Annotated in this window: 49 protein-coding genes (1 of these 49 running past the window's edge); 25 read left to right on the plus strand and 24 right to left on the minus strand. The window is 40.4% G+C overall.

Annotated features, from left to right (window positions below):
• Positions 1-413: 413 nt before the first annotated feature.
• Positions 414-941 carry a sugar O-acetyltransferase gene (locus I6F47_RS16555; protein ID WP_197184210.1) on the minus strand — a complete coding sequence of 176 codons (528 nt, stop codon included), beginning with the start codon at positions 939-941 and terminating at the stop codon, positions 414-416.
• A 159-nt stretch (positions 942-1,100) separates the two neighbouring features.
• Between I6F47_RS16555 and I6F47_RS16560 the strand changes: the two genes are divergently transcribed.
• The 9 genes from I6F47_RS16560 (at position 1,101) to I6F47_RS16595 (ending at position 10,471) form a co-directional block, all read left to right on the plus strand.
• A complete protein-coding gene (locus I6F47_RS16560; protein ID WP_197184211.1) occupies positions 1,101-1,865 on the plus strand; it encodes a DeoR/GlpR family DNA-binding transcription regulator in 765 nt (254 codons plus the stop codon).
• A 46-nt stretch (positions 1,866-1,911) separates the two neighbouring features.
• Positions 1,912-3,732 carry a glutamine--fructose-6-phosphate transaminase (isomerizing) gene (gene glmS / locus I6F47_RS16565; RefSeq protein WP_007580413.1) on the plus strand — a complete coding sequence of 607 codons (1,821 nt, stop codon included), beginning with the start codon at positions 1,912-1,914 and terminating at the stop codon, positions 3,730-3,732.
• A 112-nt stretch (positions 3,733-3,844) separates the two neighbouring features.
• Positions 3,845-5,032 carry an alpha/beta hydrolase-fold protein gene (locus I6F47_RS16570; RefSeq protein WP_197184212.1) on the plus strand — a complete coding sequence of 396 codons (1,188 nt, stop codon included), beginning with the start codon at positions 3,845-3,847 and terminating at the stop codon, positions 5,030-5,032.
• 262 nt (positions 5,033-5,294) lie between these two features.
• On the plus strand, positions 5,295-5,699 hold the full coding sequence (locus I6F47_RS16575; protein WP_024589673.1) for a DUF6088 family protein: 405 nt from the start codon (positions 5,295-5,297) through the stop codon (positions 5,697-5,699).
• Positions 5,696-5,818, plus strand: coding sequence for a hypothetical protein (locus I6F47_RS20690; protein ID WP_269208787.1), 123 nt, complete (start codon positions 5,696-5,698; stop codon positions 5,816-5,818). Before I6F47_RS16575 ends, I6F47_RS20690 begins: the two co-directional genes overlap by 4 nt.
• Positions 5,819-6,294: 476 nt before the next feature.
• Positions 6,295-7,332, plus strand: coding sequence for a virulence RhuM family protein (locus I6F47_RS16580; RefSeq protein ID WP_196812459.1), 1,038 nt, complete (start codon positions 6,295-6,297; stop codon positions 7,330-7,332).
• 262 nt (positions 7,333-7,594) lie between these two features.
• Positions 7,595-8,674: a hypothetical protein gene (locus I6F47_RS16585; RefSeq protein ID WP_024589671.1), complete on the plus strand. Its 1,080-nt coding sequence runs from the start codon at positions 7,595-7,597 to the stop codon at positions 8,672-8,674.
• Positions 8,675-8,954: 280 nt separating this feature from the next.
• Entirely contained in the window at positions 8,955-9,092 is a 138-nt protein-coding gene (locus tag I6F47_RS16590; RefSeq protein WP_231388427.1) for a hypothetical protein, read from the plus strand.
• A 77-nt stretch (positions 9,093-9,169) separates the two neighbouring features.
• On the plus strand, positions 9,170-10,471 hold the full coding sequence (locus I6F47_RS16595) for a DEAD/DEAH box helicase (RefSeq protein ID WP_197184213.1): 1,302 nt from the start codon (positions 9,170-9,172) through the stop codon (positions 10,469-10,471).
• Between the two features lie 97 nt (positions 10,472-10,568).
• On the opposite strand, the gene I6F47_RS16600 is transcribed toward I6F47_RS16595, so the two are convergent.
• Both I6F47_RS16600 and I6F47_RS16605 read right to left on the minus strand, forming a co-directional pair.
• Complete coding sequence (locus I6F47_RS16600; RefSeq protein WP_197184214.1) at positions 10,569-11,972, minus strand: 5-methyltetrahydrofolate--homocysteine methyltransferase; 1,404 nt, start codon at positions 11,970-11,972, stop codon at positions 10,569-10,571.
• A gap of 32 nt (positions 11,973-12,004) precedes the next feature.
• Entirely contained in the window at positions 12,005-14,413 is a 2,409-nt protein-coding gene (locus I6F47_RS16605) for a TonB-dependent receptor (RefSeq protein ID WP_165723073.1), read from the minus strand.
• Between the two features lie 141 nt (positions 14,414-14,554).
• On the opposite strand from I6F47_RS16605, the gene I6F47_RS16610 reads away from it, so the two are divergent.
• Both I6F47_RS16610 and I6F47_RS16615 read left to right on the plus strand, forming a co-directional pair.
• Complete coding sequence (locus I6F47_RS16610; protein WP_165723077.1) at positions 14,555-14,971, plus strand: MerC domain-containing protein; 417 nt, start codon at positions 14,555-14,557, stop codon at positions 14,969-14,971.
• A 135-nt stretch (positions 14,972-15,106) separates the two neighbouring features.
• Positions 15,107-15,940 (plus strand): alpha/beta hydrolase-fold protein, encoded by an 834-nt coding sequence (locus I6F47_RS16615; RefSeq protein WP_165723074.1) that lies wholly within the window; start codon positions 15,107-15,109, stop codon positions 15,938-15,940.
• Positions 15,941-16,392: 452 nt separating this feature from the next.
• Here I6F47_RS16615 and I6F47_RS16620 read toward each other — a convergent pair whose 3' ends face one another.
• From I6F47_RS16620 to I6F47_RS16665, 10 genes are all read right to left on the minus strand, one after another.
• Positions 16,393-17,934, minus strand: coding sequence for a BCCT family transporter (locus tag I6F47_RS16620; protein ID WP_165723075.1), 1,542 nt, complete (start codon positions 17,932-17,934; stop codon positions 16,393-16,395).
• A complete protein-coding gene (locus tag I6F47_RS16625; RefSeq protein ID WP_165723076.1) occupies positions 17,921-18,826 on the minus strand; it encodes a homocysteine S-methyltransferase family protein in 906 nt (301 codons plus the stop codon). Before I6F47_RS16625 ends, I6F47_RS16620 begins: the two co-directional genes overlap by 14 nt.
• Before the next feature lie 168 nt (positions 18,827-18,994).
• Complete coding sequence (locus I6F47_RS16630; protein ID WP_002963088.1) at positions 18,995-19,243, minus strand: DUF3297 family protein; 249 nt, start codon at positions 19,241-19,243, stop codon at positions 18,995-18,997.
• Positions 19,244-19,474: 231 nt separating this feature from the next.
• On the minus strand, positions 19,475-19,684 hold the full coding sequence (locus I6F47_RS16635) for a cold-shock protein (protein WP_010554515.1): 210 nt from the start codon (positions 19,682-19,684) through the stop codon (positions 19,475-19,477).
• Between the two features lie 187 nt (positions 19,685-19,871).
• Positions 19,872-20,081: a cold-shock protein gene (locus tag I6F47_RS16640; RefSeq protein WP_010554515.1), complete on the minus strand. Its 210-nt coding sequence runs from the start codon at positions 20,079-20,081 to the stop codon at positions 19,872-19,874.
• A gap of 186 nt (positions 20,082-20,267) precedes the next feature.
• On the minus strand, positions 20,268-20,477 hold the full coding sequence (locus I6F47_RS16645; protein WP_006792548.1) for a cold-shock protein: 210 nt from the start codon (positions 20,475-20,477) through the stop codon (positions 20,268-20,270).
• A gap of 424 nt (positions 20,478-20,901) precedes the next feature.
• On the minus strand, positions 20,902-21,906 hold the full coding sequence (locus tag I6F47_RS16650) for a YeiH family protein (protein ID WP_197184215.1): 1,005 nt from the start codon (positions 21,904-21,906) through the stop codon (positions 20,902-20,904).
• A complete protein-coding gene (locus tag I6F47_RS16655; protein ID WP_197184216.1) occupies positions 21,906-22,901 on the minus strand; it encodes a TauD/TfdA family dioxygenase in 996 nt (331 codons plus the stop codon). Before I6F47_RS16655 ends, I6F47_RS16650 begins: the two co-directional genes overlap by 1 nt.
• A 9-nt stretch (positions 22,902-22,910) precedes the next feature.
• Positions 22,911-23,873 (minus strand): aldo/keto reductase, encoded by a 963-nt coding sequence (locus I6F47_RS16660; RefSeq protein ID WP_197184217.1) that lies wholly within the window; start codon positions 23,871-23,873, stop codon positions 22,911-22,913.
• A 215-nt stretch (positions 23,874-24,088) separates the two neighbouring features.
• Entirely contained in the window at positions 24,089-24,838 is a 750-nt protein-coding gene (locus I6F47_RS16665; protein WP_024589596.1) for a GntR family transcriptional regulator, read from the minus strand.
• Between the two features lie 180 nt (positions 24,839-25,018).
• Here I6F47_RS16665 and I6F47_RS16670 point away from each other — a divergent pair, with 180 nt between their 5' ends.
• The 9 genes from I6F47_RS16670 (at position 25,019) to I6F47_RS16710 (ending at position 37,811) form a co-directional block, all read left to right on the plus strand.
• Positions 25,019-25,786 carry a sulfite exporter TauE/SafE family protein gene (locus I6F47_RS16670; RefSeq protein WP_331458561.1) on the plus strand — a complete coding sequence of 256 codons (768 nt, stop codon included), beginning with the start codon at positions 25,019-25,021 and terminating at the stop codon, positions 25,784-25,786.
• Between the two features lie 107 nt (positions 25,787-25,893).
• Complete coding sequence (locus I6F47_RS16675) at positions 25,894-27,954, plus strand: glycoside hydrolase family 31 protein (RefSeq protein WP_197184218.1); 2,061 nt, start codon at positions 25,894-25,896, stop codon at positions 27,952-27,954.
• A 102-nt stretch (positions 27,955-28,056) separates the two neighbouring features.
• Positions 28,057-29,796, plus strand: a complete 1,740-nt coding sequence (locus I6F47_RS16680; protein WP_180961364.1) for a solute:sodium symporter family transporter — start codon at positions 28,057-28,059, stop codon at positions 29,794-29,796.
• Between the two features lie 207 nt (positions 29,797-30,003).
• The gene (locus tag I6F47_RS16685; protein WP_197184219.1) at positions 30,004-32,439 is read left to right on the plus strand and encodes a TonB-dependent receptor; all 2,436 of its coding nucleotides are present in this window, start codon (positions 30,004-30,006) and stop codon (positions 32,437-32,439) included.
• Between the two features lie 209 nt (positions 32,440-32,648).
• Positions 32,649-34,238, plus strand: a complete 1,590-nt coding sequence (locus I6F47_RS16690) for an alkaline phosphatase (protein WP_197184220.1) — start codon at positions 32,649-32,651, stop codon at positions 34,236-34,238.
• Positions 34,239-34,249: 11 nt separating this feature from the next.
• Positions 34,250-36,040 carry an alkaline phosphatase gene (locus I6F47_RS16695; RefSeq protein ID WP_197184221.1) on the plus strand — a complete coding sequence of 597 codons (1,791 nt, stop codon included), beginning with the start codon at positions 34,250-34,252 and terminating at the stop codon, positions 36,038-36,040.
• Positions 36,041-36,179: 139 nt separating this feature from the next.
• The gene (locus tag I6F47_RS16700) at positions 36,180-36,893 is read left to right on the plus strand and encodes a hypothetical protein (RefSeq protein ID WP_197184222.1); all 714 of its coding nucleotides are present in this window, start codon (positions 36,180-36,182) and stop codon (positions 36,891-36,893) included.
• A 299-nt stretch (positions 36,894-37,192) separates the two neighbouring features.
• Positions 37,193-37,486: a hypothetical protein gene (locus I6F47_RS16705; RefSeq protein WP_197184223.1), complete on the plus strand. Its 294-nt coding sequence runs from the start codon at positions 37,193-37,195 to the stop codon at positions 37,484-37,486.
• Positions 37,476-37,811 (plus strand): hypothetical protein, encoded by a 336-nt coding sequence (locus I6F47_RS16710; RefSeq protein ID WP_197184224.1) that lies wholly within the window; start codon positions 37,476-37,478, stop codon positions 37,809-37,811. The genes I6F47_RS16705 and I6F47_RS16710 overlap by 11 nt, the downstream gene beginning before the upstream one ends.
• A gap of 131 nt (positions 37,812-37,942) precedes the next feature.
• On the opposite strand, the gene I6F47_RS16715 is transcribed toward I6F47_RS16710, so the two are convergent.
• The 9 genes from I6F47_RS16715 to I6F47_RS16755 all read right to left on the minus strand — a co-directional run bounded on the left by I6F47_RS16715 (position 37,943) and on the right by I6F47_RS16755 (position 48,542).
• Positions 37,943-39,832 (minus strand): monovalent cation:proton antiporter-2 (CPA2) family protein, encoded by a 1,890-nt coding sequence (locus I6F47_RS16715; RefSeq protein WP_197184225.1) that lies wholly within the window; start codon positions 39,830-39,832, stop codon positions 37,943-37,945.
• A 121-nt stretch (positions 39,833-39,953) separates the two neighbouring features.
• Positions 39,954-40,955: a hypothetical protein gene (locus I6F47_RS16720; protein WP_197184226.1), complete on the minus strand. Its 1,002-nt coding sequence runs from the start codon at positions 40,953-40,955 to the stop codon at positions 39,954-39,956.
• 206 nt (positions 40,956-41,161) lie between these two features.
• On the minus strand, positions 41,162-43,693 hold the full coding sequence (locus I6F47_RS16725; RefSeq protein ID WP_197184227.1) for a TonB-dependent receptor plug domain-containing protein: 2,532 nt from the start codon (positions 43,691-43,693) through the stop codon (positions 41,162-41,164).
• A 268-nt stretch (positions 43,694-43,961) separates the two neighbouring features.
• Positions 43,962-44,807, minus strand: a complete 846-nt coding sequence (locus I6F47_RS16730) for a DUF4198 domain-containing protein (RefSeq protein ID WP_121953470.1) — start codon at positions 44,805-44,807, stop codon at positions 43,962-43,964.
• Positions 44,808-44,845: 38 nt separating this feature from the next.
• Entirely contained in the window at positions 44,846-45,355 is a 510-nt protein-coding gene (locus I6F47_RS16735; RefSeq protein ID WP_007580449.1) for a DUF2271 domain-containing protein, read from the minus strand.
• Complete coding sequence (locus I6F47_RS16740; RefSeq protein ID WP_007580451.1) at positions 45,355-45,987, minus strand: PepSY-associated TM helix domain-containing protein; 633 nt, start codon at positions 45,985-45,987, stop codon at positions 45,355-45,357. The genes I6F47_RS16735 and I6F47_RS16740 overlap by 1 nt, the downstream gene beginning before the upstream one ends.
• Positions 45,988-46,111: 124 nt before the next feature.
• A complete protein-coding gene (locus I6F47_RS16745; protein WP_197184228.1) occupies positions 46,112-46,507 on the minus strand; it encodes a YbaN family protein in 396 nt (131 codons plus the stop codon).
• Between the two features lie 127 nt (positions 46,508-46,634).
• Complete coding sequence (locus I6F47_RS16750) at positions 46,635-47,960, minus strand: hypothetical protein (RefSeq protein ID WP_007580455.1); 1,326 nt, start codon at positions 47,958-47,960, stop codon at positions 46,635-46,637.
• A gap of 99 nt (positions 47,961-48,059) precedes the next feature.
• Positions 48,060-48,542, minus strand: a complete 483-nt coding sequence (locus I6F47_RS16755; RefSeq protein ID WP_007580457.1) for a MarR family winged helix-turn-helix transcriptional regulator — start codon at positions 48,540-48,542, stop codon at positions 48,060-48,062.
• Positions 48,543-48,969: 427 nt separating this feature from the next.
• On the opposite strand from I6F47_RS16755, the gene I6F47_RS16760 reads away from it, so the two are divergent.
• The 4 genes from I6F47_RS16760 (at position 48,970) to I6F47_RS16775 (ending at position 54,867) form a co-directional block, all read left to right on the plus strand.
• On the plus strand, positions 48,970-49,818 hold the full coding sequence (locus tag I6F47_RS16760) for a D-hexose-6-phosphate mutarotase (protein ID WP_197184229.1): 849 nt from the start codon (positions 48,970-48,972) through the stop codon (positions 49,816-49,818).
• Between the two features lie 36 nt (positions 49,819-49,854).
• A complete protein-coding gene (locus tag I6F47_RS16765; RefSeq protein ID WP_121953468.1) occupies positions 49,855-50,388 on the plus strand; it encodes a PH domain-containing protein in 534 nt (177 codons plus the stop codon).
• Positions 50,381-51,928, plus strand: a complete 1,548-nt coding sequence (locus I6F47_RS16770; protein ID WP_197184230.1) for a PH domain-containing protein — start codon at positions 50,381-50,383, stop codon at positions 51,926-51,928. Before I6F47_RS16765 ends, I6F47_RS16770 begins: the two co-directional genes overlap by 8 nt.
• Positions 51,929-52,050: 122 nt before the next feature.
• Positions 52,051-54,867: a TolB family protein gene (locus I6F47_RS16775; RefSeq protein WP_197184231.1), complete on the plus strand. Its 2,817-nt coding sequence runs from the start codon at positions 52,051-52,053 to the stop codon at positions 54,865-54,867.
• Positions 54,868-54,883: 16 nt separating this feature from the next.
• On the opposite strand, the gene I6F47_RS16780 is transcribed toward I6F47_RS16775, so the two are convergent.
• The gene (locus I6F47_RS16780; protein WP_007580472.1) at positions 54,884-56,044 is read right to left on the minus strand and encodes a tetratricopeptide repeat protein; all 1,161 of its coding nucleotides are present in this window, start codon (positions 56,042-56,044) and stop codon (positions 54,884-54,886) included.
• 316 nt (positions 56,045-56,360) lie between these two features.
• Here I6F47_RS16780 and I6F47_RS16785 point away from each other — a divergent pair, with 316 nt between their 5' ends.
• Complete coding sequence (locus I6F47_RS16785; protein WP_197184232.1) at positions 56,361-57,080, plus strand: DUF6445 family protein; 720 nt, start codon at positions 56,361-56,363, stop codon at positions 57,078-57,080.
• Between the two features lie 483 nt (positions 57,081-57,563).
• Here I6F47_RS16785 and I6F47_RS16790 read toward each other — a convergent pair whose 3' ends face one another.
• A protein-coding gene (locus I6F47_RS16790; protein ID WP_165722683.1) for a PepSY-associated TM helix domain-containing protein crosses the window boundary here: on the minus strand, positions 57,564-57,671 show its 3' portion. The gene runs 1,029 nt beyond the window's last position; only the last 108 of its 1,137 coding nucleotides appear in the window; its start codon lies beyond the right edge, outside the window; the stop codon is at positions 57,564-57,566.

Here is a 57,671-nt window from a genome sequence, read left to right on the forward strand (position 1 = left end):
GAAACGAAACAGCGCCGATGATAGTGTAGCATTTGCTATGTGAAAGTAGGACATTACCAGGCTTCAAATTGTAGAAAGCCCGAATCTAACGATTCGGGCTTTTTTACGTCTACAGAAAAGTGAAATGCGCGCAATAAATATACACTCACATCAACACCTAGCACGTAGGGCGGGCGAGCGTAGCGACTCCCGACACAATGATAGTGTAGCATTTGCACTGTTGCTCTCCACCGCTGTGGGCACTACGACATCACTAGGCTTCAAATTGTAGAGAGCCCGACTAGAAATAGTCGGGCTTTTTTACGTCTGCAGTAAAGTGAAATGTGCGCAATTAACACACCCTCACATCAACACCCATCACGTAGGTCGGGCGAGCGTAGCGACTCCCGACGAAAAGATAACATCGGTAATAGCTATAATGTTCTTATTTCACGAGCTGGGTTACCCGCTACCACGGTATTAGGCATTACATTTTTAGTAACCACAGCACCCGCACCCACAATACTATTTTCACCAATACTCACACCCGCTAAAATAATTGCACCTGCGCCAACCCATACGTTATTGCATAACGCGATAGGTGCTGCAAAGTTTTCCTTATTAAGCCTTTTTGCTGGATTAGTAGCATGTGACACAGCTAAAAGCTGAACGTTCGGGCCTATTAAGCAGTCATCACCAATGGTGATTGAGTGATTGGCTAATGGCGAGTCGAGAAGTGTGCAATTAATATTCATAAAAGTACGATCACCAATAACTATTTGATTGCCGTAATCGCAATGAAAACCTGATTCTATAATTACACCATCACCCGACTTTAAAAATAACTCTTTGATACGTTTTAAGTTGCCTTTACTTGGGCTCTTATTAAATAAACGGCAGGTTTCACCTGCTTGCTTTCGCTGTGCTAAGTATTCTTTACTGATACTGTTAAATGACTGCATTGTATTTATCTTTATAACTTAATTAGTTATAGCTTACCGTACTTTTAGTTTTATTATTATTAGAATAAAACTGTGTTTTTTTTGCTCGTTCACTTGCCATTTAGGTTGTTTCGTTTAAAATCGCATAACTTTCGAAATGAAACTTAATTCACGAGCTTTATGACTAAACGAAACACACAGCAGCGTCGTCACAATATACTGGTTCAAGTTAATGAATTAGGTGAAGTAGCCGTTGAAAAGTTAGCACAGCAGTTTCAAACATCTGAAGTAACCGTTCGAAAAGATTTAACCTCGCTTGAAAAAAGTGGCTTATTACTTCGCCGCTATGGGGGTGCTATTGCACTACCTAAAGAAATTGTTAGCGATGAAGTAGATTCAAAGCGCAAAGTCGCGATAGCAAAAGCAGCAGCAAAACTAATAAAAGATCATAACCGCATTATTATTGATAGCGGACGCACTACGGCAGCTATGATCCCTGAGCTTGCTGATAAGCGAGGGCTAGTTGTTATGACCAACGCTATTAAAGTAGCGAGTCGTTTATTAGCACTCGAGAATGAGCCAACACTTTTGATGACCGGTGGAACATGGGATCCGCATTCTGAGTCGTTTCAGGGGCAAGTTGCCGAAAACGTATTATGCTCTTACGATTTTGATCAGCTATTTATTGGTGCGGATGGTATAGACGTAAAGCGCGGCACAACGACTTTTAATGAGTTAGTTGGTTTGAGCCAAGTAATGGCAAAAGCCGCTCGTGAAGTAATTGTAATGGTTGAATCAGATAAGATTGGCCGAAAAATACCAAATTTAGAATTACCGTGGAAAATAGTAACCACATTAATAACCGACGATGGCTTAGCAGATGATAAACGCAAAGCAATTGAGGCGTGTGGTGTAAAACTAATTTGCGCAGAGATTATTGAATAGTAACTACAAAGTGAGTTACTAGAATTAAAAAATTAATGGAGACACTATGTGTGGAATAGTTGGGGCAGTTGCAGAACGTCCAGTAAACAAAATTTTAGTTGAAGGCCTTAAACGTCTTGAATACCGTGGTTATGACTCAGCAGGCGTAGCATTGCTTGATGGCAACACACTTAATACTGTTAAAGCAGTGGGTAAAGTAGTTAACGTAGAAGCAGCTCTAGAAAAAGCAGGTGTTAGCGGTCATACAGGTATTGCACATACGCGCTGGGCAACACATGGTAGCGTTACAGAAGCAAATGCACACCCACATGTATCAAACAACCAGTTAGCACTTGTGCACAACGGTATTATTGAAAACCACGCGAGTCTACGTACAGCACTTAAAGCAGATGGTTACGAATTCTTATCAGACACTGATACAGAAGTAATGGTGCATTTAATTCACCAACTTCGTAAACAACACACAACGTTACTTGCATCAGTACAAGCAGCCGTTAAACAGTTTGAAGGCGCTTTTGGTACTGTTGTATTTGATAAAGACAACGACAACGAAATCATTGTAGCGCGCTCAGGTAGTCCTCTTGTTATTGGTTTAGGCCTTGGCGAAAACTTTATTGCGTCTGATCAGTTAGCATTACTACCTGTTACTCGTAGCTTCATCTTTTTAGAAGAAGGCGACGTAGCACGTATTACACGTGACACAGTAGAAATTTTTGATGCAGACGGTAACGCAGTTGAGCGTGAAGTGATTGAATCAAACATTACGCAAGATGCATCAGGCAAAGGCGATTACCGTCACTACATGCTAAAAGAAATTTACGAGCAGCCACTTGCTGTACGTAATACTCTTGAAGGGCGTTTAAACGACGACCGTGTGGCAATTGATGCCTTTGGCGAAAGCGCTCAGCAAATATTTAAAGATGTAAAACACGTACAAATTATTGCCTGTGGTACGTCTTACCATTCAGGTATGGTTGCACGTTACTGGCTTGAGCAATTCGCGGGTGTTAGCTGTAATGTAGAAATAGCTTCTGAATTTAGATACCGTCAGTCGTTTGTTCATGAAAATAGCTTACTTGTTACTATTTCTCAATCGGGTGAAACTGCCGATACGCTAGCTGCATTACGCCTAGCTAAAGAGCAAGGTTACATGGCCTCAATGACTATTTGTAACGTACCTGGTTCATCGCTTGTACGCGAATCAGACCTTGCCTTTATGACTAAAGCAGGCGCTGAAATAGGCGTGGCATCTACTAAAGCATTTACTACGCAGTTAGTTGGTTTGTTAATGCTTACTGCGTCTATAGCTCAGGAAAAAGGGCTTGATCAAAGCGCAATTGTAAATGCAATTAAAGTACTTCCAGCTAAGTTAGAAGAAACATTATTACTCGCTGATGGTATTGCAGATCTTGCAGAAGAGTTTGCTGATAAGCACCACTCATTGTTTTTAGGTCGTGGCTCGCAATACCCAATTGCAATGGAAGGTGCGCTTAAACTTAAAGAGATTTCGTACATTCACGCAGAAGCTTACGCAGCGGGCGAGCTAAAACACGGCCCATTAGCACTTATTGATGCCGACATGCCAATTATTGTTGTAGCACCAAATAACGAATTGCTAGAAAAACTTAAATCAAACGTAGAAGAAGTACGCGCACGTGGCGGCATTATTTACGTATTCGCAGATAAAGATTCACACTTTGAGTCAGACGACACAATGCGTGTAATCAACGTAAACCACACTGACGACATTATTGCGCCAATTGTTTACACCTTGCCATTGCAGCTACTGTCGTACTACGTAGCGGTAATTAAAGGCACTGACGTTGACCAACCACGTAACTTAGCTAAATCGGTTACGGTTGAGTAAAATCAATAGGTTGGTAATTACCTGTTAAAGATAAAAAGGCGCTCAATGCGCCTTTTTTTGTACCTCAAAGCCTGTTAGATTAAATAACACACTATTTTATAAAGGATTAGTCATGCGTTTATTAACCGCTGTTTTTATATGTAGTTTATTTATATTTTATTCTAGTAGCACACTTGCAGAGCCTGATTTAAAACAGCAAACCATTGGCTATCCGCAACACACACATACATTTAAATCGGCTGTTTTAAACGAAGAACGCACAGTTGTCGTTCAGTTACCTAAGAGCTATCAATCTGAGCCAAACAAGGTATATCCTGTTATATATCGCTTAGATGGCGCGGGTAATATACCGCTTGCCAGTGCTGTTATTGAGCGCTTACAAAATAATAATCGTGCGCCTGAGGTTATTATTGTCGCTATTGAAAACACTAATCGCTTAAGAGATTTATACCCCACAGTTAATAAAGAGCCACAAGGCCCGGTAGGTGAAGGCGGAGGCGCAGCAAAGTTTTTAGCATTTATTGAGCAAGAGCTTATGCCCTTGATTAATAAAAGCTATCGTACGCATAACTTTAATGTGATTGCTGGAGGCTCAGCAGCAGGCGTGTTTGCACTTTATACTATGCAAGCTAACCCTGAGCTTTTCCAAGCGCATATTGCTTACAGCCCTGCCGTTTGGTGGAACTATGGCGCATCGGTAAAAAGTACAAAATCGTTTATAGCTAAAACGAAAAAGCTTAACAGTTACGTTTACATCAATATCGGAGAAGAAGCTGGCATAATGCGCGAAAGGTACGATGAATTGCAGCAAGCTATGCAATCGTATAAAGTGCGAGAGCTACGCTTCTTTAGTGATGCGTTTGATGGTGTCTCGCATAACCTGACTTCGGTTGCTGGTTCATTTAATGCATATCACAACTTATTTTTGCCTAAACAAATGCCCATAAGTGATTTAACTGACGATGTAGCCTCTATTGATGCTTATTATCAAAACTTATCTCAACAATGGGGCGAGCAGATTGCGCCACCGGATCGCGCTGTTAGATCACTCGGTTATAACTTAACGGGCAGCAAGCAATTTGACCGTGCTATTGAAGTGTTTAAGTACAATATAAAAAATCACCCAAAATCAGTCGATGCGTTTTCAGCCTTATCTTATGGCTATGAAATGCAGGGTGATACTCGCCAAGCGCTTGAACAGATGGAGTCTGCTTTAGAGATTGCAGACGACTCATATCCTTATATAAATTACTTAAAAGAAAAAAAAGCTAGGTTGCAAACAGGACTAAGTAAGAGCTAATAATATTGTCAACTTAGTTGATGGATTCTTATTTAACGAACATTATTACGTTGCTTACTAAGGCTTTATCAATAGTTAGGTCGGTTGCAATTTATAGTTTATGTCAGTTTTGTTTAACTTATTTATATCTTCCTATAAACAACAGCTTATGTTTTTATCTTGATTTTTTTTGCCGTGTTTTTTCTTTTTCAGTGCCGTATTATTTTTAGGCAGAGGTGATTTGGGTTATACTAAAACAAATCATTACGTAGGAGAATTAACCATGACTGCAACTGACCGTATTTATCAAAAAATAAAGCGTTCTCGCCGCTATGTGTTTGAACGTAAAGATTTCGACAATTATGCAAGCTACGATCAGGTTGGTCGTGTGTTAAAGCAATTAGTCGATAAAGGCATACTGATGAAAATTGGCTATGGTTTATATACTAAAGCAATGATTAATAGTCTTACTAACAGTCCGATGCCAACAAGCCCTGGCGGCACTGATGCGATCATGCGTGAAATTTTAAAGTTACGCGGTGTAGACTTTGAGATGGATGCGATGTCATTGAGGAGCATTAACGGTAAATCTACCCAAATACCTGCGTCCATCAAATACAGCTGGAACTCTAAGCAATTTAACCGAAATCTTAAAGTTGGCAATAGGGTATTGAGTTATCGTAAATGAGTATCCCAAAACTGACAAAACAGTTTATTGAGGCATCTGATGCATTGGATTTAGGTAATCCATCGATTCCAGAAAAAGCTTATTGGGTAACCTTTAATTCATTCAAGCACCTAGAATAAAAGGATTGTTCTAAACACATTAATTAAGCGCGGGATAAACCTAAGCCTATAAATATCACAAACCTGTTCGTAACTTGTAGCTCAAAACTTGCTGCTGTTACCTAAAAGACATTTAAATCACTAACCCCTACTTCATAAGCTCTAAATACGCTAAAATTGCAGGCTGTATTTTTCAACTTATCCAACCATGAAAAACCTACTTGATAGAGCCGCAGATGAATGCCCTTTTGGGGTTGGCCATTTTCGCTAATGCGGTGGTTGAAGAAAATAAGAGTGCGTAATTTTATTATTTGTAATTACAAAGGTAGTTCTACTAAGATTGCAATCAGAGGCTGTGGACCTGACATCTAAAGATCATAGTAAAATTTGAACACGATTGAGAAGTAGCAAAGCAGCTAATTCAATTAGGTTTTGAAAAAACTAGGAAAAACATGTTAACAGGCAAACTTAGTTTAACTGAATGTAACGGATAAAAAATGACTGAATTAATATCGGATGAAAAAGCGCCGAATGGTGAGTTTCTTTTTTTTACCTCTGAAGATGGTAAAGCAAGGGTTGAGTGCCGTTTTGAATCTGATACCTTGTGGTTAACACAAGCTTCAATTTCAGAGCTGTATCAAGTAACACCTCAGGCTATTACTCAGCATATTAAAGCTATTTTTGATGAAGGCGAACTTGAACAAAATTTAACTTGTAAGCATTACTTACAAGTTCAAATGGAAGGCGGTCGATCTGTGGAGCGCAACAAGCTGCACTATAACCTTGCTATGATTATTGCCATTGGTTACCGAGTTAGGTCAAATAGAGGTAACCAATTTAGACGCTGGGCCACGCAAACCTTGCAAGAGTACCTTATTAAAGGGTTTGCAATGGACGATGAAAGGTTAAAGAACCCAGCCGTTGATAACTCTTTAGTGCCAGACTATTTTGATGAAATGCTTGAACGCATTCGTGATATTCGCACCAGTGAACGTAGAGTGTATTTACGGGTGCGTGAGATATTTGCGATGGCTGCAGATTACGAGCCCAGCAATAAAGAAACAACACATTTTTTTCAAAGTATTCAAAACAAATTACACTATGCCACAACCGGTATGACCGCAGCTGAGCTTATTGTTACACGCGTAGATGCCGATAAACCCAATGCAGGATTAACCGTTTTTAAAGGTGATGAAGTACGTAAAGGCGATGTGACCATCGCTAAAAATTATTTGACCCAAGAAGAAGTTAGCGAGTTAAATAGAATTGTTACTATGTGGCTTGATTTTGCTGAAGATCAAGCACTACGTCGTAAGCAAGTGTTTTTAAATGATTGGGATGAAAAACTAGATAGCTTTCTTGAATTTAATGATCGAAATGTATTGCAAGGCAAAGGGCATATTTCGAAACAACAGGCAGATATTAAAGCTAAACAGGCTTATGAAAACTATGAAGCAAAGCGCCGAGCTTTAAAAGAAGAACAAGGGCTACAAGACAGTATCGCCGCGTTGCGCGCCATAACGAAAAAGCAATAGTAGCAATTAGCAGATACATTTCACTATTTCCAATCAAGGATGTCGAACTTTAACTTTTTATCGAAATGCTCTGAGTTACAAAGCACACTAAGTAGTAGAACTATGAAGGATAAAAGTACGTTTTGGGAATCTGATTTTTAATTTTCTTCATAAAAAAGTCGGCTGAGGCGAATGATTATTTAGGTATATGAGACCAATATATTTGCCTTAAAAAGTATTTCTCGTTAGCCTCGGTGCATTATTATTTTCTGTGATTTTTGTTATGAGTGAATACCAGTTATATCAATTTCAAGCCATTGATGCCCCTTTAACGCATCAACAAAAACAGCACATGCAAGGTTTATCTTCACGGGCGCAAGTTACCGCTTATAGCGCGCAATATCAATATCACTATAGTGACTTCCCCGAAGATATAAACACGGTGTTATTGTATGGTTTTGATTTGGCGCTGTATCAAGCCAATTGGGGAGCTGTGCAGCTATTAATTCGGTTACCCGCAGGGTTAGTGGATGTAGATAAATTACGGGTATTTAGCATTACTGATTTGATTAGTGTGTACGAAGAGCCAGATTCAATTGTGCTTGATATTAGTTTTGATGAAGAAGGTGGTCGTTGGATTGAAGGTAGGTGTGAGCTGGCTGAAATAGCAGACATCCGTGCCATGATACTTAATGGTGATTATCGACCATTGTATTTAATGTGGCTAAAAGTAGTGCAATGGGAAAGTGATGTTGCTGCCGCTAGCATGATGATACCTGCTGGTTTTAACTCTCTTGAACCATCGTTGCAAGCATTAGCTGAGTTATTTGAATTAGAGAGAGACTTGATTACTGCTGTTGCTAAATGTAGCCCTGAGCTTTCAGGTGTGCCTAAGTTAATGACCTTGGGTAGTTTATCAGCACAAGAGTGCACCGACTGGTTGCAACGATTGTTGGATGCAGAACCATTGTTAGTGGAAAAACTCACCCAGCGTTTGACGCTCAATACCGATGAAGTTGCATCTTCTGATCCCGTAACAGTGAGTTCTTTATTAAAGCAAGCGGAGCAAATAAAATCGCAGCGTGTAGCAGCGATAGCTGAAGCTAAGCAGCAAGAGCGCTTGGCATACCTTACATCTCTTATACCTAAACAAACGCAGCTTTGGCAAACGGTGCTGGAGTTGATAGAGCAAAAGCAAGCCAAGCCCTATGACCAAGCGATTATGATATTAGTCGATTTGTCTGAGTTAGCTCAAATGCAGCATCACAGTGCTGAATTTAAAGTGAAAACAAATGAGTTGCTGGCACGTTATTCAAACCGTTCAGCACTAAAGAGTAGATTTAAATCAGCCCAATTACTTTAATTTTTATCCCCTAATTTTGTAAGGAAATAGTTAATTTAGATATTGTAACTTCAAAGATCATTATTACGGTGCTTAATAACGTTTTGTAAATAATTAGGTCGATTGCAATTATAAATTCATGTCTGTATTAGAGGATGTATTTATAATTCTTTTAAACATGAAGTTATGTGTATGTCATTGATGGTTTTTGTCGTGTTTTTTATTTTATTTATGCCGTATTATTTTTAAACAGTGTTTGATTCAAGCTATATTAAAAAATCATAACGTAGGAGAATTAGCCATGACTGCAACTGACCGTATTTATCAAAAAATAAAGCGTTCTCGCCGCTATGTGTTTGAACGTAAAGATTTTGACAATTATGCAAGTTATGATCAAGTTGGTCGTGTGTTCAAGCAATTAGTCGATAAAGATATTTAAATCACTAACCCCTACTTAATAAGCGCCAAATACGCTAAAATTACAGGCTACTTTTTTAGCAATAAGCCCACAATTTTATGACCTCAGCAACAAGCCCTAGCACGTTTACCGAACTTGGCCTTATTCCAGAGCTATTAGCTCGTTTAACCGATTTGGAATATACCCAGCCTACGCCAATTCAAGCTAAGGCTATACCTAGTGTGCTTGCGGGCAGTGATTTAATTGCAGGGGCAAATACTGGCTCAGGTAAAACAGCAACGTTTGCGCTGCCAATGCTACAAAAAATGTTTGTTGAACAAGGCAGCAAAAGTGCAGCCAGCAAAGGCAACTTTGTAACAGGGCTTATTTTAGTACCTACTCGTGAGCTTGCTACGCAAGTAGCCGATAGCGTTAAGTCGTATTCTGCTAACTTTAATGGTGCAATTAAAACGGTTGCCGTGTTTGGTGGTGTGTCGGTTAATACACAAATGCAGGCTCTACGCGGCGGCGCCGATATTATTGTGGCAACACCTGGTCGCTTACTTGATTTAATCTCAAGCAATGCGATTAAGCTCGATAATGTAACTACGCTTGTGCTTGATGAAGCCGACCGTATGCTAAGCCTTGGCTTTACCGAAGAGCTGGCTGACCTTTTAGCGTTAATGCCTGCTAAAAAACAAACCATGTTGTTTTCAGCAACTTTCCCTGAGCAAGTTAAGCTATTAACGCAAGAGCTTTTAAACGACCCAGTTGAAATACAAGTACAAAACAAAGATGAAAGCACCTTAGTACAGCGTGTTTTTACCGTAAACAAAGGTGAAAAAACCACAGTTTTAGCACATTTAATTAAAACGCATAAATGGCGCCAAGCGCTGATTTTTGTGAACGCTAAAAAAGACTGTGAGCATTTAGCGGCTAAGCTTGAAAAACGGGGTGTTAATGCACAAGTGTTTCATGGCGATAAAGGCCAAAGTGAGCGAACTCGTGTAATAGAAAAATTTAAAGCGGGCGAAATCGAAGTACTTATCGCAACCGATATTGCTGCACGTGGTTTGGATATTGAAAAGCTGCCAGTGGTAATAAACTTTAATCTACCACGCAGTCCTGCTGATTACATGCACCGTATTGGTCGAAGCGGCCGTGCTGGTGAAGTAGGCTTAGCGCTTTCATTGGTTGATTATGAAGATTTGCATCACTTTAAAATAATCGAGAAGAAAAACAAACTACGCCTAGAGCGTGAAGAAGTAACCGGTTTTGCTGTAAACCAAGCAAACCTTGATGCAGCTGATGCGCTTAAAAATGAAAAGCCAATGGCAAAACCAGAAGGCACAGGCAAGAAAAAGAAAAAAAATAAAGCCGATGATATAGATGATGTATGGAGTGGCTGGCGCCGTAAGTAACAATAGAGCTAAATAAATAGCTGTAAAAACCCGTAATTAGTAAACCTAATTACGGGTTTTTTGTTTTGTGGCTTTAATTTAAAGCGTTAGTTTTAAATTAATGGTCGTGACCTTCATCTTCTATTTCTTGTGCAATCCCTAACCAGGTAATGCTTGCAGGTGGAAAAGTTAACTCTAGCTCACTTTCAATTTCTAGGTCTTCTAGGTGCACTTGCACTATGTGTTGAGCAATTGGGTCGGCAATATAAGCAAACTGACCACTTTGCGCCACTGTCATACTAAAGCTCATTCCTTCGGGCATTGTGGTTACGTCTGCTTGAGTAATATCTACTTGGCCTGCGAGTTCCCAGTGCATTTCACCGTCATGTTTATGCCCAGTAAGTACATTTAAAAAGCCTAGGCTGTCGAGTATTAAAAAGTGTTCACCACTGGCTGAAAAAGAATAAGAAACAGCACTTGCGCCATCAGCAAGTTGCCATTCTACTTCTTCCATTTCGGCATTTTCAGAATGAATACTCAGTAATACTGAGCCACTGCCATCATGCCCTGCGGCAATACCAAAAATTGTGTCGTTGTTTTTATGGCCGTACAAAGTACCAATGCGCTGATCGCCTACGGCATCTATATTTACAACTTTTTGAGCGCTGTATACATCACCTTGCTGATGGGCAATCAATACACCATCACCACAACCAAATACAACATAATCGTGATTTTGTGCTGCGCCGTGTAAATCGGGGCAGGTTATTTCAAACGTTTGCTCTAGTTCGTAATTACCATCGTGAAGATGATAAACACCCACTTGATCGGGAAGTACTTTGGCATTAGATGTATTACTTGCATCGTCGCGGCGAATGGTTGAGAGTAAATGCTTGCCGCGAGGCTCAGCTACACCATGCATGTTAATGTCGTAGTTAATGCCCGTGAGTGTAGCTGTTGTATTGGTAATATCGTTATCGGTTAGCACTTCTACTGAGGCAGGCGTACCGGTTTCTGCATCGCCATCGTAAAATATTGCTAATTGCCCGTCGTGAGTTATTAAGTGTGTAGGGCGACTACCACTTGTTAGCTCGTAGCTGCTAAACGCAGGGCCTTGCTCATAATCATGCAAGTGCTCTGCGTGATCTTCGCGCCACATACCGCCGTCTATAAACCCTAGGTAATCTTGAGTACGATTAGCAATAACAGCATAACGAAAGCCTGGTGATGCAGATAACGTGTTTGAGTCATTGTTTAGTGTAAATGTATCAAGTAATTCGTGGTTGTCTAAATCAAAAAAGCTAGCTTCGTTACTGTCACCTGCCAGAACGGCAAGTCTGCCAAGTGAGTCTATGGTATAGCCGTCGTCATGGTCGTGATCATCATCATCATCATGCTCGTGCTCGTCTTCTACAACAATAGGATCTTTTTCCACAATGTTGGTTTGGGCATCGCCACAGGCCGTAATAAATATAGCGCTAATAGCGAGTGTAATAAGCTTTAATTGATATAGTTTTTTCATGTTTATTTCCTTTAATTATAATTTTTTAACGCTTAAAAATAACCGCGAATACCTAGCGCAAAACTACGTCCTGGACGTGGCGCTATGTCCTTTACAAACGAGCTGTGCACGCGTGCTTCTGTATCTGTTAAGTTAGTGCCTCGTAGGTACACAGACATATCTTGGTTTAACACTGAAAGGTCGTAAGAGATGCTCGCATCAACTAAGGTGTAACCGTCTGTGGCTGTTTCTTGTGGGGCTGTGCGGTCTTGCTTTTGATAGCGAGTTACATGAATATGCGCACTGAGTTTATCTGTTTGATAGGTTAGCTCGCTGCCAAAACGAAGCGGTGGTGTACGGGGTAAATCGCCGCCGTCTTTAAGGCGTGCACGAACGTAGTCAGAGAATACATCTAGCTTAAACTCATCTGTTAATTGCCACGCAATTTGCGCTTCAAAACCATGTAAAACTACATCATCTGTTTTAAATAAATAAACGGGTAGCTCTGATGAATGGTCGTGCTCGTCAACGCCTTCTTCATCGCCATGGTCGTGTCCACTTTCGGCGTATAAACCGGTGTCTATTTGGTAATAGTAGTTATCTACTTGGTTGTAAAAGGCATTTAAAATAAAGCCAACATCGCCTTGAGTTTTACGTAGGGTTAAATCGATATTATTGGCTGTTTCCAGGTCAATTGCTTGTTCAGATAAACCCAAATGGCCATCTTCATCTAAATCAAATAGTGCGCCTACTTCGTAAGTGCCAGTGCCAATATGCGGCCCAAACGATAACAACTCAGAGGTAGAAGGTGCGCGTTCAGAGCGCGATACCGACAGCCCTAAGTTATAGTTAGATGTAAAATCCCATACTACCCCTGCCGATAAACTGACTGGCGTAAATTCATGCTCTACATCAAATACGCGAGTGGTTTCTGCGCTTTCTTCGTGGTCATGATCATGCTCGTCGGCTTCTTGCGCTTCATCGTGTGCGTGAGCGTCAATATTTGGCAGTAATACGTCGCCTGCTTCAATTGTTACACGCTCTATGCGCCCACCTAACTGCACTAAAAAATTCCCAAAGTGCCTTTCTTCCATTAACGCTACAGCAAAGCTTTCGGTCTCTGATGGAGGAGTAAAGGCCTCTTCACCTTGTGCTTCAACATCGCTTTGCTTGTAATGAAAGCTAATACCGCCATTCCATTCGTTAAATTGGTTATGCAGTAGGTCTATGCGTAATTCGTTGGTTTCGTTTTTAAAGGTAGTGCCAACAGCGCCGCTCTCAATTTCAGCGTGTTCGTAGTCGGTATGGCCAACGCGCAGATTTATTTTGTTTAGCCATTTATTATCTAGGTTGTACTCACCTAATAATTGCACTTTAGTTTGCTCTAAATCAGCAAATACGCTTTCTTCTTCGTCGTTGTGTTCTTCCTCTTCTTCCTCGCCGTGCGTATGACCAGGAATACCGTATTGACGATTAAATTGCTCTACTGCTAAGCCAATAAAGCCGTTATCCATTAAATAGCTAGCGCCAACAGTAAAACCGTCAGACTCTTCATTACTGTTTTCAACTTTATAGTCACCACGATGCTCTTCACCGTCGCTATCTATATCGGCAGCTACAGGTACCCCGTAGTCATCGGCCTCACGCCAAAATGCATCGGCGTAAAAAGCCACCGAGTCTGTGCCTGTTGTGGCATTAAACGAGGCCACTTTTTGGTTATCTACCGAGTTATGTTCTAGGTTCCATTCACCACGCGTGGTGCTGTCGGTAGGTACGCGGTTATCTACTACATTAACCACACCACCAATTGCGCCACTGCCATAAAACAGCGTTGCAGGGCCGCGTAATACTTCAATTTGTTGTGCGGTAGACGCCTCCGATGCAACAGAGTGATCGGGGCCAACGCGCGAAACATCACTTACATCAAGGCCATTTTGAGTAATGAGTACACGCGGGCCGCTTAAACCACGAATAATAGGCGTGCTGGCTACTTTACCGTGAAAATTTGTATTAACGCCTGGGAGTTTTTCAAGGCTGTCGCCAAGGGTTGCAGCTTGTTGTCGTCTTAGTTGTTCGCCAGATAAAACACTAACAGGCGATGCAGATTCCATTGCCGACATATGAATAGGGGTCGCTTCAATATCAATAACTTCAATAGGCGAGCGCTTTAAATTAAAAGTAACCGATTGGTTTTCATCATTAGTTATTGTTATATCGCGATGAAGATGCGCATAACCAGGGGCTACAACGTGAAGCTCTTTTAAGCCATTTTTTAGTTCTGTTATAACAAATTTACCGTTTTCATCGGTGGTTACTTTAAGATCTGAGCCTTCAACTTCTACCGTTGCATTGGTAACTACTTTACCTTTGTTGTTTAAAACAACGCCTTCTATTGTGGATGCAAGCACACTAGCCGGCAATAAAGCTGCTATGAGAACAGCTAATTGTGATCTACGTTTCATTTGACTACCTTGTTGGATGTTATATTATATCAATTATGCGAGTAATGTTATAATATATCAACAGTAATTAACTGATGTTATTAAAATGTCTCCTTAAAAGTAACGTTTTTGAGTGGAGACACTGATTTAGTAGAGGAAATAATGAAGTCGAGTCAAAGTGTTATGGATCGTATGGCAATAGGGTTATCGGTAATGTGCACAGTGCATTGTTTTGCAACCCCGGTTATTTTAGCGTTATTACCAAGCTTTGCTGTACTGCAAATAGATAGTGAGCAATTTCATTTATGGATTCTTGCGGCGGTAATGCCAACCAGTTTGTTGGCATTGAGTTTAGGCTGTAAAAAACATAAACGTACACGTTATATGGTGTCTGGTGTAACAGGCTTAGCTTTTATGATATTTGCCGTATTGCTAGGCCATGAAGTGCTCGAAAAAGCGCTAACCTTAATAGGCTCAGCGTTTATTGCTGTAGCCCATTGGTTTAATTATCAGCAATGTCTTAAACAGAATGACGACAACTGCCCGTGTTCAGGCAGTGAGCCAGATCAAGTGGTTTAATGCTATAAGTGCAGGTGGTTTAAACGAAAGCTATACTGGCACTTTAAACTTTGTTCTTTTGGATAGCTTAAATATTCGCTAAAAGTACTTTAAAGTAGGTACTTAATTTATTTTTAGCTTAGGTTAACCAATACAGTGCCTCTTATTTTAAAATCTCTTTTGCTTTTAAGCGCCTTAATATGTTTTAAATTAAGCGCAAATACCCCTTATTCAATACCCCGAAGTAACGTGGTTGAGCTCATTGAGCCCGTTAGCGAGCGGGCGTATCCTGTGTATATTCAGCTTCCTAAATCATACCAAAAGCAGCCTAATAAAACGTATCCAGTTATTTATGTAACCGATGCACCGTATACCTTTCCCATCGTTGCTGGGGCTACACGATTCCCTATGAATAGTGGCAAAATGCAACAGGCTATTATTGTAGCAATTGGCTATGAAAAAGGGTCCGCTGGCTCTAACAGCCGAATTAGAGATTACACGCCTACCTTTGCAAAAGATTGGAAAAAGCAAACAGGTAATGCCAAAGGGCATATTCAGTTTTTACAAAGTACAGTTTTCCCTTTTATTGAAAAAAACTATCGGGCCAGTAACTTACAAAGAACCTACATGGGGCATTCGTTAGGCGGTTTATTTGGCGCGATTATTTTATTAACGACACCCGATTTATTTAGCAATTATATTATTGGCAGCCCATCGGTTTGGTTTGATAACAATGCACTATTAGCGTTAAAAGTGAATAAGCCAAAATTGCCTATAAGGGTATATATATCAGTTGGATCTATGGAAACGCCAGCTTTCGGCGAAGAGCAAAATATGGTTGAAGGTGCTAAGCAGCTAACGCAAAAAATTAATGCGCTTAAAAGTGACAATATAGAATTAAAAAGTGTTGTTATTGACGGCGCTAATCATGCAACCGCATTTCCAACAACAGCAATCCAAGGCTTAGATTGGATACTTAGGAAAGAATAGTAGAGCATTAGTTAAATATTACTTAACCCGACATCCTGAAAGCTATTCTTACTTTAGAACCTGTGGATTAGAAATGTTTCGGCTTCACTGGAAAACGAAACATTTAACGAGTTTCAACTTAATAATTTTGAACCGTCAGTTATGTTTAATGGAGTTACTAATTATAAAACCCAAGAATCGATGCATATAATTTGTGATCCAAATACCAAAATTAATACAACTTATACAAGTCAAAGTGCGCAAGTGACGTCTGCAAAAAGCCTAAAAGATCATATAGAAGATGGGTTGTATGAAGCGAATCGAAAGCGTAATTGCCGTATGCAGAAAAATCTTTCAAATTATATACAAGTCGTAGAACAGGTAGGTCAGCTGTCTTGATTTAAAAGTAAAATATTGGCCTTACAAAGTTATACATCTTGTAAGGCCTATGCTGTAATTAATCTAGATTTAGCTTAATTCACTTTAACCATTTCAGAATTTATACTTTCATACTGCTCAAGCGCTTCTATTTGATTTACACCCTTTAGTTGCATCATTAATTGCTTTACTAAAATCATGTAAATAAACATCATTGGCAGGCCAGCTACAACGCAGAGTGACTTAATGGTATCTATCCCACCACCGCATAAAAATACGCTAAAACTAATGAGTGCAATTGCACCAGCCCATAGGAGCTTAACTTTATGATCGGGGTCGCCATTTAGCTCTAGCTTATTAGTTGTTAACATAGCAGTGGCAACGCTTGCGCTTGACATAGTCGTTAGCATTAAAAAAAACTGAATAACCAAAAATAACACTAAGCCAATATTACCCGATGGTAGAGTTTGAATAAGTGACACTACAGCAAACGTTAAGCCGCCTTCGCTCATCCATTGTTGAACAGGTAAGCCACCAACTAACTGCGCCCATACTGCATAACCACCAAAAATTGATATAAAAAATGCACAGCCGAGCGAACCCATCGAAATAGTGTACAAAATAACTTCTTTAATAGTACGCCCACGTGAAATGCGAGTAATAAAAAGGCCCATCATAATTAAGTAAGCGTAATACCAAAACCAATAATATTGAGTCCACGATTGCGCAAAGCCGCCCTGTTGAACTGGATCGGTCCAAAGCGACATTCTAAAAAAGTTATCGAGCATGACACCTATTGAGTCAGTAAAGTTATTTAAAATAAACTGAGAGTCAGCTGCAAGTAATACAAACAGGGCAAAGCATATTGCAGCTATCACCGTATAGTCAGACACTTTGCTAATACCTTTTTTAAAACCAACAAGCATTACCGCAACGAGCATTAAAACAAACAATAAAATAATACTGCCTTGGAGTAATAAGCTATTTTTAATCTCCAACAAAGCAGAAATACCAGTACTTAATAAAGATACGGTAAGCGCCAGCGAGCTTGCGAAAGCTGCAAGGGTGCCAAAAATTGCCAGTAAGTCGATTGCTTTAGCGATAACTGGATTACTGCCTACTACCGGTTCACAAAGGGTAGAGAGCTTTAAAGTACGCTTTTTTTGTACATAAAATGCGTACGCAAACGGGATTGCCGGAAAGCAGTAAATGGCCCAGCCAGTCACGCCCCAATGAAAAATAGAATAAGTAACAGACCAAGCTGCTGCTGCGTAGCTATTTGGTTCGGCAAAAAGTGGTGGCGATTGCAAATAATACATCGGCTCACCAATTCCCCAATATATAAGAGAAGCACCTACACCTGCGGTAAAAATCATACCGCCGTACGAAAAGTTAGAGTGCTCTTTTTTTTCTTCACCTAATCTAATAGATCCGTACTTTGAAAAAGCTAACCAAAATAAAAAACCAACTAAAGCCAAGCTCACAAGTTCTACTAACCAACCAAACCAGCCTGTTACAAAGTGCATGGCGTTGCTTGCTAATAATTGTGACTGCTCCGGATATAAAGTTGAGATAACTAATAAGGTAATCACTAATGTAATTGCAGGAATAGCCAGCTCAAAGTTAAGGTTTTTCAATGGAATTTCTCCATTGCACGAGTGCTTCGATATGGCTTGGGTTAATTCCGCAGCAACCACCAATAATATTAGCGCCAAGGCTATGCCATTGTTTTGCAAATTCCAGATACTCGTCAGGAGATAAATCACGGTAGTCTTGCACTGCTTCATTTGCTTTGTGAGCACTTGAAATAGGAGTAAAGCTGTTAGCAAATGCGCCTAACGTTACTTTTTTATTTTGCTTAGTTAATACGTTATTAGTATCACGCAGTGCTTGCTCAATAACTTCAGGAATAGAGCAATTAAAGAAAATACCTGCAATGTTTTGCTGCTCAAGTAGTACGGTTATGGCATCGGTTACCAGCTCACCTGAACGCAGCGTTGCCTGCTCAGTTACTTCGTCACTTAGGGTAAATGCGTAATAACATGGCTTAGTTGAGCCTTTAAGTACGCTTGCCATTACTTGTGCTTCTTCAATACTCGATATTGTTTCGCCAAGCCAGAGGTCTACATGGAGATTTTGTGCATTGTATAAGGTATTTAAAATAGTAAAAGCACGTTCACTTTCAAATATATCGGGACGGTATGAACCAAATGCAGGTGGTAGTGATCCTGCAACCAGTACGTTTTGCTTTGCATTATTTGCTGCTTTATTAGCAATAAGGGCAGCTTGCTCTGCGAGTAACGCGCCTTGGCTTTCGTAGCGTTCTTCACCTAAATGAAACGGCACACAGGCGTAGCTATTAACCGTAATTATTTCGGCGCCAGCATCTATAAAACCTTGGTGAGCTTGTGCTACATATTGAGGAGCTTCTATAAGTGCCTGTGCACTCCAAAGTGGCTGTGAGAACGGAGCGCCAATGCGCTTAAGTTCACGTCCCATGCCGCCATCTAAAATCGTTACCTTTTTCACTTATGGACTTCTATATGTCTAAATATTATGGCGCTATTCAAACATATTTTTTAAAAAATCATAATGAAACTTCATCAGGTTGGGCATGAAAAAAGCTCAACCTATTAAAAGGGCACAAAAAAAGCGACTACCCAATATGGTGTCGCTTTTTTAGTAAGTAGTATTAGCCTACTTATAAAAGGCTTCAACAGTGCCTTTTCTTGTAAGTAAAAGTGGTTGTCCGCGACGATCAAGGCCTTTTGGAGATGCAAACTTTATCCAACCTTCGCTGATGCAGTATTCTTCAACATCAAAACGCTCTTTGCCGTTGAACGTGATACCAATATCGTGTTCAAAAACTTCTTCCACATGATGTGGGCTACGTGGATTAATAGAAAGGCGATCTGGTAAAGCAGGTTTTGCGGTAGTGTCGTTCATGGTCATATTCTATATTGAATGAAGTATGCGCTATTGTAGGCAATACAAAGCTTTCGCTCAAGAGAGATAGTAGTAAATGTGTTTAAAAATGTACTAATTAATGAGTTGTGTATACAAATGAGATTGCGCTTGGAAAATATTTACAGAGGAGGTTTTGAAGATATTCGACTAAATAATTATAAAGGTAAATATATTAATGGGTTATCTCTAACCCACTAAATTGTTTAGCAATTAGATGCTAACAATGTTCTCGGCTTGTGGGCCTTTTTGACCTTGAGTAACAGTAAACTGCACACGTTGGCCTTCAGCTAAAGTTTTAAAACCGTCGCCAGAGATTGCGCTAAAATGTGCGAACACGTCAGCGCCAGATTCTTGCTCGATAAAACCAAAACCTTTTGCTTCGTTAAACCATTTTACTGAACCAGTAGTTGTAGTAGACATAATATGTATCCTAAAAAATTAATATAAGTGTGCCTGAAAAGAGGCGATTGAGCCGGAAAAAATAGTTAACTTGAGGATATCGCGTAGGATTATTACTAAAACAACGGGGTACTAACAAATAAAACAAAACTTCTTTCAAACTAGTATTCAAAATGGGTTATTACTAACCCATTAAATTGTGTAGCAATTAGATGCTAACAATGTTCTCGGCTTGTGGGCCTTTTTGACCTTGAGTAACAGTAAACTGTACACGTTGGCCTTCAGCTAAAGTTTTAAAACCGTCGCCAGAGATTGCGCTAAAATGTGCGAACACGTCTGCGCCAGATTCTTGCTCGATAAAACCAAAACCTTTTGCTTCGTTAAACCATTTTACTGAACCAGTAGTTGTAGTAGACATAATATGTATCCTAAAAAATTAATATAAGTGTGCCTGAAAAGAGGCGATTGAGCCGGAAAAAATAGTTAACTTGAGGATATCGCGTAGGATTATTACTAAAACAACGGGGTACTAACAAATAAAACAAAACTTCTTTCAAACTAGTATTCAAAATGGGTTATTGCTAACCCATTTTAACGAAAGCAATTAGATGCTAACGATGTTTTCAGCTTGTGGACCTTTTTGACCTTGAGTAACAGTAAACTGTACACGTTGGCCTTCAGCTAGAGTTTTGAAACCGTCGCCAGAGATTGCGCTGAAATGTGCGAAAACATCAGGACCAGATTCTTGCTCGATGAAACCAAAACCTTTTGCTTCGTTGAAAAATTTAACTGTACCAGTTGTAGTATTAGACATAATAGTATCCTAAGAATTAATAAAAGTGCGCCTTAAATTAGGCAATTTAACAGGAAGAAAACATACATTTAACTGAGGATAACGCGAAGGATTATTACTAAAACAACGTGGTACTTACAAATAAATAGGGTTTTCTGTCAACCCGATGCCAAGCAGGATAACAGTAAATTGAGCTATATACCAAGCCCTATTGTAAATTTATTTTAGAGTAAGTGCTTTATTAGTTTGTTTGTTTTTTAACTAACCAGTCATGATTTAGGTGATCTTTTTTGCGTCTGAATTTAAGTTAATTTTAATTTAATCAATGCTTTATGTTTGTATTAGCACGCGATTCTAGAGTAGGTAAAATGCAAGTTTTAAGTGGTTAAAACATGACCTAATTACCTACTGATTTTTTGATATATACCTTAAATAACTTGATTCATTAGCTCCAAATTACAAATCCAAGTATTAATAATGCAATCCAAAGTGTTTCAGCCACAATTAAAATAATGGGTTTCATACCTACTTCGGTAAGCTTTCCTAAATTAGTTTTCATTCCTATGGCTGAAATAGCCGCAATTAAAAAGAACTGCGAAAGTTCGTTAGCGGTTTCAAGTACTATTGTAGGAAGTGAAAAGCAGCTATTTATTATCATGAGTATTACAAAGCCAATTAAAAAACCAGGTACTTTAGGTAATTCTCCGTGTTTTTCTTTGTTTGAGCGATTAATAACGACCATCATAATAAGTACAACAGGTAGTAGCATGGCAACACGTACAAGTTTAGTTAGAGTTGCTATATCGCCTGTCTCTGGTGATACCGAATAACCTGCACCCACTACCTGGGCTACATCATGTATTGTGCCACCTAAAAATACGCCTGCATTATGGGCGTCAAACTCAAGATAATTAACCACAATAGGGTAGAGGATCATAGCAAGGGTCGACATAGCTGTTACGCCAATAACGGTTAATAAGGTGTCGCGCTCTTTATGTTCGCTGTTTGGCATAATAGACGAGATAGCCAGCGCAGCAGACGCTCCACAAATAGCAACCGAGCCACCTGTTAGTGCACCAAAGCGTTTTTGTAAGCCAAATGCGCGCGCTATTACTACGCCTAAAATAATAGTGGTAAATATGGCGCCCGCTAACATAAGTGCTGTTTGCCAACCCAGTGTTACTAAATCTCCCAGTGCTATGCGTGTGCCTAGCAGTACTATACCGACGCGCAAAACCGTGGTACCAGTAAAGTCGATACCTTTGGCGCAAGGGCTATCGCTTTGATACAAAAATGAGACTGCCGTACCCAGTAACAAAGCAAACAGCATGGCTGGCGCGCCGTAATGCTCACTCAAGAATAAAGCGGCAAGGCCAGTCATTGCAGCAATGCTGGCGCCTTGCCATAAAGGTGATATTTTACAGCTTAATTTACTACTTAAGCGCTGCATTACGCTTTAGCTGCGGTAAGTGCTACTAACACTTGGCGCTTACGTTCACCTGTAAAAGGGCGACGACCATGCATAGCCATTTCGTTATCAACTAAGGCTACATCGCCATCTTGCCATGCAAGATCAAAGGTAAATACTTTTGAAAGCTCAACAATTTTATCAAGTCCAGCTTTAGGAATGGCACTGCCATCGCCAAAGGTAATAGCAACCGATGGGTTTTCGCGTACGCCTTTCCAGCCCATGTAAGCGGCAATCAGTTGGTTATAAAAAACCTGTACGTTGTTTTCAAGAGTTACTACCGCAGGCAGTACCGGTGTAACGGCTTTTAGTGAGCCGTCTTCAAGCCATTCCCACTGGTAACCAAGTTCGGTTAATTTATTATGTGCTTCGTCTTTGGTTTCTACACTTAGCGTACTTTTCCAGCTTCGGCCTTGGCCTGATGTTGCGTCGTCAGCGGCTGGCATATAGGTGGTATATTTTAGGCCTTTGTGTTCAAAGTCATGGGCAAGCTTGCTGTCGTATTCTTTTAATGCACTAAATAACTTATCTGATCGGCAAAGAGGTGTTGCACCGCCTTCTTCTGCGGCCGATTTACAAAAGAAGAATAATTTACTTGGCGAAATAGGCGTTTGCGCCATTTCGTGATGTAAGTATATTTCTACATCTTTTGGCGCTTCGTTAGCTGTAAATACACGTTCGGTAAAATTAATACGTACCGCGTTAGACAGTGACTCTTTATAAGTAAAATTGTCATAATCAAACCCAGCTGAAAAAGTATCAAAGGTTTCGGCGCTATTAATAGGAAAGCCACGAAACAACACAGCACCTGAGCTGCGAAGTTTTGTAGCCAATTCACTTTTATTTGCGCGAATGAAAGCTACCGCTTCTTCAACGGTGCTGGCGTTATTGTTATTAACAACAATGCACGGAAAAACCGAATCATCGAATGTTAATTGAGTTGGCACTGAGGCGTAGTTAATTTCGGTAGCTGACATTGTATGTTCCTAATCGTAAATTGGGTGAAAACGGTTAAAGGCAGCTTCACAAAAGTGCCCAGGGTCGTTGAATCGGCGATTACTGTTAAGCGCAGAAATTTGCGCCATTTCTTGCTCTGTTAATTCAAAATCAAACAGTGTGAGGTTTTCTTTCATGCGTTCAAGTTTTGAGGTTTTAGGAATAATGGCAGTGCCGCGTTGCACGCCCCAGCGAAGAACTACTTGTGCTGGCGTTTTGCCATGATTGTGTGCGGCCGCTTTAACAACGCTTTGCTCAAGAACTGATTCAGTTTTATCAGCCATTTCTAGCTCAAGGTATGAAAGCGCACCCAGTGGTGAAAACGCAGTAACCGGAATATCGTACTGCTTTGCGAGTCTTACTAATCGCTCTTGCGTTAAATAAGGGTGCGACTCAATTTGCAACATAGCGGGTTTGATATTTGCGTAGGTCATTAAATCGTGAAGCAGTGCGCTTGAGTAATTACATACCCCAATGCGTTTTGCTTTGTTGCTGTGTACTTGTTCTTCCATTGCTTGCCACGTTAAATACAGTGGTACTTTTGCAAGCTCCATTTGTGGGTTTTGCGCCGTAGGGTCAACAAACCACTCTGGTGGATAGCGGGTTTCTATTGGCACAAATGTTTGCGCAATCGGAAAATGAATTAGGTATAAGTCTAGGTAATCTAGCTTTAAATCACTCAGTGTTTTATCAATCGCGAGGCCAACATGCTCTGGTGCATGAAAGGTATTCCACAGTTTTGATGTTACCCATAATTCTTCACGGGTACATAAGCCATCGTTTATTGCTTGGGCGATGCCATCGCCTACTTGTTCTTCGTTACCGTAGTCTGATGCGCAATCAAGATGGCGGTAACCTGCCTTAATGGCTTGGTATACCGTTTGTGCACAATCTTCTTGCGCGACTTTCCATAAACCGAACCCTACTGGAGGGATATTATTTAATGAACTCATTGGGAATTCCTGTTAAAAATGCATAATGACTTAGGTCTTGTATAAGACATAAGTTATTATACGAATCAAACAGTGTCAATACTGTGTTAACAGCAAAGCAGTAAATGGTTCAGTTAAAAAACCTACAGGCAGCAAAAAGGCAGCGTTTGCTGCCTTTAAAAAATATTTAATTATTATGCGCTAAAGTGGGTTTTTAGCACTAAACACGCTTTTAATTAATCAAGTTCAATTTGATAGTGGTAATGATCGCTACGGCATTTGCTTTGGCGATATTCAATACGTTTACCTTCGATTGATTCGGTAATGCGTGATACCAACAGCAGTGGATCGCCAGCTTTTATAGCAAGCATTTTGGCATCATCCATTGTAGCAAGTACGGCTTTAATACTGTCTTGGGTTTTGTGTACAGTTTGGTTAAATTTGGTCTGATAGTAATGGTACAATGTATGCGGAATATCACTACTTTGATGTATATCAGGAAAGTAGCTTTGTGGTAGGTATATAGTTTCGCTCATGCAAAATTCGTTATCAAGAATACGCCTACGAACAAGCTTGGTAACTTTGTCTTTTTTATTGAGTTGTAACGCTTCTATTACTTCAACTGGCGCTGCACAAAGCTCAACCGATAGCAGTTCAGCCTTTGGCAAGTCGGCACCTTTACCGTCTGCTTGTAACGGAAAAAACCTGAATAAGGCATCTTGCGCAGTATGTTGCGATACAAACGTACCAACGCCCTGGCGACGAGTTACTATTTTATTGTCGGTTAATAAGTTTAGTGCTTTACGAACTGTACCTTGGCTTACGTTAAATTCTTCAGCAAGGCGAAATTCGCTTGGTAGTGCTTCGCCAGGTACCCAGCGTCTTTCAACAATGAGCTGTTTAATATAATCAGCCACTTGTAAGTAAAGTGGTTGAAAAGCCAAGCTTGGGCCACTTAATTTGTGATCAAACATAGAGTTACTCATTATTATTTACCATTAAATTTAATCCACCTGTAGTTATAGCATAGGTGAAACCTTTTACGCATATTTGCGCTAGCTCAATTAAACGTGAACTACTGCTGTAATGTTTAATAGGCGCAAAATATACATTATGCCTAAAAACAAATCGTTACACTACAATAGCTCACCCTTAGGAAATTAAAAGTGCTCAGTATTTCTTTTGAACTCATTTTGCTTATGGCGCTGTGCCTAAGCCTTGCCACTGTAATGCAAACTCTTAGCGGGTTTGGCTTTGGGTTGCTGGTGGTTGCAAGCTTTACGTTGCTTGATGTATTGCCACTCACGGCAACTACATTTTTAGTGAGTTTGCTGGGGTTAGTTAATTCAACAACCGTGGTCGTTAAAAACCGCAGTTCGGTAAAAGTACCCGAGCTAAAACTTATGTTGTATACCGGTATTCCGCTAATGCTGTTAGGTTTTGTGCTACTTGAATATATGTCGTCGCATTTAACACACTATTTAAACTTTGCTTTAGGTGTAAGTATTTTGCTTTGCTGCGCTTTAATGCTGATTGGCCGTGAGCGTACAAATAAACAAAGTCGTCCTCGTTCATTTTTAATAGCCGGTGGAGTAAGTGGGTTACTTGGTGGGTTGTTTTCAACCTCAGGGCCGCCGCTTGTGTTTCAATGTTATAAGCAAAGTTGGTCCATTGAAGCTATTCGCAGTACGTTATTAGCGGTATTTACTATTGGTGGACTAGTACGTGTAGGTATCGCTTTATTTGGTACTTTACCTGGGCTCGACATTATGTTTTTAATTGCAGCGGCTATTCCTTTAGTGTTGCTAGTTACGCATTTTGCTCGTAAATTAACGCCCTACGTTGACGCTAAATGGGTACGTATTATAGCAATTGCATTGCTTGGCCTAAGTGGTGTATCGCTGGTGGCAACATCGGCGCCGGGTATATTTTAAAAATCGCGATGTAAATAATTCATCTTGAGTTTATTTACGTTGACATGGGGATTACAATTATTTAACTTGTGTCTTATACAAGACTAATAATTGGTTAAGGAACTCCCATGAATGCATTTGAATTACGTGAGCCAGACTGGAACGCAATAGAGCCAGCACGCTTAACCGCACAGCCAAAGTTGCAAGGTAATGTGCTGGTTTTGCCCACTCAGTTTGGTGATATTAGCGTAACGATAAGCCAGTTTGGTTTACGTTTAAATGCAGGCACCACGCATGACGAGCAATTTAAAATATTAACCAAAACCCCATCAGAATACCCCCTCACACTTAGCAAAAACAATAATGATTACAGCGTAAGTGGTGGCGAATACCGCCTAGAATTTTACAGCGACCCTTTTCATTTCAAACTTTATAAAAACGATGAGCTAGTACAGCAATCAGCAACTGATGGTCACTTTGTACGCCAGCACCGTTTACCGCCACTAGCTAAAACAGATAACGGCTGGATATTAAGCCTAGAGCTTAACTACGACGAAGCCGTGTATGGTCTTGGCGAAAAATGGGGCAAGCTTGATAAACGCGGCCAACTTATTCGTTCATACAACCACGATGCGCTAGGTGTTAACGCCGAAAAGTCTTATAAAAATACCCCGTATGCTTGGAGCCCAGAAGGCTGGAATTTGTTTGTACATACACCCGCACCGGTAACTCATGGCGTAGGTTATGCACTTTGGTCGCAACGTGCATATGTATGTTTAGTTGAAGATGACGCGCTAGATGTATTTTTATATCAAGAACAAACACCTGCCCAAAGCATCAACCGTTACTGCGAGCTAACAGGTTTTGCACCGGTACCACCGCAGTGGAGCTTTGGTGTTATTTTATCAAAAGCGTATTACAAAGATGCTGACGAATTACTCAGTGTTGCCCGCGAAGTACGCGCTAAAAATATGCCGTGCGACGTAATTACTCTTGATGGCCGTGCATGGCAAGACACCGACACCCGTTTTGCATTTGAATGGGACCCAACACGCTACGCCGACCCAAAACCTGTGCTTGATGAATTAAAAGCGATGGATTTTAAAATTTGTGTGTGGGAATACCCGATGATCTCGGTAAATAACCCATTATTTGCTAAAGCGGCCGAAAACGGTTGGCTAATAAAAGACAAACGCACAGGCAAAGCGTATCAGTACGAGTGGGATTTAAGCCCATTTGGCGAAGTACTTACGCCGCTGCCAGAATCGGGTATTTTAGATTTTACGCACCCTGATGCTTACGAATATTGGCTCGAATCGCATAAGCCTTTGTTTGAGCTTGGCGTAGATATGATAAAAGCGGATTTTGGCGAGCAGCTAGAAGACGACAATATGATATCTCACAGTGGTGATAGCGGTATTAGGCTGCACAACGTTTACAGCATGTTGTACAACCGCTGCGTTTTTGAGGCCGCCGAAAAATACTGTAAAACTGGGCCATTTTTGTTTAGCCGTTCAGCATGGACGGGCAGCCAACGTTTTCCTGCACAGTGGGGCGGCGACCCGCAAGCCGATTGGCAGGGTTTAGCGGCAAGCATTCGTGGCAGTTTAGCGTGGGGTATGTCGGGTGGGCCATTTTTTGCAACTGACATTGGTGGTTTTTACAAAGACACCCGCGACGCAGAACTTTACGTGCGCTGGGCACAAGCGTCGGTATTTAGCGCACATATGCGCTTACACGGTATTGGTCCTCGCGAACCGTGGTCTTACACCGAGCAAGCAAGTGATGCGGTATTTGCAGCACTTAAATTACGCTACCAGTTAATTCCGTACTTACAAACATGTGCAGAGCAAGCGCAGCAAACAGGCTTGCCGATTCAGCGTGCCATGGTATTGGCATTTCCTGATGATGTACTGGCACATAGTTTTGATCAGCAATTTATGTGCGGTGAAAAATTACTGGTTGTGCCGTGTGTAGTACCAAATGGTAAAGTTAAGTTTTATTTACCGCAAGGCAATTGGATTCGCTTCCCCGATAAACAAGTTTACGAAGGGAGTAAGTACTACGAGCACACACTCGCACTTGAAGAAATGGCAGTATTTGTACGCGAAGGCGACAGCCTAATGCTTGGCCCAGAGGTTCAACACACAGAACAAGACATGAGCCAATTAACAGCATGGCCTAAATAAAACTCGGCTTAATAAAAAACACACACAACACACATACAACACACAATAATAAAGATATTAGCTTACTTTTTACCGAGTAAAGTAAGCTAAAAGGGGCGCAAGATGGAAGGTATGAACATTACCATGACACTGCTATCGTGCTTGGCGTTTATGGCGCTGGTGGGATATATCTCGTACCAAAAAACCAAAGGGGAAGTTAACACCCAAGATGGCTACTTTTTAGCGGGTCGTGGGTTAACAGGTACATTTATAGCAGGGTCGATGATCCTCACTAACTTATCGGCCGAGCAACTAATTGGCCTTAATGGCTCAGCTTATGGTTACAACCTAAGCTCAATGGCGTGGGAAGTAACCGCAGGGATCTCAACCATTATTATGGCGTTGATCTTTTTGCCTCGTTATTTAGCGGGCGCGTTTTCTACCTTACCTGAATTTTTACGGGATCGTTTTGACGATACCGTACGACGCATGACGGTGATCTTATTTATGGTAGGGTATTGTTTTATAACGATCCCTTCTGTTTTGTACTCAGGATCAATTGCCGTACTTAGACTTTTTGATGTACCCACCTTATTAAATATGAGCTACCAAGCAAGCCTAATTGTGACCATTATTACAGTGGGTTCAGTTGGGGCTATTTATGCTGTATTTGGTGGTTTAAAGGCGGTTGCGGTATCAGATACTATTAACGGTGTTGGGTTATTAATTATTGGTATTTTAGTGCCAACACTGGGCTTAATTGCATTGGGTGATGGTAGTTTTTCAGAAGGGTTAAGCACCCTAGTAAACACCGACACAGAAAAGCTCAATGCTATTGGTAGTAGCGATGATCCCGTGCCATTTGGCACTATTTTTACAGGGATGATCTTAGCTAATTTGTTTTATTGGGGCACTAATCAGTATGTGATCCAGCGTACATTGGGCGCTAAAAACTTAGTTGAAGGTCAAAAAGGGGTGTTGTTTTCAGGGTACTTTAAAGTGCTAGTACCGTTTATGATGATGATCCCAGGCGTTATTGCTTACCATCTTTATAAACACGAAAGCCTGCCAACTATCGATTTAGCTTACCCACATTTGGTAAAAGAAGTACTTCCACAGTATTTATCTGGCTTCTTTTTGGCCGTATTGCTAGGTGCTGTATTTAGCTCATTTAATTCATTGCTCAATAGCGCGGCGACCTTATTTTGCTTAGACGTTTATAAGCCAATGAAAAAAAATAAAGTAACAGACAGCCAACTTATAAAAGTAGCCAAAATTACCAGTATTGTTATTGCCATATTGTCGTTTATAACTGCGCCATTATTGATGTTTGCGCCTGAAGGTTTATGGCACATTATTCGTGTGTTTACAGGTTTCTACAACATTCCGGTCATCACAATTGTATTGGTTGGTTTATTTACTCGAAAAGTGCCTGCACTGGGCGCTAAAGTCGCGATTATATTCCATATTATTGCCTACACCTTGCTTAAATTTGTATGGGATGTAGACATTAACTTTATTCATATTTACGCCATTTTGTTCATAATTGAATTGGCAATAATGCTGGGTATTGGTTACTACAAACCACTTAAAACACCATGGCAATTTACACGCAAAGCTGAGGTAGACCTTAATCCTTGGAAATACGCATTACCTTGTGCAATTGTATTAGTAGGCTTGATTGTTAGCTTGTATATATTGTTTTCGCCGCTCGGATTAGTGGGTGGAACCAGTGTGTACTTTGTACCAAGTTTAGTTGCTGTTTGGTCTACTGTTTTAGTGCTTAGCTGGTGGAGTGTACGTCGTTGGCAGGTTCGTTACGAAAATAGCTTAGCGCGTATTGGGGCTAAAAACGCCGCATAACGTGCTGCCATATTCTATACACCAAACTTAAATCACATTTAATTCACATAATGTTTGCATTAGTAAGATGGTTTGTTTAAATTTAAAGCTCTTATATAAGATATAAGAGCTTTAAGGAAAGTATCACACACACTGACACCGCTTTTTAGCAACTCACACAATTGCTAGCGCGGTACCACACAGCACACGCACAATATGGAGAATGACATGAGAGCTAAAAAGTCCGTCTTAAGCTTGGCAGTCACGTTAGCAATGACAACCGGTTTAGCGCTTAGCGCGCAGGTACAAGCACAGCAAGAGCAAACCGAACAAGAACAACAAAAAACAGAAACAGCTAAAAACGATACATTTGAAAAAATAGTCGTTACTTCACAAAAAAGAACGCAAAGTTTAAACGAAGTACCTGTTGCGGTATCGGTACTTAATAGCGATCAAATTAATTCAGCTTTTGCTAATAACATGGAAGGCTTACAGTCACTTGTTCCTTCGGTTAGCTTTAGAAAAGGCACCACAACACGTAACTCAGCGCTAACAGTGCGTGGTATTGGTACTATTTCATTTAGTATTGCTGCCGAACCAAGTGTGGCAACTGTTGTTGATGGCGTGGTACTTGGCCGCTCGGGTCAAGCATTTGCCGATTTATACGACGTAGACCGCATTGAAGTATTACGCGGGCCACAAGGTACGTTATTTGGCAAAAACGCCTCAGCAGGTGTGGTAAATATTACCACTAAAGATCCGTCGTACGACACAACCGGCAGCGTAGAAACCTCGTTTTATCAAGATAACGAATACCGTTTTAAAGGTGTTATAAGCGGCGGTTTAACCGACGATTTAGCCGCTAGCTTAACGGTATTTAAAGGCAAGTTTGACGGTTACATTGATAACGTTTATAACAACGAAAAAGTAAACGGTTATGACCGCGAAGGTGCACGTGCTGTATTTAAATACGAGCCAGAGGACGACTTAAGCGTAAAGTTTATAGCTGAGTTTTATAACGCAGATGACGACTGTTGTGCCGATTTAGAAGCCCTGCCAAGTGGTCGTAATCCTGATTCAAAAGCAGCGCCAAACAGTAACGGCATTGTGGATGGTGTAGCCGATATTGACCTAGACCAGCGCAAAGTTGACCATGACTACGAGTCGCGCACAATTGACGAACATAGCGCATTTTCGGTGCAAGTTGATAAAACAATTGGCGACTATACGTATACTTCAATTACTGCACAGCGTTCATGGGATAACACAGAATACCGCGAAGGCGACTTTACCTCTATTGCTGGCGACAGCAGTGAGCCGGTATTTGGCGCGCCGTTTCAGTTACATGATATTGGTGCACAGCAATGGGATCAGTTTTCACAAGAGTTTAGAGTTACATCAAACCTAGCTGGGCCATTTAATTATGTTGCCGGCTTATTTTATTGGAACATGGATTCACAACGTAACTTTACTCGCGATGCAAGTTGCCAAAATAATGGTGGTCAGCTTGATAGCGCAATGGCTTTTTACGCGCAAAATAACTTATCGGGCGCTGAGCTTGATACAGCACTTGCTGATTTAGAAGGTTACACACAAGGCCTAGGCGTTAGCTGTAACGCAAACGATATTGTATCGGCCACTGCTTTTATGAGTACAGAATTTAATAACTGGGCAGCCTTTGCCGATGGTACCTACGATTTATCTGAAGATTTACGCGTTTTATTTGGTATTCGTTACACCGACGATGAAGTGTCTTACACGCATCGCCGTGTAAGTAATGATGTATATGGCCGCACCGGTGTAGGCGTGCGCCCAGCAACACTTAATACAGATGATGAAGGCAAAGCCGAAGAAACCAACGTATCGGGTCGTCTAGGTATGCAATACGATTTAGGCGATGGCCAAATGGTATACGGTACTTACTCGCAAGGTTACAAAGGCCCAGGTTTTAATATTTATTATAACTTTAACCCTGACAACGACAGCCGCGAAATAGCACCTGAAGAGTCAGACGCTTATGAAATAGGCTACAAATACGCAAGCCGCGAATTTGTATTTAACATGGCTCTTTTCAGAACCGAAATTGAAGGCTTTCAAGCTAACAACTTTGACTGTTCAGACGGCACCTGTATTACCCGCTTAACCAATGCGGGCGATGTAAGTACACAAGGTGTTGAAGTTGACTTTATGTGGGCTGCAACAGAGTCGCTAACGCTTACCGGTGGTGTTGCTTACATTAAAGCCGAAATTGACGAGTTTAATTGTCCGGCAGAAGTAGCTGCGGGTTCGTGTACTGACCGCTCAGGTTTAGATGTACCATTTTCGCCAGATCTTAAATACTCACTAACGGCTGATTACTTTATTGAAACCGACCATGGTTTTAACGTACACATAAACAGCTCATACATTTACACCGATGAGCAATACTCAGACCTACCAGACAACGTAGGCGAATTCAATCCAGCTGCTTTATTACCAGATTACGGTATTTTAAATGCAAGTGTGGGTTTGTCGTTTAAAGATGACGCGTTTAGGGTATCGCTTATTGCTAAAAACTTAACCGACGAAAGCTACGTAACTACCTACAGTGGCGATAACTTCCGTTACCAAATACCGCGCGATGCAGAGCGCTACTTTGGGGTATCGTTTAAAGCACGTTTTTAATATTTAAATAACTCCCTCAATAATTTCCCTTAAAAGCGCAACGTTTAACACGTTGCGCTTTTTTTGTGACTTATTTTTGTAATAGTTTAGTCATCTTACTTTCATCAAAATTACCTTTATCAGTCACATCTGTTTTCTATAGTGCAGCGGTTGATCTTTTTTGTGTTTACACATTTCAAAAAATAACCACTAAACAATGGGAATTACGGATGAAAATTAAAAAAGTCGCTGCGGCAATCGCGCTAACATTTGCGTTTAGCGCAGTTAGCCATGCTGATGTACTACCGCAAAGCCAAAAAGACAGCAGCTGGTATAGCGCTGCGCAAACTAAACTAACAACAAAAACAGCACAAGCGCAGGCTACACAAGCCACTAAAGCTAAAAACGTCATTTTATTTGTTGGCGATGGCATGGGTATTTCTACACTTACCGCCGCGCGCATTTTACAAGGGCAGCGTAATAATCAATCTGGCGAAGAAGGTTATTTAAGTTTTGAAGAGTTCCCGTACTCTGCACAAGTTAAAACGTATAACGTAGATGCTCAAACTCCCGACTCAGCAGGCACGATGACGGCTATTATTTCGGGTGTAAAAACCGATGTGGGCGTTATTGGTGTAGACGAAGATATTGAACGCGGCGTGTGTTCAACAGTAGCAGGTAATGAGCTAATTACCGCGACCGAATTAGCTGAAATTAAAGGGCTATCTACCGGTATTATTTCTACAGCACGTATTACTCATGCAACTCCTGCTGCAACGTATGCTAAATCGGCTGACCGTAACTGGGAAGATGTATCAGATATGCCAGAAGATGCCGTAACGGGTGGCTGTGAAGACATTGCATCGCAACTGGTTAACTTTGAAAAAAACCTAGAAGCACGATTTGTAGGTACCGACGTAGACGGTCTTGATTTTGTAATGGGTGGCGGTCGTCGTCACTTTTTACCAAAAGACGAAACAGCTAACTCAACAGATGCTGTAAGCGCTATAGAAGGCGACCGTACTGACGAGCGCAACTTAGTGACTGAGTGGCAAACACAATACCCAGATGCCACGTATGTGATGGATCAAACAGGCTTTGATGCAATAGCAGACGACGCCACTAAAGTATTTGGCTTATTTAACGAATCCCACATGCAGTACGAAGCTGACCGCGCAAACGATGTAGCGGGCGAGCCTTCGCTTACCGATATGACCACTAAAGCAATAGAAGTGCTTGGTAAAAACGATAACGGATTTTTCTTAACGGTTGAGTCGGGTCGAATTGACCACGCGCACCACGCGGGTAATGCATACAATGCGCTTAACGACACCATTGAGTTTGCTAAAGCCGTGCAAGCAGCGATAGATAACACCAATCCAGAAGAAACCCTTATTTTAGTAACCGCCGATCACAGCCATGTATTTACTATTGCAGGCTACCCTAAGCGTGGTAATCCAATTTTAGGTCAAGTAGTTGCAGTAGGTGCAACAACACCAAGCTTAGCCGCTGACGATATGCCGTACACCACAGTCGGTTACGCAAATGGCTTAGGTTTTAGAAATTTAGGCAGTGAGACCGATGCTGATGCAAGTTACACAAGTGCTGCTGTAGCAGGGCGTGTTGAGCTAAATGGCGTTGATACAACAACCCCAGGTTTTCACCAAGAAGCAACTGTACCAATGGGGTCAGAAACACACGCAGGTGAAGACATATCTTTACATGCAAAAGGTCCAGGTGCTCAGCTAGCACAAGGCGTAATTGAACAAAACGTTGTATTTCATTTAATTAATCAAGCTCTTGAACTAACTCAGCAATAATGGCGGCTAACATGAACAAATTAACGGTACTTTCTTTGGCAGTAATGGTCGCGCTAGCAGGTTGCTCGAGTGACGATAACAAAAATGAAAACAATATTATCGCAGTAGATAACGCTATTGCAGTGGGCTCTGAGCAGTGTATTAATGGCGGTGTAGAGACGCAAGTAGGCGCAGATACCAATAATAACGATGTACTAGATAGCGATGAAGTTAACTCAACTAACTTAGTGTGTAATGCACCTGCAACCTCGTTAACAAGCGAGCAGTTAGCCTCGCTCACTAGTAATACTTGGTTTAGTGAAGCACAAACAAAATTAGGTGCTGCACAAACAGCCAGCAGCAACATTGTTACTGAATCAGGCAAAGCTAAAAATGTTATTTTATTTGTTGGCGATGGTATGGGTATTTCTACCATAACCGCAGCACGTATTTTAGCGGGTCAGTTAGAGGGTGAAATGGGTGAAGATCACCAGTTAAGCTTTGAAACTATGCCTTTTTCGGGCTTTGTAAAAACATACAACGTCGATGCGCAAACGCCAGATTCGGCAGGAACTATGACTGCAATGGCATCGGGTGTTAAAACCGACGCGGGCGTTTTAGGTATAGATGAAGCGGTTGAACGCGGTAATTGTGCATCAAGCAAAGGGCACGAACTTGTTACCTCGTTAGAGCTTGCTGAAATTGCAGGCAAAGCAACAGGGATTATTTCTACAGCGCGTATTACTCACGCAACCCCAGCTGCAACGTATGCTAAATCGGCAGAGCGTAACTGGGAAGATATCTCCGATATGCCTGAGTCAGAAACCGCGTGTGAAGATATTGCATCGCAACTAGTTAACTTTGAAGCCAACCTAGAAGCACGCTTTAGTGGTGTTGATGTAGACGGTATTGACGTAGTAATGGGCGGCGGTCGTCGTCACTTTTTACCAAAAGATGCTGCGTTTAATTCAGCCGATGCAGTAAGTGCAGTTGAAGGGGATAGAACCGATAACCGCGACTTAACCGCAGAGTGGAAAACGCAATATCCAAATGGCACATATGTTATGGATCAAACGGGTTTTGATGCAATAAGTGACGACGCCACTAAAGTGTTTGGCTTATTTAACGAATCCCACATGCAATACGAAGCTGACCGCGCAAACGATGTTGCAGGCGAACCTTCGCTTTCACAAATGACCGAAAAAGCAATAAACGTGCTTGATAACAACGAGCAAGGTTTTTTCTTAACGGTTGAGTCGGGTCGAATTGACCACGCGCATCATGCGGGTAACGCTTATAACGCGTTAAACGACACTATTGAGCTTGCTAAAGCCGTTAAAGTGGCGATGGAAAACACCAACCCAGAAGAAACTTTAATAGTTGTAACAGCCGATCACAGCCATGTATTTACCATTGCCGGTTACCCTAAACGCGGTAACCCAATTTTAGGTAAAGTGGTTGCCGTGGGCGAAACTGAGCCAAGCCTCGCCGCCGACGATATGCCTTATACAACTGTTGGCTACACTAATGGTTTAGGTTACAGAGATTTAGGCGATGAAACCAATGCCGATGCATCTTACTTAGCCGCACCGGTAACAGGGCGTGTTGACTTGAGCGATGTTGATACAACAACACCGGGTTTTCACCAAGAGTCGTTAGTACCACTTGGCTCAGAAACACATGCCGGTGAAGATGTTGGCGTTTATGCAATGGGACCAGGTGCACATTTGGTAACAGGCACAAACGAGCAAAGCTTTTTATTCCATGTAATGGACTTTGCCGCTGACTTTGTAAAAACAGCAGACGAAAAACTAGCGCAATAAATACCGGCTAGTTATAAATTTAGTTAAATATATCTAAATAAAAAACCCCGCCTACTTTGCGGGGTTTTTGTCATTAAACTGACATTTATAATCGTTATGTTATTGCCATAAACTTGAAATATAAATAAGAGATAGCTAAATGAAAAAAGCGTTATTAATAATTGCCACGCTTGTAAGTACAAGTAGCTTTGCCTCGCAATGTGATATTGATGCCAAGCATTTAAAAGCCGATTATAAAATTACCAACAGCCATAAAGCGCAGCAAAGTAGCGAGTCACTTACCCTTTGGCGAAACAATCAGCAAGTAGCGCATCAAAGTGAAGTAATAACCGAACTTTGGCAGCACTTAGCTAATAATCAAATACGACCAATACGTTACTTTAACGCCCAGCAACGCGGTATTGAATACCAACCATCTGAGGTACGCGGCGTACAAAACTGGAGTGCTAAAAGTCAGCTGGTGGATACACATTTAATCGAAAAAATGACCTTAGTAAGCACACAAGGCAAAGGCTGTGATGAAGTAAAAAACTATACACTGAGCGAAAATGGCAACGACTTTAACCTCGCCTTTTTTACGCATTCAAAATTAGTTAAAACATTTAGTATTAGTAATAAAAAAAGCCAAACAAGTACATTGCTAAGCCTTAATAATGTAAACACTAATGAGCCATTAATTAGTGCTCAATTTGCACAGTGGGATCGCTTTCAAACTACCGATTACGCCGACATTGGCGATAACGAAAATGACCCATTTTTAGCTAAAATGATAAACCTTGGTTTTATTGAGCACGGCGCAACTGGCTTTTATAACCCGCAGGGCGAGGCTATTCAAGGCGGACACCACCACTAGTTTTTTAAATGTTGTAGTTCATAGTTTGTTTGCTTTTTTGAGTGACGTTTACACTTTGACGGGCAGCTATGGACTATAAGCAGAAATTAAGTGGGCTTTTTAATGTAAGTCATTGCCAACAAAGTAATCTTATTGAGTAACCTTCCTCTTACTTCCAAAGTTACTCACCTTTCATATGACGTTATAGTTGGCAATAATTTACATTCTTTGATATTAATAGAAGTTCACACTATAGGGACGCTTGTAAAAGTAAGGAAAAGCCCTCTGATAAAGCTGCTATAAGCCTAGGAGAACGAATAGTGAAAGTAGCCTCCAAAAAAGCAAAAAACCAATCTAGCTCTCTATACATGAAAATTCTCAATTCTCTTGAGAATAAAAACTACAGATACAGAACTATACATGGGATTTCCAAAGAAACAGGTTTACCTGAAACCCAAATCATTTCAATAATTGAGAAGCATTCGAATGATGTTGTTCAATTGTATCGAACTGATAAAGCTGGTCACCGACTATACAGTACTCGCAAAAAATATAATAAAACGGCGGGTATATCTGAAAAAGTAATGGGGGTTTTTCTCAACCGTGTCTACTGAGATTGCTATATTCGGCGTTAATATAGCGCAAACAACTTTTGTTAACTTAGCTGGACTATTTGGTGGCTTTTTTCCATTTATCGTTGACCTAATACAACGTCAAAATATTGAAAAAACAAAAAGAACTGAGTTGTGTAAGCTCTTTTATTTTTTAAAGTTAATATTGCTACCTATCTGCGCATTGATTATTACAGCTTTTGCTTCTAGTTCCGGTAATGTAACTACATGGTTAGCCGCGTTATATTTAGGTGCTACCTTTCCTGTGTTTGCTCAAAAAGCCGTAGCTTTAAAACCAGCAACTTTAGATACGAAAAACGGAGCTTAGAATTATATTAAGAGCTTTAAAATTAAAAATAGTTGGTTATGCTCCTATGTCACTAAATTTTAATCAACTATTTTCAATCTTATTGAGGAACTACCATCACCAGTTAACAGCACAAATATAATTAACTAATACTACTCCAAATGAGCATCATCAGGCTTTTTGGGTCTATCAGCTAGCTCTGTTAGGCCGTCTTCGCAGTCGCCGCTGTCGCAGGTATTTAAATCGTCTTGTGCTTGTTTATCTTGTTGCAGCACTTGCTTTAAATCTTCCATACGTTGGCGCACGGCTACGCCGTAGCTAGCGTCGTCGCCCCATAATGCAGCAAGTTGCAGCACTGCAGCGCGGTCGTGGTCTCTAAATAGCTTACCAGCACGCTCTGCATCTTGCTTAGTGTTACCTAGCAACTCGAGTGCTTCTACGGCAAGGTTAATAGCTGAGTCGACGGTTTCGCGGTTAAACGCATCTACTTTTAAATTAAGTAACTGATACGCATGGCGGCGGTCGATTGCGCGAGCAACAATTTTTAACTGCGGGTAGTTTTTATGCGCGAGCTTAATTATCTCAATAGTTTTATCGGGGTTATCAATTGCAATTACTAGCATTTGCGCGGTGTGTGCGCCTGCGGCTTCAAGGAGTTCTTGGCGTGCTGCATCGCCATAAAATACAGTATTGCCAAAACGGCGTAGTAATTCTATTTGGCTAGGGCTGTGATCAAGTACGGTAATTTCGTAGCCTTGCGCGTGCAGTAAACGCCCCATAATTTGGCCAAAACGTCCGTAGCCCGCAATAATTACGTGCTTAGCGGTGCTAATTTGCTCTGGCTTATCAAACTCGGGCAGAGCACTGCTGCTGCGTTTTTGTATTTGCTCATAAACCATAAGTAATAACGGCGCTATTAGCATTGATACCGCCACAACCAAAGTAACAAGGCTGGTTTGTTCGGGCGTTAAAATACTTAAGGTGGTGGTTACGCTTAAAAGTACAAAGGCAAACTCACCCCCTTGGGCAAGTGCTAAGGCAAATAATAACTGCTGTTTGCTGTTAATTTTAAAGGTAACGGCAAGGGCAAATAAAATGCAGGCTTTAACCACAATGAGTAAAACCACTAAGCCTATAACAGTACTAAACTCGTTAAATAGCAGTTCAAAGTTAATTGATGCGCCAACAGTTATAAAAAACAATCCTAAAAGTAAGCCTTTAAAGGGTTCTATATCGGCTTCTAATTCGTGTCTAAATTCACTCTCGGCAAGTACTACGCCTGCTAAAAAAGTCCCCAAAGCTGGCGATAAACCAATACTTTGCATAACTAGCGCAATAGCGACCACTAAAAACAGTGCAAAAATAGTAAATATTTCGCGCATGTGTGTTTGGGCAATGTATCTAAATAACGGCGCCGATACATATTTACCGCCGGCAATAATAGCGGCAATAACCGCAACCGATACACATACTTGTTGCCATACCGGCCAGCTCGAAATAATCGAATCGCTGATTTCTTTTGTGCTAGTTTGCGGGGCAAATGCAAGCAGTGGCAATAGAGCTAAAATAGGAATAATGGCGATGTCTTGAAACAGCAATACCGAAAATGCGTTTTGTCCGGCTTCTTGCTTTAGCCAGCCTTTTTCTTCAAGGCTTTGCAGCACAATAGCGGTAGAGGAGAGCGCGAGCATTAAACCAATGGCGAGTGCGGTTTGCCAATGCATGGCAAAAAACCAATAACAAAACGCAAAAATTGCCGCTGCCGTTAACACAACTTGTAAGCCGCCAAGCCCTAAAATAGAGTGGCGCAATGTCCATAAACGCGAAGGTTGTAGCTCAAGGCCTACTAAAAAAAGCATCATTACTACGCCAAATTCAGCGAAGTGCATTACATCGGTTTGATCGCCCACAACACCCAGCGCATAAGGGCCAATGAGTATGCCGGCAATTAAATAACCTAACACAGAGCCAAGTCCGACTCGTTTTGCAATAGGGACAGCTACTATGGCTGCTGCTAAATAAATTAAAGCAATTTCTAACACGCGTTTATCCTAAGTCATTCTATTTATGCTCAAGGTATTTGAGCATAAATAGAATGACTTAGGTTCTTATAAAATACAATAATTCATGTGGCTGAAAATACGTTATTTTTAGCTCATACTGTTAGTCAGCTACTTTTACTGAACCGCTAATATTATCGATACTTACATCGCCCGAGCCCGACTCAGTAATAGTCAGCCCCTTTGCATGATTAACGCGAATATCACCCGAACCGTCTTCAATTGTTACGCTTGAGCCAATATGCTCAATGATCATGTCGCCAGAGTTATCATCAACATTAACTGCACCGCTTATATGGCTTATTACTAAATCACCCGATCCATCTTCAACGTTTAGCGAACCGGTTATGTTGCTCACGTGCATTTCGCCAGAACCATCGTCAATAGTTGCATTGCCACTTACGTTGTTTATATGAATACTGCCAGAGCCGTCGGTTAATTCTAAATTACCTGCGATGTTTTCAAAGTTTACTTCACCTGAGCCATCGTCAATAGTTGCATTGCCACTTACGTTGTTTATATGAATACTGCCAGAGCCGTCGGTTAATTCTAAATTACCTGCGATGTTTTCAAAGTTTACTTCACCTGAGCCATCGTCAACAGTTAGGTTTTTAGCACCGCTTATAGTTAAGTCCCCCGAGCCGTCTTTTACATTAATATTGCTTTGCATAGCATTTATAAAAATGTCGCCAGAGCCATCATCAATATCTAAATTTAGATTACTTGGCACAGTAACCACTAAATTAATACTTGGAGATTGACCACTGTAAAAGCTAATACCATTACGGCTTTTATTTTGGGCAACAAGCTTTGCCTGTTTACCGTCTTGCTCGAGCGTTAGCTCGTATTCGTCTTCAATGTCGGCTGTGTAAATAGTGGCATCAACACTAATGCTGGTGGCCGTTTTTGAGCCTTTTATTTCAAGGCTACCTGCGCCGCTTAACACATTTAAATATTCAAGATTATTGCTTGGCAGTGATAGCTGTTGAGTTTGCTTTACTGAGGCAACGCTTGGCGATATATGAAATACACAGCCACTTAATAATAAAATTCCGCCAATAAGTGAAAGTGGTTTTGCAATGCTTAATTGTGTTGATGAGCTCATGTTTAGTCCTTTGGTATTTATTGTTTGTATTTATATAAACAATATAGAGCAAAAATGAGGCCGAAATGTAAGCTGTTGTTTTATATAGGGTGGTGGTTTTTTATGAAAGTTGAAATACTAATAAGTGGTTAAAATAACTAATTATTAATATAAAAGGATGCGCGATGCATCCTTTTATAATTGCTCTGCTTTTATTAGGGAACTAATTAAAAGCTGTAAGTAATGTTACCGTATAAAAAGCGTCCGTCTAATCCGTAAGGCGCATACGGTGTGTACGGGAATATTTGGCCAAAGTCAGAGTAACCAATGTTATCCGCGGTGGCTTGTGGGTACTGATCGAACAAGTTGTTTGCACCAACGGCAAATTTCCAATATTCGTCTGGACGGTATGCCACTTCTAGGTCGGTGATCCATTTAGGGTCTAGGTATTCATCGCGATCAGCTGTAGTTGATATATCAGCGACTTCACCATAACGTGTGGCACGAAGCGTTGTTTGCCATTCGTTAAAGTTCCACACTGCTGATAGGTTCCATTTGCTATCTGGCGTGCCTTCTTCAAAGCGACCTACTTCACGACGTGCAAACACTACGTAGTCGTCACCTAGTGAGTTAAGCTGCGCTGGGTTGTCGTTTACGTGTGTTACTTCGGTATCGTTAAAGTTAGCTGCTACGTTTAAACGTAAATCACCTAAGTTGTCTAAATCTAGGTTATAAGTGGCAACTATATCTACACCTTGCGTGCGTGAGTCGATAGCGTTGGTAAAGTAACGTACGCTTTCGGTATTTAGCTCACCGGCATTTTGTAGTATTTCAACAACTGCATCGCCTTCTAAGTTTTCAGACAATACAATACGGTCATCAATATCAATACGGTACGCATCAACAGTTAAGCTAAAGCTGTCTTGAGTGTAAATAAAGCCCGCAGTAACGTTTACTGACTCTTCAGCATCTAACGGCTGTGCACCTAGCGCTTGCGCTGCTGCAGAATCGGTTGGGAATAAACCAACTTCAAATGGTTGGTTGTTTTCAAGTACGGTTGATATTTGGCGGTACGAGCTTTGCGCTAAAGATGGCGCACGGAAACCTGTGCTAATTGCACCACGAAGCGATAGGTTTTCAGTAATGCTGTAACGCGAAGCAAGCTTAGAAGTAAATGTGTCGCCAAAGTCGCTGTAATCTTCATAACGACCCGCTAAAACGACGTTCCACTTTTCTGTTAAGTAGGTATCAAACTCAACAAATAAAGCGATGTTATGACGGCTTTCGTCAGTCGCACTTTCTGGTCCAAAACCAGCAAGTACTTGCGCGCCACCGGCTGCAATTGGGTTACCATCGCTATCAAGTGCGGTGATGTAAGATGCTTCTTCGCCTTCTTCTATTTTGTAGCTTTCGTGGCGGTATTCAGTACCTACGGTAAAAAATACGTCATCAGGTAAGCCTAAATCGAGTGTGGTATTGGCCGTTGCGTTTACTAAAAACTGATCGTAAACCAATGCACCGTTGTCAAATTCGGTTGGGCTGTCGGCACCTAGTGATGTGTTAATACTATTTACAACACCGAAACCAAAGTCGTTGCGGCCGTAGTTGGTACTTACATCCCATGTCCAGTCGTTAGTTTCGCCTTGTAAGCCCAGTGCAAATGAGTAGTCTTGTACGTCTGTTTCAATTTGCGGCAAAAAGCCATCTGGGTACACTTCTAAAACGTTACGGCTGTCTTTTGCTCGGCGGTAAAAACCACCTGAATTACCTTCACGCTTTGAGTAGCTACCAAATGAATAAAGGTTTAAGCCGTTATCTAAATCGTAACCCATGTTGTAAAACAACGCGTAATCTTCAAGGTCTGCTTTACCAAAACGGTGATTGTAACGATCGATAGTAAATTCACGTGGGTCTAGGCTGCCATCATCAAGGCGGCTGTATTGTTCGCGTGGGTCAAAGCCTGAGCGTTGCGTTGAGTCGTTATCACGGTACTCAATGGATACGTTTACAAAACCGTTATCAGATAACGCAAAACCAGAGTTTGCGCTAACAGTGCGTGTTGCACCGTCGTTTACTTCTCTGTCGCCACCGGTATTAAAGGCTAAGTCGCCGTTTGCATCTGCATAGGTGCTGTCTAGCTGAGATACACCAGCCATTTGAGTATCGTATTTACCGTACGTTACGCTTACGCTACCGCCTTCTGAGGCATCTTTAAGTACAATGTTAATTACCCCAGCAATTGCATCAGAACCGTACTGTGCGGCTGCGCCGTCACGTAGTACTTCAACACGTTTAATTGCAGAGGTTGGGATCATGTTCAAATCAACAGCTGTAGAGCCTCGGCCAACAACACCTGCTAAGTTTAATAGCGCACCGGCATGGCGGCGCTTACCGTTTATAAGTACTAATGTGTGATCGGGTGCTAATCCACGTAAAACAGCTGGTTTTGCATGGTCAGTACCATCACCCATAGTGGCACTTGGGTAGTTAAAGCTAGGTACTTGGTTTGCTAGTATTTGGCTTATTTCTAGCTGACCCGTACTTTGCATATCACCGCTGGTAATAATGTCTACGGGTACCGTACTTTCGGCAATACTGCGTAAGCTTCTGCGAGTACCGGTAACCGAAATTACTTCGATATTCTTTTCTGCTTGATTGTCTTGCTCTGCGGCAACGGCCGTAGAGTAAGGTGTGCTAAGTGCAGTGGTAACGGCCAAGCTAAGTGCTAGTTTATTTGCAGATAAACGCTTAAAAGTCATTAATTGTTCCCCAAGAGCTGCTAGTCGAAAAGGAGCGCATCATATAGAAGCGACTACCCTAGTGCAAAGATAAAAACTATCTAAGATATTCTAAGTTGTTAACATATAAGGTCACTGTTTACGCGCGATATAGGCGTTTGGATCGTTGTAGTTGCAATCTTGTGTCGAATGGTTGCGAATTCAAGGGAATTTTAGATAAAAGTTAGTAAGACGTAAAAAGGCCAAGCAAATGCTTGGCCTTTCAATTTTTTAAATTTAGTGATTTAAATTATTCAGGGGCAACTTCAAGCGTTGTAAATAATGCATAACGTCCTGCATCTACGCCTTCTTCATTTACGGTAACCTTGTTAGAGGTTTCGATTAGGTATAGGCCTGGTTCTTTCCACGTAATTGTAAACATACCGTCTTTATCGGTCGTTACTTTTACTTCGCCACGGTCGTTACGGTAGCGTGTGTCGCCTTTTAAAATACTTACTTCAATGCCTTCACCAGCAGATTTACCATCTTGTAGTAATTGAAAACGTGCTTGCTCACCTACAAATAAATCGTTTGGATGCGTTGGACCGCTAAGCTCTAAGCCTAAACCTAATAGGGCAGGCTTTGAGGTGCCATTTCGGCTTACAAATGTATCTACTGTTGAAACAACCTTCGTTGTAGTTACATCTTTTGCATTGCTAGGTAACTCGGCGTCTGTTTTCTTACCAAATACGCGTTTGCGCTTACCTTCTTCGTTTTTATAGAAGGTCATGTACATTGGCTTTTGGGTCATTGCAATGTGGTAAGTACCTTGCTCTGTTAAGCTTACCGCAGCTGAGCTTTTACGCTTTAAGTAATAAGCACGAATGGTTTCAGATACTGGCTCACCATTAGGCGCAAGTGCCATTAATAATGTGTCGTCGTACTCGGCGCCTTTTTCTTTAGGTTTAAAGGCTTTGTCTGGTGCAAAAATTTCGTTTGAAATACTTGCGTCAATCATTACGTAATGCGCTTTATCGCCTGATAAAGATGTATGCGAAGGTAGTAACCAACGTCCGTGTGCACTTGCTGAAGTTGACACTAAAGCAGATAAGCTCAATGCGCCGATTAATGCAGTTTTTAATAAATTAATTTTCATTATTTTTCCTTTGCTTAAATTCTAGTAATAAATAGGTGCTACTTAGTGCTTACAGTGACGAAACTTTGTGAAAACTCGTTTTTACCATCAATTGTAATTTTTCCCGACTTTGTTAAATCAAGCTCAACACGGGCGTAATCTCTACCGCCTTCTTCGCGTACAACTTCAATATTTAGTAAGTATTTACCTGGTTTTACTGGGTTACCGTCTAAATCGTTACCTTGCCAATTTATAGTGTAAGTACCCGCGCGTTTTGTTGCGCCGCTAATGCCGTCAAAGTTGGCATCGCTTTTACCGGCTTTACGCCACCATTGGCGTAAGTCTTTAAACCATTCTGCTTTTTGTACCCAAAGTGCAAGCGTTGTAACGTGTTTGCGCTCTGGTGTTTCAAGCCAAACTGCAACGTATGGACGGTGATACGGTTGTACTTCTAAGTCGGGAAGCGTTAATTCAACCTCTAGCTGTGGTGTTTGTGCATGCGCTGTTGTTTGAAAAAACGCAGCTACTAGCAGTAATGCGGCGCTTATAAATAATTTAAATTTAACCATTAAGACACTCCTTTTATTTGTGGAACCCAACATAAATAAATAACCAGTGGAGTTGCGACTCCTAGTAAGGTTATCCATATTCCTGCTAAGCGTTTTTTTCTATTTTGAAACAAAATAATCATGCCGGTGATGGCAAATAAAATCATTAGTACGGCAGATATATCAATTACCCAACTCCATACTTCACCGCTGTGGCGGCCTTTATGTAAGTCGCCAATGAGGCTTAAAAAGCCACCTGTTTGGTAATCAAGGTTTAACTCGCCAGTTGTAAAATCAAGCTCTGCGTAAGCAAACCCAGCAGGCAGTGGGTAGTCGAGCATGACAAGCGCGTCTTCTTTTTCCCACTCAATGCTTTTTACTTTAGTAAGTGCATATTGCTCGGCTAAGTAAGCTTCTATTTCTGGGTAAAGCGTTGGCAACGTATTTAACTGTTCATTTGCTTTGGTAACTAGCTCTGCTGGAATTACCGCCGTTACTTGGCCGTTATTTTTATCGTTTTTAAGCCAATCAATATGATTGAGCACTATGCCGCTAACGCAAAATAAAATAAGCAAAAAAAACAAAGCTGTAGAAATATAAATATGTAGAGCACGGCTTGTACTATACAAAGCCCGCTTATTAATAAACGACATAAAAACAGTAAATAAATTAAATTTACAACATGATAATGATTTGCATTAGCTATTACAAATTTACTTACTTATCTTTACATAAAAACTTTAAAACAAAGGTGGTATGCAGGTAAAAAATGAATATTTAATGCTTAGGGGGGCTGGAGGGTCTTAAAATAAGGTAAATCATTACCGATACTTCTATTACTGCAACGAGATAAATAACCCAAATAGGGGCGGCTGAATACAGTAAAAATATAAATCCAATTAACATGCCAATGGCGGCGTAGCATTTGGCTTTAACAGGCACTACTTTATGGGTTTGCCATTGCTGCAAAGTTACACCGTAACGAGGGTGGTTTAACAGCCATTGTTCAAGCGCGGGTGATGAGCGAGTAAAGCAGGTGAGCGCTAAAATAAAAAATATAGTGGTAGGCATGACCGGCAGCACAATGCCAATAATGCCCAAGGCTACAAGTATTAAGCCAAGTGCTTTAAACCATAAGTTTTTATAACAAATAAACACTGCTTTTATATTCACTTAGGCTCTTTTTAGGCGTGTTATGGTATCTCTAATTGTAGGCTAAATAGCTATTAATTCGAAGCTTAAAATCAATAAAAAAGGGCAAACTAAGTTTGCCCTTTTAAAAATAAATGCGGTTAACAGTTTAGAAGTAGTAACCAATATTTATGTTGAAGCGACGTTCTGTATCGCCATCACCAATAATTGTTCCGCCAATAAATGGCTGGTTACGTGCTTGAATAAAGTCGAAGTAACTAAAGAAACCACCTGCAGCAACACTCATACCCGTTACGTTCATCCATGTATCTGCGCTATCGTCAGACTTGTCATAAATAATACCGTAATCGTTGTAAAATTGAATGTCGGTAACTGGACCCCAATCAAGCGAGTAATTATAAGCAACGTTAAAGTTAGTCATAGTTGCTTCGCTAGATACGGTATCGTAATAAGCATACGCACCAACAACAAAACGGTCGCTGCTGTCGTCTAGATCGTAGTCGTATTCACCGTGTTGAAATTGGATATTCCAGTTGTTAATTGTGCTATCAACATGAAATGCCCATGCGCCGTAGTTACCTGCACGATCGTTACCGTCATGTAAGCCACCACTTAATAGTGATACACCCACATCGGTAGTTATATTTTTGCTGTGTTCAATTTGATATGTTGCACGCCCGGCAAACGTATTGTATTCGCCTATGCGAGAGCCTGGTGCATCGTATGTACCTTCCTCTGCTGAACGACTACCAATAATGTCGTAAGAGTAACGATGGTTAATATCTGAAGAGCCACCGTCTATACCACCTAGCTCATCATTTTTGAAAAAGCCTAGGTCTAGTTTCCAGTTATCTTTAAGTTTACGTTTTACTACTACACCTAAGTCAAAGTCGTCTTCTAGACCTACGTAATAATTAGTACTGAAAAAGTAGCTGTGTGAGTTGTATGGGCCATTACCAAAAGGCACGGGTGCAATACCTGCTTGTCCTTCCCAGCCATCTGCAAACTCGTAACCTAAGTAAGCATACTTAACAACGGTCATGTAATCGTAAAAACGTATTTCGCCGTTAAGTGAAATATCGTTAATCTCACCAGATACATTTATACGGAAAATATCAAAATCAAAATCGCCACCGCGATCTTGGGTATCTTCATCGTATGTGTTGGTGCTGTAATTAAAGCGTATTGCTCCACCAACTTTAATGCCTTCATCTTTTTTCTCAGGTTCAGCTGCGGCAACTTCAACTACTTTTTGATCAGATTTTTTACTGATGTTTGCAACTTGTTGTTCGTGCTGCTTATTAATTTGCTGTTGTTTTGTTTTTTCATCAGCTAACTTATTTTCAAGCAATTGCATTTGTTGCTTTAGCTGTTTAAGTTGGCTTTGTAGTGTGTCTAGATCATCAGACGCATAAGAAGTGCTTGTAACACCACCTAGGACTAGTGCTAGTGTTAATTTTGAGAGTTTAGTCATAATAGCCGCTCTGCTTGTGATTAAAAAATAAAAAATTCAAGACGTCAAAAAACGCCTTACGTTTAGAGTAAGTACAAAACTATGTATTTTTTTTATTGTTTATTCTTTAGGAGCTTGAGTAAGTGCACCAACTTCTAGAAGGGGCGATGCATCTAATTTATCTGCATCCATCATCGCGGCTACACGCTGCATTGATGAGAGTAAAAGGCTCTGTTCCCACTCAGCAAGCGCAGAAAACTTTTCAATAAAGTGTTCTTGCAGTGGCTGAGGTGCTTTATCAAGTAACTCTTTTCCTTTATCGGTGAGGTATAAGCTCACTCTGCGTTTATCCATTTGACTGCGTACGCGTGTTACTAAGTTTCTGCTTTCTATTCTGTCGAGAATATTGGTGACCGTTGCTGGGCTTAAATTTACGTTTTGAGCAATACGGCTCGCCGTTATTCCATCGGTTTTTTTAACTTCTTGCATTATAAGCAATTGTGGGCCAGTTAAACCCGAAGTTTTATTTAGCTGCTTAGAATGTAAGTCAATCGCGCGGATCACTTTACGTAAAGAAACCAATAACTCGTCATATTTTTGCATTTGCTTATCTCATCGATGGGGCGGTAGTTTGCCGTAATCGCGAAATGTTACACATCAAATAAATTGAATTCAAACAATATATTGCACATTAGGCCGCTTTTGTTGGTTTTTAATAGTTAGAGCAGTAACTAATGTAAAATTATATTGTTTAAATTATATTAAATTTTCTTAGCATCTTGTGTGCATTAAGTTGCGCACAGTACGTATGTTGTGAATAATTGGCAAGTCTTATTGTATAGACTTTAGTATTATTCATTTACAGCTGTTAGTACAAAGTAATTGTTTGTGAGTTTACTGTATATGTATTAATCGGCAATGAACAAATTCAGCAATCAATATTTAATATCAATAGCGTATACTTTAAGCATGCATTATTGTTTCTGCACAAATATTAAAAATCTTTAGTATCAGTATTATAGGGGAAGGTATGAAATTATCGCCATCAGTTAGCATTGAGCAAAGCGAAACCGGTCTTGAGTTTATTAAAATAGCTAGCTCAAAGTGCGATGCAAAAATATTTTTGCAAGGTGGGCAAATTACCGAGTTTATCCCTAAAAATAACAAGCCACTTATATGGGTATCACAAGACGAAACTTATCAAGAAGGGGCAAGTATTCGAGGTGGTATTCCTATTTGTTGGCCGTGGTTTGGTACACACGCTAATGATGGCTGGCCTGCCCATGGTTTTGCGCGCACAAGTGTGTGGCAAGCTGATGAAGTACACGAATCTGATGAGCAAATTACAGTTAGTTTAAAGCTACCCATGAAGCTTGTTAATACGACGTATTGGCCACATCAGTCAGCATTAAAAGTTGAGTTTGTATTAAGCGGTAAATTACAGGTTCGCTTAACGACCGCTAACTTAGGGAGTGCGCCATTTAGCTTTACTCAAGCGCTACATACCTATTTTCCTACATCAGACATTACAAATACCCATGTAGATGGTTTGCAAGGCGCGCAATATATTGAGTTTAGTGAAGGGCCATTTGTACAAAACGATGTTGTAAGCTTTAATCGCGAAACCGATATGGTCTATACACAAGCAAGTACAGTGCAAACCATTAATACGCCAGAAGGTGTTATTAATGTGAGCCGCGAAAACTCAAGTTCGTGTGTACTGTGGAACCCATGGATAGAAAAATCAAAACGCTTATCTAACTTTGCTGATGATGAATATAAAACAATGCTCTGCTTAGAGGCTGCTAATGTACTGACAGATAAAGTAACGCTTGAGCCAAAACAAAGCCACACCTTAATAACCACCATTAGTTGGTAAGCTAGTCATAATTAAAAGCAGGAATAGGGACAAATAGTGTTTAACAATCAACAAATAATGGATTTACCAAAGCATAGTGATATTAGCTTTAAGCCATTGGCTGATAAAGCCTTATTACATACACAGCTTAGCTCGCTTCTGTTTTATATACCGCTAATTGGAGCGCTTATTGCTGTTTGTTATTTTAATGAAGCCTTTGCTAATAATGCACAAACGTATTTGCTAATTGGTATGCCAATTTTGGTGGCCGTATCTATGGCGTACAACATAATAAGTGTGAGGTTGCGAGGTTTTGCAGTGCGAAATCATGACATTGCTTTTAAAAAAGGCGTTATTTGGCAACAAGTGACGGTATTACCTTTAGCGCGTGTACAGCATATGGAAATACATCAAGGGCCAATAGAGCGAAAGCTTAGCCTTGCGAGTATTAAATTATTTAGCGCTGGCGGTGTAAGTGCCGATTTACAAATTAGTGGGCTAACCCATGATGATTGTAAAAATATGCGCCAATTTGTACAAAACTATCGCCAAGACGACGCAACTACTCAGGCAACTTTAGTCGATGAGTAATGCAACTATCGAAGATAAAGCGAGCCCTATTTACTGGCAAAAAGTATCGCCCTGGGCGCTTTTATACTTTGTTGTGCACTTTAGTGTGCGCTTTGTAAAAGATGGCCTTTTAAACTTACTGCCTATGCTTGTCGTGTTTGTTACTCAAGTAGAAAATAAGTTGTTTTGGGCACAGGTTGCAGGTGGGATTGCGCTAATTTCGTTGCTTATTTACTCATTTTTATATTATTTAAATTTTAAGTTTTGTATTAGTAGCGACAACGAAATATTGCTTAACAAAGGTGTATTTAAAAAAGAGCGACTTACGCTTAAATTTGGCCGTGTGCAAAACGTTAATATTGCCGAGCCATTTTACTTTACCCCCGTAAACTTAGTTAATTGTATTTTTGATGCTGCTGGCAGTGTGTCGCAAGAAGTTGTTTTACCTGGCGTCACTAAAGATTACGCACAGCAAATGCGTAAACAAATATTTGATTTTAAAGCGCAGCAACAGCAAGAAATACAAAATACTGAACAAAGCGAAACAGACACTATCGAAAACAGCCTAAGCATTAGCAATAAAGAAATAGCTAAATTTGGTTTAATGTCGAATATGGCTATTTTAGCAATCGCTGCTTTTGCCCCTTTTATAAACTTGATTATCGATTTTTTAGAGAAGCAAATTATTGCGAAAGTAGAAGGCTTTTACCAACAAGAGCTTGGTATGCTGGCAAGTGCTGCTACCTTTGCGATGATCACCTTAATTGTTTTGTTAGTTTTGGTGGCTGTAATGCTATCGGTGACTATGTCGCTTATTCGTTTTTATAACTTTGAGCTTTATTTTAAAGGTCAAAAATTTAAACGTATTGCTGGCTTGTTAGAGCGCCATCAGCTTTCTATGAGCATGGATAAAGTGCAATCTATTGTTATTAAGCAAAACCTAATGGGGCGATTACTAAAGCGATTTACCGTTGAGTGCTTGCAAGCAAGTAGCGGCGGAATAGCAGCCGGTGTTGCGGCTAAAAAAAATAAACAAACCTTAGTATTACCTGTATTAAATAGCGAACAAGTTGATAGTGTATGCCAGTGGATTTACCCGTGGTTTAATAGTAAAAAACTCGCTTTTAAGCGCGCAGAGCGAGCGCTTTTGTATAAAAATTTAGGCTTTTATTCACTGTTACCCAGTGCATTAGTGTTTTGCTTTTGTTTTATTGCTGATATTAATACTTTTATAAGCCTTGGTGTTTTGGTGGTGTTTTCTGGCTTGGTAACTTTGTCGTATCAGCGTTATGGTTATTACATGCATGAGGATAATGGCCGATTTTACATGGTTGTACGCAAAGGTATGATTGGCGTTCATTACCGTGTTTTTGAGCTTTATAAAGCGCAAAGTGCACGCAGTATAAGCACGTACTTAATGAGACAATCAGGCTTAAAAAGCCTGTATATACAACTTGCTTCAGGGTTTGCATTTATGCCCTACATAAAGCAGCAAGATGCTGACTTTATTATTGATTTTACAATTAAGCAGATTGAGTCAGATACTCGCAGCTGGATGTAAACTCCCCTAATAAAACATGTGTAAATACACATTTGCACATGCTTTATTACACTTTCTTACTGCCCATGAAAGACATTTAATAATACCCTAGATGGTATTAAGGAATTCTTTTAGGGACGCTCATGAAAAAAACACTTATCGCATCAGCTTTATTACTAGCAGCACCAAGCTTTGCAGCCGATTGGCAAACTATTCATACTGAACATTTCAACATTCACTACAGTGTTGAGCATGCTGATTTTGCTAAATCAACTGCAACAGAGCTTGAAATAGTACGCACCAAAGTGCTTGAGCAGCAAAACAGAGCACTTGATAAAACAGTTGATGTAGTGGTGTTTGATCCCCTAAATGCAGCAAACGGCTTTGCGCTACCTACCTCAAGTAACCCTGTAATGGCACTTTTTACAACCCCACCACAATCCGACACAGTTATATCAAACAGCTCTGGCTGGCAGCAGTTGCTTGTGTTGCATGAATATATTCACTTAGTGCACTTAGCACAGCCTACACGCAATCACTGGCAGCAGAAAGTACGTGGTATATGGGATTTATACGACTTAACCTACAGTGATACGCCGCGCTGGGTAGCCGAAGGTTATGCCACATTGATTGAGTCTAAAATGACGGGTCGTGGACGTTTGTTTGATAACTACTCAGAGTCAATACTGCGAGAATTTGCTCAACAGGGCGCACTGCCAACCTATGGGCAGTTAAATGGCGAGCAGGGCTTTATGGGCGGCTCAATGGCGTATTTAATGGGTAGTCGCTTTTTAAATTGGTTAGAGAAAAACTATTCAGAACAAAAACTCGATAGTGTTTGGACGCGAATGCAAGGCGTAAAAACGCGGAATTTTGATGAGGCATTTAGCGGTGTGTTTGGGCAAAGTGCAGCCAAGCTATATCGCCGATTTATAGCTGAATATACCTATAAAGCAATGCAAATAGAGCAAGGTGAGCCGTTACTTAATAGTGAACTTTGGCTTGAGCTTAACTTATATGCAAGTAACCCAGTACTTTCAAAAGATGGTAGTAAAATTGCGATTGTTGAGCGAGATAAAGAAAGTAATACCAAGCTTATAATTTATAGCACTGATGACAACATTAAAGCGCAAGAAGAGTTTACTAAAGCGCAAAAAGAGCTACTCGAAAACGATGCACAAGATATTCCCGATACAGCACCAAGTGTATTTAAGCGTGAACAAAAACAAGTGCTTAATCAAATTAACCGAGCCGGTATTGCAAATCCTCAATGGGTAAATAGCACAACTTTATATTTCAATGCGTACAGCAATGAAGAGTCGGGTATTTATAACAAAGTGTCTGACATATTTAGCTATAACACTGACACTGGAAATATTACACAACTTACCGAACTTGCTGGTATACGACGATTTAGCGTAACCAGTAACGGCGAAACCTTGTATGGCGAGCAAATAAGAGATGGCTACTCTGAATTAGTAAAGGTTGATCTCAATACGCAAACCATCACACAATTATTTACAAAAAGCCTTGAGACAACTTACGATTACCCAATACTCAGTCCTGATGAAACTAAATTAGTTTATTTATCAACATCATTAAATGAAAATTGGCAATTGTATATACAAGGTATAAACGGCGAACAACAGCTATCAGTACCTATGCCAGACGGGTATCAATATTTAAGTCAGCCAAGCTTTAGCCATAATGGCGAGTCACTTTATTTTGTTGCAGGTTTAAATAGCGCCACCGATATTTATAACTACAACATAGAGAGTAAAACACTCACCAAGTTAACCCAAGGGCAAGAGGCCGTTGCCCACCCAATTGAAATGGCTGATGGCTCGTTACTCTATTTTTCGATAACTGCAGATGGGCCAAATGTAAAAACACTGCCAAAAGCTATAAAAAGCACTGTAGTTACTGAGTTTGCAGCTAACAAAAAAGCACCGCTGCTAATAGTAAACGAACATACACTTCCAAAAGCTAAAATATATAAGCACGAAACTACAGAGCAAACAAATTACAACGTGCTCGACCAGCACGCTACCTTTGCGCTTGGCTCTCAGTATTATTCGGCTTCTACCAGTTTGTTAGATTTAAGCATTAAAAGTAGCGACTTATTAAAGCAGCTCGACTTACAAGCGGGTTATAGCACTGATTTACACGATGGGGCATTGCACGGTGGTTATGTGCAGGCAAAATATAATGCGCTTGATGTAAAACTGAAACTTGCACTGTTTGACTACAATTTAGATACATCGCGCCAGTATCAGCAAAGTCTAAGTGCAGACATGGATGCCCGTGGTGGTTTTGCCGCAATAAGTTATCCCGTTAAATTTGGACAGTTAAGTTTAATGCCAGAGCTTGCCTACAATTACACTGATTATAAGCAAAGCCATAAAAGTTGGACGCGTTTAGGTATTGCTCAAAATTGGCAATATGATCGTCAAGACTTTGCTATAGGCCAAAGTATTTATGCGAGTTGGTACGATGGCAGTAGCAAAAGTAATAATTGGCAAGGTTATGATTTAGCCGCCAAAATTTTTGGTAAAGCGTTTGGTATTCCTCTTTATACAAACTTTGATCAAAAGCAACGTGACGATAGCAGCCTTGCATTAGGTGGCTTTAGCTCAAATCTTATTAATCAGCAGCAAAATAGTGAATATGTACTTTCATCTGAGCTGCCTTTTTACAGTGCAACTGCAAAGCGCTATCAAGGCTACGGTGGCGGCTTTAGCTTTAAAGAAGGCATGCCGTGGCTTTATTATAAGCAACATCAACTCGACGACACCGTATACGCACAAAGCTACGGCTTAAAATACCAAGGTGACTTTAGTTTTGGAATGGGGCCAGCAGGTGTAAACGATTTAACGTTTAATATGGGACTGTCGCGAGTAGAAGGCGACAGTTTTGAAGATGAAATGCGTGCTTGGCTGAGCTTTTATTATTCGTTATAAATATTAATTGGCTAAGTTACTTATCCATCTGCAAGGATAGTAACTTAGCTTGATATACATCGAGTTTTTGATTATCACGTTCTAGTTCAATTGCTTTTTCAAGTAAGGTTTGTGTTTGTTTAATATTACCTTGTTGATAGCGAACTTTTGCGAGTTCCAAGTATAACTCAGCAATGTAAGGCGCTTTAGTAATAGCTTGCTCAAGGTGTGCTTTAGCCTGATGAGCGTGGCCAGCTTGTAAGTTGTTTTTAGCGATCACTAGTAATTCGTATGGGTCTTTTTCTTTATTAACTAATTGTGAGGTGAGCTCTTTAACAAGCTCTTTGTCGCCTAACTTTTTAGCTAAAAGCTGATAGTTGCTGATTAAATTAATGCTTATTTCGTTATTACTAAGTGCTGTTTGATAGATGTTTTTAGCGCTTTGTAAATCACCAGCTCGGCGATGTAAAATGCCCGCTATGTTAAATAGCTCTGCATCATTTGGTGTAAATTTATTCGCTTGTAAAATAAGAGAGTAAGCAATATCCAGTTGTTTGTCTGCCAATGCTATGGCAGCTAAATTACTATAAAACTTAGAAACTAAATCGTTATAGTCTGCGCTGCTTGAATAAAAACTGCGACGGGTAGGGAAGTAGTCGATTAATGTGCCCGCTCTGAAAAACTCAATAATATTATCATCTTTTTTCTCTACTTTTGGAGCATATACTTTTGTTCTAAAGTGATTAGCGACATAAACAACATTATTTTCTTTTGCGTATATGGGCTTACTTGTAACTTCTTGAAAGCTTGTTTCTAACCCAAGAGCTTGTGCGTAGCTTTGCGTTAAAATGGCTAAACTAATGCAATTACCTTGCGAACGCTTTAGGGTTTGAGCTGAAGTAAGTGTATCGCCATGGTATTTAAAGTTAGCTATCTGGCTTTCGAGGTAGTTGTAAATTATGCGGTCATCACGGATTTGGGATAGCTTTTGGTTTTCGGCGTAAGCTAAAAACATTTCTTTTTCAGCATCCGGTAACTCAAAAATACTGTGCTCGGAAGGTGTGTCGAGTTTATTAAACAAAGAATGGTTTAATAGTTGTTCAAGCCCTACTTGTTGTTCTACTTGCTGAACCTTGGTTGTGTTACATCCAACTAAAAATAAAAAGGTAATACTAATAACTATTTTGATAAATATCATAACCCACTCCTTTGTTAATTTTTACATTACAATGTGGTGGGTTTTTAATCAATGTTATAGATGTTTTTTCTAAAAACTTTATAAATAGACTAATGCTAAATTTACGATGTATAAAATTTTGGCTTAAATACTAATGTGACCATAGTTTTATAATGAAACACTAATAAACTATGCCCTCAGCCCTAATACAGAGCTGTAGGCAAAATAACGGTAGTAGCTTTGGGTATGCGCTAAGTAGAGTTTTATTATTCACTTTAAATGACTGTTAAGTAAATGTTATATTCTGAGCTGTTTTAATAAAATAAGTATTTTGACAATGTCATTTAAGCATCAGAAAGTTCCCAAGAGCGTTGTACTTCCAAGCGTCCCCTCCGACGCACCTGGTTTAAGGTATGAAAAGCCAGAACTAGGTAGTAACTATTGGGTTGTTGATGAGTTTTTTAAACATGAAGAAGCAATGGTTATTCGTTCTTCATGTTTAAAAAAAGAGGTTTGGAAGTACGGTAAGCCGTATACCAAAGAACTTTGGCCTGGAATGCGCACTCCTAATGCTCTAAATAGTAAACAGCTTAAAAAAATAGAAAAATATGTTAAGTCAGTTATCAAAAAAAATAAATTATGGGTTGCTGATTCCAATAAGGTTGTAGTTGATACCAATACTGCAATTTTAGTGGGGGCTGAAGAAGGGGCTTCTAGGCCTCATGTAGATAATCGTTATTTATGTAGATACGCTGCTGTTTTGTATTTAAATCCTGATCCAATTACCTCTGCCGGTACCTCTTTTTATCGTTTAAAGTATGCAAATGAAGCGGCAGGAGGAAATATTGTCGATCCTCCTTATGCTAACCTTGTTGATGCACTTAATGTAAGTAGCCTTCCATATAGCGCATGGTATAAAGACATAGATATTGAGAATCGCTTTAATCGTTTAATTATATTTAAAGGTAGTATTGTTCACAGTGCATCTGAGTATTTTGGAGATGATTTAAATACTAAAAGGCTGGCGATAACATTTTTTTGGATGTGCGAAGATTAATTAATAATTCTTTTTAGGCAGAAAAATCTTGTCGATAGTAAGGCAAAAATTTCGTTATTTAGTTGTTATAAATGAGACGTTTTTAATGCAACTAGCGTTAGGTTTACTCCCTCAAAATGACTAAGTATTATTGCGCACTCTCTTCTATAAATAATATGTAGAGTGCTGTTTTTATAATTTATAAATAGCTTATTATTAAATGAATCATAAGCTATTATTTTTAAACGCTAGGGCATGTTGAACTTTGTGGATTGAAATTTGTTCAATCTAGGGGCGATTAAATCGCGGCGCGAGGTTTGTAACCTAGTGGGCTAAGTAAAAACCGAGCAACAAAGAGTCAATCGTCCCTAGAAAGAACCCAAAGGGCAGCGCATGTTTGGTATTTATGCTGCGTTATCGCCTATTCATGGGGAATAACCACACTACATAGGCTTCGCCTTGCCTAAAAACCAAAGATACTGCTGCAAATTCACCCACCAAAGATCAACACGCCCTAGTGACTTGGCGTTTATTTAATCGGTTTTTTTGTGATTGTTTTTTACGTTTTCGGCGAGTAAACCATAAGTAAAAACCAGTACCTGCTAGCCACAC

Origin of the sequence: Pseudoalteromonas sp. NZS37, assembly GCF_015864265.1 — a bacterium.
Taxonomy (GTDB): Bacteria; Pseudomonadota; Gammaproteobacteria; order Enterobacterales; family Alteromonadaceae; genus Pseudoalteromonas; species Pseudoalteromonas arctica.

Excerpts from the sequence above, each read along its gene's own strand:
- I6F47_RS16555 (WP_197184210.1), bottom strand. The coding sequence starts at position 941 with ATGCAGTCATTTAACAGTATCAGTAAAGAATACTTAGCACAGCGAAAG.
- I6F47_RS16560 (WP_197184211.1), top strand. The coding sequence starts at position 1,101 with ATGACTAAACGAAACACACAGCAGCGTCGTCACAATATACTGGTTCAA.
- glmS (WP_007580413.1), top strand. The coding sequence starts at position 1,912 with ATGTGTGGAATAGTTGGGGCAGTTGCAGAACGTCCAGTAAACAAAATT.
- I6F47_RS16570 (WP_197184212.1), top strand. The coding sequence starts at position 3,845 with ATGCGTTTATTAACCGCTGTTTTTATATGTAGTTTATTTATATTTTAT.
- I6F47_RS16575 (WP_024589673.1), top strand. The coding sequence starts at position 5,295 with ATGACTGCAACTGACCGTATTTATCAAAAAATAAAGCGTTCTCGCCGC.
- I6F47_RS20690 (WP_269208787.1), top strand. The coding sequence starts at position 5,696 with ATGAGTATCCCAAAACTGACAAAACAGTTTATTGAGGCATCTGATGCA.
- I6F47_RS16580 (WP_196812459.1), top strand. The coding sequence starts at position 6,295 with ATGACTGAATTAATATCGGATGAAAAAGCGCCGAATGGTGAGTTTCTT.
- I6F47_RS16585 (WP_024589671.1), top strand. The coding sequence starts at position 7,595 with ATGAGTGAATACCAGTTATATCAATTTCAAGCCATTGATGCCCCTTTA.
- I6F47_RS16590 (WP_231388427.1), top strand. The coding sequence starts at position 8,955 with ATGACTGCAACTGACCGTATTTATCAAAAAATAAAGCGTTCTCGCCGC.
- I6F47_RS16595 (WP_197184213.1), top strand. The coding sequence starts at position 9,170 with ATGACCTCAGCAACAAGCCCTAGCACGTTTACCGAACTTGGCCTTATT.
- I6F47_RS16600 (WP_197184214.1), bottom strand. The coding sequence starts at position 11,972 with ATGAAAAAACTATATCAATTAAAGCTTATTACACTCGCTATTAGCGCT.
- I6F47_RS16605 (WP_165723073.1), bottom strand. The coding sequence starts at position 14,413 with ATGAAACGTAGATCACAATTAGCTGTTCTCATAGCAGCTTTATTGCCG.
- I6F47_RS16610 (WP_165723077.1), top strand. The coding sequence starts at position 14,555 with ATGAAGTCGAGTCAAAGTGTTATGGATCGTATGGCAATAGGGTTATCG.
- I6F47_RS16630 (WP_002963088.1), bottom strand. The coding sequence starts at position 19,243 with ATGAACGACACTACCGCAAAACCTGCTTTACCAGATCGCCTTTCTATT.
- I6F47_RS16635 (WP_010554515.1), bottom strand. The coding sequence starts at position 19,684 with ATGTCTACTACAACTACTGGTTCAGTAAAATGGTTTAACGAAGCAAAA.
- I6F47_RS16640 (WP_010554515.1), bottom strand. The coding sequence starts at position 20,081 with ATGTCTACTACAACTACTGGTTCAGTAAAATGGTTTAACGAAGCAAAA.
- I6F47_RS16645 (WP_006792548.1), bottom strand. The coding sequence starts at position 20,477 with ATGTCTAATACTACAACTGGTACAGTTAAATTTTTCAACGAAGCAAAA.
- I6F47_RS16650 (WP_197184215.1), bottom strand. The coding sequence starts at position 21,906 with ATGCAGCGCTTAAGTAGTAAATTAAGCTGTAAAATATCACCTTTATGG.
- I6F47_RS16655 (WP_197184216.1), bottom strand. The coding sequence starts at position 22,901 with ATGTCAGCTACCGAAATTAACTACGCCTCAGTGCCAACTCAATTAACA.
- I6F47_RS16660 (WP_197184217.1), bottom strand. The coding sequence starts at position 23,873 with ATGAGTTCATTAAATAATATCCCTCCAGTAGGGTTCGGTTTATGGAAA.
- I6F47_RS16665 (WP_024589596.1), bottom strand. The coding sequence starts at position 24,838 with ATGAGTAACTCTATGTTTGATCACAAATTAAGTGGCCCAAGCTTGGCT.
- I6F47_RS16675 (WP_197184218.1), top strand. The coding sequence starts at position 25,894 with ATGAATGCATTTGAATTACGTGAGCCAGACTGGAACGCAATAGAGCCA.
- I6F47_RS16680 (WP_180961364.1), top strand. The coding sequence starts at position 28,057 with ATGGAAGGTATGAACATTACCATGACACTGCTATCGTGCTTGGCGTTT.
- I6F47_RS16685 (WP_197184219.1), top strand. The coding sequence starts at position 30,004 with ATGAGAGCTAAAAAGTCCGTCTTAAGCTTGGCAGTCACGTTAGCAATG.
- I6F47_RS16690 (WP_197184220.1), top strand. The coding sequence starts at position 32,649 with ATGAAAATTAAAAAAGTCGCTGCGGCAATCGCGCTAACATTTGCGTTT.
- I6F47_RS16695 (WP_197184221.1), top strand. The coding sequence starts at position 34,250 with ATGAACAAATTAACGGTACTTTCTTTGGCAGTAATGGTCGCGCTAGCA.
- I6F47_RS16700 (WP_197184222.1), top strand. The coding sequence starts at position 36,180 with ATGAAAAAAGCGTTATTAATAATTGCCACGCTTGTAAGTACAAGTAGC.
- I6F47_RS16720 (WP_197184226.1), bottom strand. The coding sequence starts at position 40,955 with ATGAGCTCATCAACACAATTAAGCATTGCAAAACCACTTTCACTTATT.
- I6F47_RS16725 (WP_197184227.1), bottom strand. The coding sequence starts at position 43,693 with ATGACTTTTAAGCGTTTATCTGCAAATAAACTAGCACTTAGCTTGGCC.
- I6F47_RS16730 (WP_121953470.1), bottom strand. The coding sequence starts at position 44,807 with ATGAAAATTAATTTATTAAAAACTGCATTAATCGGCGCATTGAGCTTA.
- I6F47_RS16735 (WP_007580449.1), bottom strand. The coding sequence starts at position 45,355 with ATGGTTAAATTTAAATTATTTATAAGCGCCGCATTACTGCTAGTAGCT.
- I6F47_RS16740 (WP_007580451.1), bottom strand. The coding sequence starts at position 45,987 with ATGTCGTTTATTAATAAGCGGGCTTTGTATAGTACAAGCCGTGCTCTA.
- I6F47_RS16750 (WP_007580455.1), bottom strand. The coding sequence starts at position 47,960 with ATGACTAAACTCTCAAAATTAACACTAGCACTAGTCCTAGGTGGTGTT.
- I6F47_RS16755 (WP_007580457.1), bottom strand. The coding sequence starts at position 48,542 with ATGCAAAAATATGACGAGTTATTGGTTTCTTTACGTAAAGTGATCCGC.
- I6F47_RS16760 (WP_197184229.1), top strand. The coding sequence starts at position 48,970 with ATGAAATTATCGCCATCAGTTAGCATTGAGCAAAGCGAAACCGGTCTT.
- I6F47_RS16770 (WP_197184230.1), top strand. The coding sequence starts at position 50,381 with ATGAGTAATGCAACTATCGAAGATAAAGCGAGCCCTATTTACTGGCAA.
- I6F47_RS16775 (WP_197184231.1), top strand. The coding sequence starts at position 52,051 with ATGAAAAAAACACTTATCGCATCAGCTTTATTACTAGCAGCACCAAGC.
- I6F47_RS16780 (WP_007580472.1), bottom strand. The coding sequence starts at position 56,044 with ATGATATTTATCAAAATAGTTATTAGTATTACCTTTTTATTTTTAGTT.
- I6F47_RS16785 (WP_197184232.1), top strand. The coding sequence starts at position 56,361 with ATGTCATTTAAGCATCAGAAAGTTCCCAAGAGCGTTGTACTTCCAAGC.